This window comes from Mangrovihabitans endophyticus, from assembly GCF_014646155.1.
Lineage (GTDB): Bacteria > Actinomycetota > Actinomycetes > Mycobacteriales > Micromonosporaceae > Actinoplanes > Actinoplanes endophyticus.
This window is the reverse complement of record NZ_BMMX01000033.1, coordinates 1-55910: the sequence shown is the minus strand read 5'-3', so window position 1 is coordinate 55910 and position 55910 is coordinate 1. Positions and strand designations below refer to the sequence as shown.

Below are 55910 nucleotides of genomic sequence, written 5' to 3'. Positions count from 1 at the left end.
ACCGTCGACATCAAGCGCGGCTCCGACTTCATCACCGTGTCGTGGAACCGCACCGTCAACCACGACAAGACGATGCTGCTCGGCCACAGCGACGACAACGCCAGCCAGGACGTCGGCCATCTGCGGGTGACGTACCACCACAACTGGTTCGACGGCACCAACCAGCGGCACCCGCGGGTGCGGTTCGGCAACCCGGTGCACGTCTACAACAACCTCTACAGCAGCATCGGCAGCTACGGCGTCGCCTCCACGATGAACGCGGGCGTGCTTGTCGAAGGCAACTACTTCGAGAACACCGACGACCCGTACCACCTCGGCGAGGCCGCCTCCGGGCCGGGATCGATCGTTGCCCGCAACAACTGCTTCGTCAACTCGGGCAGCGGCCAGTCCGGCGGCAGCGTGGCGAGCATCCCGTACTCGTACACGCTGGACAGCGCGTGCAGCGTGAAGTCGATCGTCTCGGCGGGAGCGGGCGCGGGCCGGATCTCCGTCTGATCCGCCGCGTGGTGTGCCGGCGGACCCTCCGCCAGCACACCACCCGTCCGCCACCGTCAACACCAACGCCTGGTACGTCTTCACCGACATGTCCGGCAACCCGGGGCAGAACGCGCGCTTCTCCGAGTACCGGAACACGGGTCCGGGCGCCGGCGTGAACGGCAACCGTCCGCAGGTAGGCGAGATCCCGCTGACCGCCCGTCCGATGGTGGGACAACCCCGCCATCGGGCGACGTGGGCAACCGCCGGGTCCCGCCAGCGGTTGCCCACGGCCTCGCGGCTCGCGGCGGCCGCGGCGCGGACCTCCCCCGTTGTCCCGGCCCGCGGCGCACCACTGGTGTGACCCACAAGGAACAAGAGATTCACAACAGTGGTGTGCTCAGGCAGCATAGATCGAAGACCGGCGCACGCAAAGTGAACGTTGCCAGACTGACCGAAATGGACGATATTGTTCGCGGACCCGGATCGGGTATCGAGCACTGACGCTCAGTGAAGGACACGGTGGGGAGTGACCGGATGCCACGGACACTGGCCGAGAAGCTGAACCACCTGTTCGCCACGGTGAAGCCGGCCGGACGGTCCAGCTTCACCAACGCCGAAGTGGCCGCGATGACCGACCTGTCGCCGTCCTACATCGGTTACCTGCGCACCGGGGAACGCGACAACCCCACCATGCAGACGCTGGAAGCGTTGGGCAAATGCTTCGGCGTACCGGCCGCATACTTCTATGACGACGAGGCAGCCACCCGCATCGAAGACCAGTTGCATCAGCTCCAGCGGATGGCCGCGCTCAACGAGGCGCTGAAGCGCGACGGCGTGCAGCGTCTCGCCACGCGCATGGGTGAGCTCAGCGACGGTGGCATCGCCGCCATCACCCAGCTCGTCGACCTGTTGCTGGAGAAGGAACGGCGGTACCGGGACGCGCCCTCGGACTCCGCCGGCGGGGGGACGTGAACGCCGGTGCCGGCGAACACCCGGGACGCGCTGCCACCCGGGACGCGCTGCGCGCCCGCGCGGCCGGCACCCCGCGAGACCTCCGCCGCGATCGAACCGCCGCAGTTCACCGATCCGGGCCGCAAGGCGTAGTGGTTGAGCAGGTCTCGTGGCGCTGCGCCGCTCCCGTATCGTGCGCCAGGTGACCGCAACGGCCGCTACCGACGCCCCGGACCGGACCGCGGCGTGACAGTGCCCATCACACCGGCGCGTGACGTCGCCGGTCGGCTCGCGCGCGTGCTCACCGAGGTGTTCTCGCCGGCCGTGCTGGTGGCCGCGCTACTGATCGTGGTCGGCTGGCACGCGGGCGAGGACGCCGGCGTCTCCCGGTGGTGGGGCCTGCCGGGCGCGTTGTTCGCCGCCGCCATCCCGCTCGCCTATGTGCTGCGGGGGGTGCGCCGCGGCCACTACGCCAACCATCACATCCCGGATCGGGAGCACCGGCGGACACCCCTGCTGGTCGGCCTGGCCTCGGGGGTGGCCGGGACGGCGCTGCTGGTGCTCCTCGGCGCACCGCGGGACGTGCTCGCCCTGCTCGCTGCCGGGATCGCCGGGCTGCTCGTGTTCACCACGGTGACCCAGTGGTGGAAGATGTCCATCCACGCGGGCGTGGCCGGCGGCACGGCGGTGGTGCTGACCGCGGTGTACGGCCCGTGGGCGTTGACCACGCTGCCGTTGGTGGCCTTCACCTGCTGGGCGCGGCTGCGCTTGTCCGCGCACACCCGAGCCCAGGTGACGGCGGGGGCGATCGTGGGCGCGCTGATCGCCGGCACGGTGTTCCCCGCGATGCGCTGAGCCGCCTCCTGCGCTGAGCCGCCTCCTGCGCTGAGCCGCCTCCTGCGCTGAGCCGCCTCCTGGGCTGAGCCGCCTCACGGGCTGAGCCGCCTCACGGGGGTGCGTGCCGTTCCGGTCCGCTCCGGTGGCACCCGCAGGACGCCGGCGGCGACCGCGACGAACACCGCGAGCAGAACCGGAACGATCAGTGCGAGCCGCAGGTTCGCGAGCGTGGCGGTGCCACCGATGAGCACCGGACCGGCGAAGAAGCCGAGCCAGCCGATGCCGGCCACCCAGGCGATCGCCTGCGCGGGCCGGCCCGGGTTGCGATGCCCGGCGGCGGAGAACACCTGCGGCGCGATGCAGGAGAGCCCGGCACCGAGCGCGGCGAAGCCGACCACGCCGGCCACCGGATGAGCGATCAGCAGGGCACCGCCCAGACCCGCCGCGGCGAGTGATCCGCACGCCCGCACCAGACGCACCGCACCGAAGCGGGCGACCAGGCGATCCCCGAAGACACGTCCGGCGGTCATCGCGATGAAGAAGGCGGCGAACGCCACCGCCGCGAACCGCTCCGAACTGCCGAGGCTGTCATGCAGATAGACCGTGCTCCAGTCCGCCGCGGCGCCCTCGCCGACCAGCCCACAGAACGCCAGCGCGCCGAGCAGGAGGATGCCCGTCAGCGGCGTGCGAGCGGAACGGTGCTCGGCCGACCCGGCGGGCCCGGCCGACCCGGCGGGTTGCGCGGGCTCGGCGGGTTGCGCGGGCTCGGCGGGTTGCGCGGGCTCGGCGGGTTGCGCGGGCTCGGCGGGTGCCGCCGCGGGGAGGACCCACCACCGGGAGGAGAACACGGCCAGGGCAGCGCCGAACACGGCGGTGGCCGCGAACGTGGCGGGCGGACCGAGCCGGGCACCGGCGAAGAGGCCGCCGAGCGCCGAGCCGAGGAAGCCGCCGATGCTGTAGACGGCGTGGAACGACGACATCATGGGACGCCGGGCGGCCCGCTCGATCTCCACCCCGGCCGCGTTCATCGCGATGTTGAGCAGGCCCTGGACCACGCCGAAGCCGAACAGCGCCAGACACAGCGTGGCCAGCGACGGCGCCAGCCCGACAGGGACCAGCATCAGACCGTCGACCAGCGCCGCCGGGATCATCACCCGGCGGCTGCCGAACCGGTCCACCAGCCGCCCGGAGGTCTGCATGCCGGTGATGGCGCCCAGTGCGAGCCCGAGAAGCGCGACGCTGAGCTGCCCGTCGGTGAGTCCCAGATCGGCCTTGACTGCCGGAATGCGCGCCGTCCATGTGCCGATCAGGATGCCGTAGAGCAGGAACAACAGCGCCGTCGCCACCCGGGCCCGGCCCAGTCGCGGGTCAGCCACCCGCCATCGCCCCGACCACCAGATAGGGCTCGGATCCGGCGGCCACCGGCTCCGGAAGCGGCTCGTCCGGCGCGGAATTGGACAGGTCCTCCGCGCAGGCGAAGAACCTGACATAGGCCCGCCGCTTGCCCGAGTAGCGGTCCCGGATGGTGCCGAGGAGCATCGGATAGCGCAGCTCCAGCGCATCCAGCACGCTGCGTTGCGTGGCCGTGCCGGCGACGTCGAGCCGGACCTCCCCCGCGATCCCGGCGAGGTTGCGCAAGTGCGGCGGCAGCACGACCCTGATCACGGCAAGACCTGGGCTTCCACCGACAGCACCGTAGGCAGGTCACGCACGATCGGCATCCAGGTCTCGCCGCCGTCGGCCGACCCGTAGACCTGCCCGCCGGTGGTGCCGAAGTAGACGCCGCAGTCGTCGAGTGTGTCCACCGCCATCGCGTCGCGCAACACGTTGACGTAGCAGTTCGCCTGGGGCAGGCCGGTCGTCAGCGGCTCCCACTCGTCGCCGCCGGTGCGGCTGCGGTAGACCCGCAGGCGCCCGTCCGGCACGTAGTGCTCCGAGTCGCTGGTGATGGGGATGACATAGACGGTGTCCGCCTCGTGGGCGTGCACGGCGATCGGAAAGCCGAAGTCGGTCGGCAGGTTGCCGCTGATCTCGCGCCACGAGCCGCCGGCGTCGTCGCTGCGCATCACGTCCCAGTGCTTCTGCATGAACAGCACCTCCGGCCGGGACGGGTGCATGGCCAGCCGATGCACGCAGTGCCCGACCTCGGCCTCCTCGTCCGGGATGCCGCCCGAGCGCAGACCGCGGTTGATCGGCTGCCAGGTGTTCCCGCCGTCGTCCGTGCGGAACGCGCCGGCCGCGGAGATGGCCACGAAGATCCGGTCCGGGTCGACCGGATCGAGCAGGATGGTGTGCAGGCACATCCCGCCGGCGCCCGGCTGCCAGCGCGGGCCGCTCTCGTGCTGGCGCAGCGCGGTCAGCTCCTGCCATTTCTGGCCGCCGTCGGACGAGACGTAGAGCGCGGCATCCTCTCCCCCGGCATAGACCGTGTCCGGGTCGGTGCGCGAGGGCTCCAGATGCCAGATGCGTTTGAACTCCCAGGGGCGCGGCGTCCCGTCGTACCACAAGTGCTCGCCCACCTCACCGGTGTAGGCGAAGTCGTTGCCCACCGGGGTCCAGGAGGCGCCGCCGTCGTCGGAGCGCTGGATCACCTGCCCGAACCAGCCCGACGAGACCGAGGCGTAGAGCCGGTCGGGCTCGGCCGGGGAACCGTTGACGTGGTAGATCTCCCAGCCACCGAAGTGCGGCCCGCTCACCTGCCAGTCCCGCCGCTTGCCGTCCGAGGTGAGGGTGAACGCGCCCTTACGCGTGCCAACCAGAAGCCGAACCCTGCTCATTTCGTGTCCTCCCGGCGCAACCGTCCGTGTGAGATGTCACGCAGCATCATTGCGCGACCCACCGACAATTTCCGCCTCCAGGACGCGGATTCAGCCCCGGCTCGGCCCGTTTCAGCCCTTCTCGGCCTGCTTCAGCACGGCGAACACCACGATGTTGTCGTCGTAGTGGCCCGAGGAGTCGTTGAAATCGCCTCCGCAGGTGATCAACCGCAGCCCGGCGTGGTCGATCGGACCGTACACGGCGTCCGAGGGGAATTGGTCCTTCGGGTACCGCCGCACGTGCGTGACCGCGAAGACGGCGGTGCTCCGGTCGGCGCGTGTCACCGTGATCCGATCGCCGCCGTCCAGGTCACCGAGGTGCGCGAAGGTGCCGGCCCGGTGGTTGAAGTCCACGTGTCCGGCGAGGACCGCCGGTCCCAGCGAGCCCGGGGTGGGCGCGCCGGTGTACCAGCCGACCGTCGTGGCGTCGTCCGGCACCTGCATGCTGCCGTCGGACTGCCGACCCAGGCCGATCAGCGGTACGTCCACGTGAAGCGCCGGGATGACCAGCGTCTGCGGCGGCGAGCTGGGCATTTGCGGCCCGGTGGTGAGGTCGTCGCGTCCGGCCGGTGTGGACGCCACGGCCGACGGCGGCGCCGGGTTGCCGGCGGCCGTGCTCAGCGGCGGCTCGTCGCGGTGGTCGGCCGCGGCGCGGATCAGAGCGGCCGCGCCGAGGAGGACGAGCGCGACGGCCACCGCCAGGAGCGTCAGACGCCCCCGGCGGTGGCCGGCCGTCGACGGTGTGTCGGCGGAGTTCATCGTCGCTCAGCTCTGCGCGCGCAGCCGACGACGGGCGAGGAACGCGCCGGCGGCGCCCAGCAGGGCGACACCGCCGACGGCGTACATCCCGGCGGCGTCGTGCCGGGTGCTACCGTCACCGGTCTCCACGCCGCCCACCGGCACCGATCCGGCAGCGGCGCCGGAAATCATGCCGCAGGTGGCCGGGTCGGTGGCCTCCTCCGGGATGCCGGACAGCCCGGCGGACTTGGCCAGCGTCGACTCGCCCAGCGCGTCCATGTCGTACTTGCCGTTGTCGTTGGCGTCGATGCCGTGCTGGACGATGTGCAGATCCTTGAGATGCGCGATGAGACCGTCCGGAAGGTCGGCGGCCGCAATGGTCCGGTCATAGGTCAGATCACCGTTGGCGTCCGCCTTGGGGAACCGGTCGACGGCCAGACCGCTGGCCTTGGTGACGTCGCCGGTGGTGGTCAGCGAAACGTTGATGTCGCCGTAGACCGGCACGCCCTCCTCGGTGCTGAGGTAACCGTTGCCGTCCTTGTCGGCCGACATGTCCGGGCAGTGGAAGTCTCGCCCATCGGTGGAGCCGTGCAGGTGCTGGGCGTGCGGAGAGTTCGGCACGAGCCCCTCGGAGCGGATGCTGACCTTGAGGTCACCGTCGTCGGTGGCGGTCAGGGTGGCCGTGCCCGAGGCTCCCGAGTTGTTCAGCGGGTCCAGCTTCACGTGCACGGTTTCGTCGGCGAGCGCCGCGGTCGGCGTGACGAACAGCAGGGCAGCCGCTGCGGGAAGGGCCAGAAGAGTTCGGCGCAGTCGCACTGTTTTCTCCTTCTTCATCGGGTGCGGATCGAAAGGGATTCGGAACCGGCGGAGTGGTGGGTGGGAAAAGTGAGCAACTTTCACTGCAAGTGATCACTTGCTTCCGGGGGGTGATGGGACGGCCCATGTGGACCGTGGTGCCGCGCTGTCCCGAAAGCCGGAGAGCACCCGGCTGCGCATGTCGGCGCTGCGCGACCAGTCAAAGTCCGCGGTGGTCCAGGACAACTGGTACGTACGTCGTCCGGCCGGCAGCAAGGCGCGGTACGTGTGCAGTCGGCGCCCGCCACGGGGTTCCCACAGGTACTCCCAGTCGGCACCCCCACCGGGCACGAGCTGGACGTCCATGCTGATCCGGCGATATCCGGGCAGTTCGCCGTCGCCGGTCTGCCGCTTTTCCGCCTGTTGCCAATACTGCAGCGGCTCGCCGCTGTCCGGATGGGCTGCGGCGACGGTGAAACTCCGGGCGCCGTCCGCGTCGCGGAAACACACCGTGTCGCCCACCGCGGCACGACGCCAGCCGGACGGCAACGCCACGTCGAAGCCGGCCGGATCATGCCGCCACACCCAGCCCGCGGGCACCGTGTCGGCCGGTACGTCCGGATCCGCCGACGCCTCGGCCACGGCTCGGAAGGCGGCGCCGGAACAGGGCGAACCGGCCGACACGATCGAGGCCACCGGGGACGGCCCGGCGGACCGACCGGCGCCGGGCTGGCCCCAGCCGATCGCCGCAGCCCCGGCGGCCACCGCAACGGCGGCCCCGGCGCCGGCCACGGTCAGCGCCAGCCGCCTCGGCCGGCCGGGCCGGCGCCACGACACACCGGCCGGCACCGCCGCGATGGCGCCCCGGTTCGCCGCTTCCGCCGCGACCACGCCCCTGTCCGGGCCGCGGTCCGGGCCGGCGTCCGGACCGCGGCCCGGCGCGGGCATGGTGACCACCCCGATGGCACGGCCGGCGACCGACCGCAGCTCCGCACGCGCCTGCGCCACGGAGTATCGCCGAGCCGGCGCCGCCTCCAGCAGCCGCGCGATGACCGGATGCAGCGGCCCGGGATGTGTCACCGGATCGGACTCGCCGGCCAGCAGCGCCGCGAGCGACTCGGCGACACTCGGCCGCGCGAACGGCGGCCGGCCCTCCACCGCGGCGTACAGGGTGGCGCCCAACGACCACAGGTCTGTCGCGGCGTTGGACAGGCCGTCGCGGACCCGCTCGGGCGCGACGTAGTGTGGCGAACCCCGTAGCGGCTCCTCGCGACCGTCCGCAGCCGCGACTACCGGGCCGACCGTGGCCAGCCCGAAGTCGGCCAGCACCACCCGACCGCCGTCCACCACCAGCACGTTCTCCGGTTTGACGTCCCGATGCAGGACCCCGGCGTCGTGCGCGGCGGACAGTGCGTCCAGCACGGCGAGCCCGATGCGCGCCGCCTCGCGGTGCGGCAGCGGTCCCGTCCGCCGGATCACCCCGGCCAGCGAATCCGCCGGGACGTATTCCATGACCAGCCAGGAGCGGCCGGAGGCGCGGACCACGTCGAAGATCCGCACCACGCCCGGGTGGTCCAGCCGGGCGGCGGCGCGTGCCTCGCGTTCGATCTCCGCCTGCGCCGCATTCCGGGCTTGCGGGGTCGCTGCATCCGGCGGACGGAGCTCCTTCAGCGCGACGTCGCGCCCGAGCAGTTCGTCACGTGCCCGCCAGACCCGGCCCATGCCGCCGGAGCCGACGGGTGCGAGCAGGCGGTACCGGCCGGCCACAGTGGTCGGGACAGGACCGTACGTAGCTGCATGCTCACTTTCAGATAACACAAGCCTGCACCCCTCCTCATCGGCGCGGAGAACGACACCGGTGATTCGGAGCCGAAGCGCCTCCGGCTAGGCGGGCGGCGCTGCGATTAGGCAGAGCTTTTCACGAATCCGACGATGCACGCTGGACAGGCGGCACCCGGTGCCTTTACCGTAGGGAGAGGCCGTTGCGAGTTCTTCCCCCGTGGAATTCGCAGCGGCTTCTTAACGTCCCGGGACTCATCGCCCGTGTGCCGCCGGCCTCAGATGCGGTACTGCCGCCGGACCTGGGCGGGAAACAACTCTTCGACCCGCAACAGCCTGGGCGTCAGCCCCTGCTCATGGGCATATCCGAGGAACGCCTCCAAGGTGGGCCGGTTCGCCTCCACGCCGTACGGGAACGGGTCGCCGCCGAAGTCCGCGGCCGCCGCACGCGCGTACGTCTGAAGCCACGGCACCGGGAAGCGCGACACGTTCAGATCCGCCACGCGCGCCAGACTCCGGTCGCGTGCCTCGACGAACGCCTGATAGAGGTTCGCCGCCACCCAGGGATGGGCGTCCAGGACGTCCCCGCGCAGGGCGATCACGTGCATGATCGGCTGCACTCCGGTGCGCCGATGCCACTCCCTCTCCCGCTCCGCGGCGTCCGGGAACAGCGGCACGATGGCATGCTCCGCGCCCTCCGGCGGACGGGCCGTGACGATGGCGTCCAGATCCCCGGCCAGCAACATGTCGATCAGGCTGCGGCCGGACTCCACCACGACGGTCATGCCGGCCGGCGGGGTGAACTGTTCCTGCCGACCGGGCTGCCGCAGGCCCGCCTGCACCCACCGCACGTCCGTCAGCCGCAGGCCGAACTCGTGGGCCAGCACGCCACGCGCCCACACACCGGCGGTCTGGAACCATTCCGGCACGCCGATGCGGGCACCCGCCAGGTCGGCCGGCTCGCGGACGTGCCCGCCGCCGCGTACGTAAATGGCGGAATGCCGGAAGACGCGCGACGGGAACACCGGGATCGCCGCCACCGGCTCCCGCGCCGCGACCATCGTCACGTACTTGGCCAGCGACAGCTCCGACACGTGCCATTCGCGGAACGCGGTGAAACGGAAGAAGATCTCCTCGACCGGCATCTGCAGGCAGGTCAGTTCCACACCCTCCACCGCGATCCGGCCCGCGGTTAGATCCCGGACGTGGTCGTAGTCGCTGACCGCCAGCGTCAGCCGCACTGGATGGGCGCTCATCCGCCGGTCAGCCGGGCGACGTCGGGCTCGGTGGTCAGATAGCCGTACCGGCGCGCGAGGTCCGCCGTGCGGCGCAGCAGCGGCGCGCCCACGTCGGGACTCCACTCCGGCAGCACCACGTGCGCGGCCACCTCGGGCGGCAGGTCGATGTAGCTCGGCAAGATCCGCCGGACCTCCGCCGGGTGATTCTGGGCGTAGGTCAGCGAGCGGTTCATCGCCGTACGGAACCGGCGGACCACGTCCGGATCGGATTTCGCGTACGCCGTACCGGTGAAGTAGGAAGCGACCGGGAAATGCGCCGCGATCAGCGGGTACGGCCGCATCACCACGTGCACGCCGCCGCCCTGCTTGATGGCGCTGGCGAACGGCTCCACCGCCCAGGCCGCGTCGATCCGCCGCTGGGTGAGCGCCGCACCCATCTGTGGGAACGGGATCTCCACGAACTGCACCCCGGAGATGTCGACGCCGCTCGCTTCGAGCCCGGCGTTCACCGTCAGCGGCCCCACGTTGCCCAGGTTGTTGACCGCGATGCGCTTGCCCGCGAGGTCGGACGGTGCGGTGATGCCGCTGTCGTCGCGGGCGAAGATGGCCGCGTAGTCGCCGCCCGCCGCCTGATTGCCCGCCGCGACGATGCGCAGCGGCACCCCCTTGGAGGCGGCGATCAGCAGCGACGTGTTGTTGGAGAATCCGATCTGCTCGTCACCGGCCACCACCGCGGCCGTCACGGTCGCGCCCGCCTGGCTCGGCTTCGGCGTCAGCTTCAGGCGCTGGGCGGCGAAGAAGCCGCGGTCGATGCCGAGATAGAGCGGCGCGACGTCGATGACCGGGACGATGCCCACATCGAGGTGGTCGACGCCGTCGTCGGCCGGTTCGGAACACGCCACCAGCAGGCCCGTGGCGCACGCCGACAGAACGACGGCGGTCAGCCCGGCAACGGCACGGCGAGCGATGATGTCCACGCCTCCCCATGTACGCATGGCGAACAAGCGTTCACCATCAGCACATCAGAGGCTAGGCACGTGATCGGTGTTGGTCAATACGCTGCGCGGGCGCCCTCAGCGCGCGCCCATCGGCGCCCTCTTCGCGCGCAGTTGCTCGCGGATGCGCAGCCGGGCCAGGTTCTCCGCCTCCTCGCGCTCCTCGGCGAACTGGTAGAACTGCTCGGCGTCGCCCCGGCCGCCGGCCAGAATCGGCAGCACCGCGCCCGACCCGTCCGCCGCCACGGTGTGCTCCCAGGCGACCACCCGGTAGGTGTGCGGGAAGATGAAGTCGACCAGGTCCTCGGTGACCACCTCGCCGGCGTCGGTCATCAACGGCTGCTCCGCGCTGCCCGAGGGGACCTCGGCCGCCCACAGCGGATATCCCTGCGCCGTGATGGTTCGCTCGGTCATGGTCGGTCCTCTCGTCGGGCAGCGTTGAGGTTCACTCAGCAAGCTACCCGAAATCCGAGTTTTGGTCGGTTTTTCCGGTGAATGCGCTTCGCAGCCATCCGGCGCGGCCCGGCGTCCGTTCCTGGGCACCGCACCAGGCCGGTTTCGCAGGCCATGGCCGGCCCGCGGCGAGACTGCGAAACACGGCCTAGCATGGCGGGGTTCTGGAAGCCGGTGGAGACGAGGCGTCATGCGATGGTTCGGCCTGGGCAGACGGCGGGTCGAACAGGACCCGCAGCGGCAGCACGCCCTGCTGCACGAGCTGCGGCACGGTTTCGGGCCGCAGCAACAACTCCCGTTCGCCGACCAGGCCGAGCAGGTCACCCGCCTGCTGGACGGCGACGACGGGCTGGCCGTGGCGAGTGAGATCGTCCGCGAGGTGGCCGACGCGGCGCACCAGGAGATGCTCGCCCAGGCCGATCACCTGCACCGCCAGACCGGCGCCGGGGTGCGGGTCGACCGCAGCAACTATCGCCCCTTGTGGCGCGACGCCGGACGGTGGCTGCGCTGGCCGCTGTTCGCCCTGCCGGGCGGCCTCCACCCGTACGTGCATGTGGCCGCGGCGGCGCCCACCATCGGGGCGGGCGCGCGGCGGGCGGTGCGGGTGACCTCCGCGGAGCCGCTGCTGGACCGGATGTTCGAGGTGCTGGACCTCACCGTGGCCGGCTGGGAGTTCGGTCGTGTCCGCGTGGACACCGACGCGGCGACCCTGGCGGTCCGGCTCATCTCCGCCACACGCGCCCTGCACGACGCCATGTCGGAGCCTCCCCCGCTGCCACCACCGGTCCGCGAGCTGATGCGACGCAACAACTCAGTGGACGTGCTGGACCCCCGCGCGGACCGCGTCGTCGGGACGTTCAACCCCGGCAAGACCATGCGCGAGACCCTGCTGGCTTAGGCCGTGTTTCGCAGCCGTTGGCCGGCCTGCGGCGAGCGGGCGTGGGCACGAATCGGCCCCGGGGCGGCGCGGTGTCCGCTACCGGCCCCGGGGCCCTTTGAGGGATCAGTGGTGGCGGCGCAAAGCGGACAGGTCGAACTGCCAGATGCCCCGGCCGTGCGTGGCCGCGTACAGGTTCCGGCCGGTCGGCCCGGTCTTCAGTTGCAGGGTGGTGGTCGTCGGCAGGTCGTGTCCCAGGACCGACCAGCGCCGCTCCCGCTCCGGCCGGTAGAAGATCCCGGTGTCGGTGCCCAGTGCCAGCCCACCACCGTCGACCATGCTGACCGTGTTCGCCGGCACGTCCGGCAGGTTCGCGGAGATGTCGGTCCAGTGGCTCCCGGCGTCGTAGCTCTCGAAGACGTGCCCGACGCCCGCGCCGGGGCCCTCGGTCCATTTTCGCGAGAAGCCGTTGATCGCCACCACGACATGCCGCGGGTTGCGGCCGTCGACGTCGAAGCCGGACACGTACCGGTTCGGTAGCGTGCCCTCGACCGGCAGGGTGAGCTGGTGCCATCCGCTGCCGTCGGTGCGGCCGACCGCGATGCCGCGGGTGAAGCCCTGGTTGTTGCACGGCCCGCACCAGCCGGCGTAGACGTAGCCGCCGGACGTGGCGACCGCCGTGGCCACGTGACCGTCGCCGAGGTCGAACAGGCTCCGCCACTCGTCCCCGGACCGGATCGCGAAGCCGTGACGCTGGATCCAGACGTGCTGGCCGCCGGCGATCCACAGCCGGGAGTCGCGGGGGTCCGCGGTGATCGGCGCGACGAACCGGGCCGCGCCCGTCTCGTTGTCCGGCGGCGCCACCTCGTAGCTGGTGGCCAGCGACGGATCCGTCACCCACGACCCGTCGTTGACCGCGCAGTTCTGGGTCACCCAGATGTCCAGGTAGACGTACTCCTCGGCGATGTTGCACCCGTTGCGCGGATCCACGATGGTGTCGGTGCCGTCACCGCCGAAGTTCGAACCCATCACCCGGTCGTACGGCCGGAGCAGCGACTGTCCGTTGTCCTGCAATCCACCGGAGACGGCCACGCCGCCGCGGTCCCGGCCCACTCCGACCGAGTAGTACTGCAGCACGTCCATGGTGCCGTCGTTCAGCGACCGCCAGTCGGTGGCATGCCCGTCCGCGTCCGCCGCACCGTGCACCGGACGGCGGTAGGCGCCGCCGTCGTCGCCGACCACCAGATAGGGTTTGCCGTGCAGCCGGGTGACCGCGGCCGAGTGCTGATCCGGGTGGGTGGTCTGATGACAGTCACCGGTCTGCTTCGACGGGTCGATGCTCCAGCACGCGAAGCCGAAGTTCCAGTACGGCCCGGGCGTGGTCCAGTGCGCACCGCCGTCGGCCGACTCGAAGACCTCCTCCAGCCCCACATACACGTGGTCCGGGTCGGCCGGGTCGACCTGGAGGAACTGGTTGTACCAGGACTGCACGCCGGGCATGTAGCCCGGATCGGTCAGCGCCGAACCGGAGGCGGCCAGTTCCCGGTAGTCCGCGCCCAGCGTCCACGGCCCGAACGGCGAACCGGAGCGGGACACATAGATGCCCTGCAGCGCGCTGTCCGGGTTGGTGGTGAGCTGCGTCGGCGACTGCTCGATGGCGTAGTACCGCGAGCCGTCCGCCGATGGCGCCAAGGTCACCATGCCCACGTTTGCCGCGTCCGAGGGCATCTCACCGGCCAGCACGGTCCGCTGCCAGGCACCGCCGCGGCGGGTGTAGAAGCCGTTGTAGTCGTCGCCGCTGCGCCACCCGGCGGCGATGATCACCCGGTCCGGGTGCTTCGGGTCGGCCGCGAAGTCGTTGATGATGTTCTTGTACGCCGCGTCGGCGTCGGCCGCCTGAGCGCCGCCCGGCAGGTACGACGGGTTCGGCGCGAACTCCCGCTTCCACGGCCCGGACAGCCTGGTCAGCGAGTGCGAATAGGCGCCCCGGTTGGTCGCCGCCCACACGGTGTCCCCGAAGAACCGCAGCTTGCGGATGATGGTGCTCTCCAACTCGGTGCCGCCCACCCGATCGGCGGGGCGGAACGAGCCGTGCCGCGGGTCGCGCAGCACGTACACCCCGCTGCCCACGAACGAGCTGGCGCTGGTGTTGGCCTCGCCGGTGGCCCACCACAGCCGGCCCGCACGGTCCAGGCGCAGGTCTCCGGTGGACGGCGAGGACACCCGGTCGGCGATCGGCTGCCACCGACCGCCGCCGGTGCGCGAGCGCCAGACGCCGCCGTTGGCCGCTCCGGCGTACACATAACCCAGGGAGTCGGCGGCCATGCCGGTGATCCGCCCGGTGACGAACCCGGCGCCACCCGACGAGTTGCTTTCGATGTCGCGATAGCGCGGGTCGTCCGAGTTGTACGGCACGTCGGTGACCGACTGCCACCGCCCGGACGTCTTCGGCAGGGCCTGCTGCTGTGCCCAGGCCGCGGAGTAGGCGCCCGGCGCCACGATGCCCGGGGCGCTGCGCGCCTCGGCGTACTGTTCCGCCTGCTCGGCGATCTCCTCGGGGTCCTCCCCCTCGTCCTCGTCGGCGGCGAGCGACCGCGGCTGGCCGACCTGCTGCGCCCGGTCGGCGGCGACCGCGACGTGCCTGCGGTACGGCTCCGGCCGGTCCTTGCCGGCGGGCGACGCCGCGGCGGACATGGCGGGTGTGATGATCACAGCTAGTGATGCGGTGGCGGCAACGGCTAACCGGTGCCAAGGCGTGAATGTCGGATGCGGCGACATGCCGGTTCCTCCCCGATGCATGCCGTCCGAGAAGGAGTGATCCGGCACGCTCCAGGGATACTCGTCTCTGCGTAGCAGCCTCGCAACTGGACGTTTCGATATTGTGGACGGCCGGAACGAAGGACCATGCCGATGCGTCTCACCCTCATGCGCACGTTTCCGTCAGCACTCGTCGCGGCGATCACGGTGCTCCTCGCGGCGGGCTGCGACAACACGCCCGCGCCGTCGGCGAACTACCCGGACGTCCCGCCGACCGGCCCCGCTCCCCCGGCCAGCGCCGCCCCCTCGACCGCCGCTCCGACCGCCGCCCCGGCCGACGACTCGGAGATGCCCCGCGACCCGGAGATGCCCCGCGACAAGGTGGGGGCGCCGATCGTGCTCGCCGGGACCGTACGCACCGAGGGATCCTGCCGGATCCTGACCTCGAAGGGCCGCCGGTGGGCCCTGCTCGGTGTGCCGGTCGCGCAGCTCGCCGACGGGCAGCGGGTCACCGTCCGAGGCCGCCCGGCTGGCCTCCCGGACGGATGCGACGCCGCGGCGGCGTTGCAGGTGCAGCGCGTCGACGAGCAGTGACCCGTCCCGGGTCAGGCGCGCACCTGATTGATCCGGATCATGTTGCCCGCCGGATCGCGGAAGGCGCAGTCCCGTACGCCGTACGGCTGGTCGATCGGCTCCTGGAGGACCTCGGCGCCGGACGCGCGTACGTGTTCGAATGTCGCATCCACGTCGTCGGTGACGAACACGAGTCCGCGGAGCAGGCCCTTCGCCAGCAGTTCCGCATGATTCTGCTTGTCCTGCGCCGAGGCGCCCGGATGGGAGTCCACCGTCTCGATGGTGATCTCCAGCTCGGGCTGGTCCGGCGGTGACAGGCTCACCCAGCGCATGCCCTCGAACCGGACGTCGTTGCGCACCTGCAGGCCCAGCACGTCGCGATAGAAGCCGAGCGCCTTGTCGTGGTCGTCCACCAGGATGAAGCAGTGTGAAACCTTGATGTCCATGCAGCTCACGATAGGTGTGTGGAAGCCGGTTGGGCTTCTTGGTTCCTGATCGGCCGGGCTTGGTTCCTGATCGGCCGGGTCAGCATCTTGGCGAAACAGGCGGGGATGGCCGCGCCCGCCTCGTGGCTGCGCGCACGGTACGCGCTCGGCGTCTCCCCGATCAGCTCGGTGAAGCGGGAACTGAACGAGCCGAGCGAGGTGCATCCGACGGCGAAGCAGACCTCGGTGACGGTGAGATCGCCGCGGCGCAGCAGCGCCTTGGCCCGTTCGATCCGCCGGGTCATCAGATGGCTGTACGGCGTCTCACCGAATGCCGCGCGGAAACTGCGCGAGAAGTGGCCCGGCGACATGAGCGCCTCGCGGGCGAGCGCGGCCACGTCCAGCGGCTGCGCGTAGTCGCGGTCCATCCGGTCGCGGGCCCTGCGCAGCCGGACCAGATCCTCCCGGTTCACCCGCCCAGCATGACACACCGTCACGTACCGGCCGCGGGATTCTTCCCGGCCGTGGTTCTTTCGGCCGCGTGCAACCCTCGGGACGTCGGCGCTCCTCTATCTGTCGACGAGAGGAGCGATACGCCTTGGAAGACGACGACATCGACAGCTTCCGCGCATTCGCCCGCGCCAGGTTCGAGCCGCTACGCGCCCTCGCGTACGTGACATGCGGTGACTGGCAGGCGGCGGAAGACGCGGTGTCCGGCGCGCTGGCGCGGCTGTACCTGCGCTGGCACCGCGTCTCGTCTCCGGACGCCTATGCCCGCACGATGGTGGTCCGGGCGGCGATCGGGGAGAAACGGCGGCCGTGGCGGCGGGAGCACCCGGCGGGTGAGTCGCTGCCGGAGCGGTCGCGTGCCGACCCGGCGGACGCGGTCGATGAACGGTTGCGTCTGCGGCAGGCGTTGTGGCGGGTTCCGCCCCGGCAACGGGCCGTGCTGGTCCTGCGGTACCTCGAAGACCTCAGCGTCGAGGAGACCGCGGAGGCGCTGGGTTGCCGCACGGGCACGGTCAAGAGCCAGTGCGCGCGGGGGCTGACGACGCTGCGCGCCGTGCTGGCGGCCGAGGACATGGTCTTGATCAACGAAAAGGAGGATGAGCGTGCCGTACCAGGTCCGGGACGTGTTGGCGTCGGTGCAGGACGCACCGCCGACGCCGCAGACGACCACCGATGACATCATCGCCAGGGCCGGCCGGATCCGTACCCGCCGGATGGCGGTCGCGGCGACCGGCAGCGCGGCGACCGTCCTCGCGGTCTTGATCGCGGCGGCGACCGCGCTGGGTGGCACCGGCGGCGGGCAGCATTCCCCCGTGCCGTACCCCGCAGGACCGGCGGTGGGCACACAGTTCACGCCGCCGGACGGGTTCCGGACGGTATTCGGCGAATATCGCACCGGCGCCTACCGGATCGGCCCGGTCGGTCAGGTCACCGCGACCTACCAGCGGGTGCCCGTCTATCGCGACGGTCAGACCTGGCAGGGCGACGACGGCCGGACCTATCCGCTCACCGACGGCATGCTCACCTTCTACCAGCCGGGCGTCTACGACCCGGGCAAGCTCGGCACCGGCAACCCGGCCTTCACCTACGGCCCGACCTTCGACGTCACCATCGCCGGGCAACCCGGCTTCGGCCGGGAGATCACCCCGCAGCCGTACGCGTCGGCGGGCGTGCAGATCGGCGAATCCCAGGCGCCCGAGGACGTGACGCACCGGACCGTGCTCGCCTGGCAGTACGCGCCGGACGCCTGGGCCACGTTCACTCCGGAGAACGAACGGAACGTGTCCACGGCCGAAGCGGTGCAAATCGCCTCGGCGGTGACCGCGAAACCGGCTCGGCAACTGCGCGTCCCGTACCGTCTCGGGTTCGTTCCGGAGGGCTGGCAGGTGGTCGCGGTCACGCAGACCCCGGAAACGGTCAGCACCTCCGTCTCCGAGCTGTGGCTGCATGACGGCCCGGTCCCGCAGGCGGACGCCGACCAGCCCATCGATCTCGGCTTTCCCGGCGTACGGATCGCCGTGATGAAGGGTGACGCGAAGGATCCCGACATCAACGGCAAGGACGGCGTGCACTGCTACCCGGCGGCCAAGGGGTGCACGGTCATCGACGGCGATTACCTCGTGGACATCAGCGGTCGCGACATCGAGGACAAGACCAGCGGGGCGTCGGCCGCCGAGGTGCGGAAGATCGCCGAGGGCATGCGGTTGGGCGATCTCACCGACCAGAGCACCTGGAACCCGGTCACCGGCTGACGGCGGCCAAGCCGCTGCCGTAGGTCCCGGGACCCTGGCGCTACGCCGGGGTCCCGGGCGCCGGGCCGACGGGGTCTTTGGCCGGCCGGGCCGACGGAGTCTTTGGCCGGCCGGGCCGACGGGGTCTTGGCCGGCCGGGCCGACGGGGCTGACGGGCCCGGCAGGGTCATGCCGGGACCGAGCCCGTCAGCAGGGCCAGGCCGACGCTGCTCAGGCTGTGCAGCGCCCGGCCGCCCTGCCGGCTCGTGACGATCAGCCCCGCCTCACGCAGCACCGTGGCGTGTTCGCTGGCCGACGGCGCCGAGATGTGCACGCGGCGGGCGAGGTCGCCGGTGCTGATCGGGCCGCGCCCCACGGTGTCGAGCACCGCCGCCCGCGTCGACCCGAGCAGGGCGGTCAGCGCGCGGTCGGGTCCGGCGTCCGGCCGCGCCGACGCGGCGAGCCAGCCCACCGCGTGCTCGACCGGATAGGCCAGCACCGGCGGCAACGTCGGGTCGATCAGGGTGATCGGCCGCCGCCAGCAGAAGAACGACGGCATCAGGAGCAGCCCCCGGCCGTCGAGGTGGAAATCCCGGTCGTACGGGTAGTCGCTGAGCAGCATCGGCCGCTCCCACCGCACCCCCGGCAAACCGGCAAGCAGTCGTTCCGGGCCGCCCACCTGGGCGTCGCGCAGCCGGACCGCCCGGTCCGCGTCCAATGCCCGATCGATCTCCGGCTGGTACGGCGCGGCGCCGACACGATGCCAGGAACGCAACGCGCCGGCCAGGCGATCCAATGCCCGCACGTCCCCGGCGGCCAGCAACCTCGTCCAGGACGGCAGCCGGGACCGCCCGGACAGGTGGGTCAGATCGCGGCGGATCCGGCTGATCGGCGTGGACCGTACGGCGTCCAACCCGGCCTCCAGGCCGAGCGCGCCCGCCGCCGGCGTCAGCAGATCGGCGATCGCGCCGCGGGGCTGGCACAGCGACAGCAGAATCGCCTCGTCCGCTCGCGACGGCCGGGCCCGCACCTGGTGACGCCAAGCCTGAAACAGCAGTTGCCCCTCGCCGTTGTGCAGCATCTGCAGGCTGAGCACGGCGTCCCACAGCGGGTCCGCGCGGACCGCCACGTGGGTGCGGGACAGATCCTCTGGTGTGAAGTGGATCCGCAGCATCGGGCGGTCTCACCCTCATCCGGCGGGCCGCAGGCATGCGCGGTCCACAGTCGATCCCCGTGAATTCACCCGCCCGAGTGTTCGCCGTCGCACTCCGGCGCACCAGAGATTTATCGAAATCAGACACTATCCGACACCGGGTCGCCCCGGATCCGGGCGTGCAGGTGCATGTCGTGCCGGCCGTCGGAATGGACGGCGTCGCTGAGTTTCGTGCCCTCCAGCAGGAAACCGCACCTGGCGGCGACGCCACACGACGCCGGGTTGCGCGTGGAGTGATCGAGCGTGAGGCGGTGGAACCCGACCTCGCCCAGCGCCCATGAACTCACCGCCGCCAGGGCGCGCGAGGCGACACCCGAGCCACGGGCGGCCGGCAACACCCAGTACGCGCAGGCCGCAACCCCATCGTCGAGATCCATCTCGCGCACGGCGATGCGCCCCAGCACCCGGCCGCCGTCATGGGTCACCGCCCAATGCGCACCCCTTTCCTGCGCCCAGTCCCGGCGATACCGCGCGAACCAGGCGCGGGCGTCCCCTTCGGACGCCGGGTGGCGGGTGTGCCAGTGGGCGATCGCCGGGTCACGGTAGGCGGCATGGAACACCACCGCGTCGTCGTCCGCCCACGGACGCAGCACCAGGCCGCCGGAAGCAGACAAGATCGGCTGAGCGGCGGCGGCGATCGTCCCGGCGGCGATGGTGGGCGGCGTCGTTCTCACGGCCGTCTACCGTAAACCGCATGCCCGAACTGATGACGCCGACCACCCGGCTGCACGCTGCCTTTCTGCGCTGCCGCGACGATTGGGGTCCCGGACTCCACGAGGACGGCTTCGGCCTGACCGCCGACGACGACGTGGACTCGCCGGACGGCTTCGCCGACTGGGTGCGCCGGCTGCTGCGGCACACCCACCCTGCCGCGGATCCCTGCCCGGACACGCAGCACGGCTCTCCCCGGTGGATCGTCGAGGACGGCGAGGTGCTCGGCGGAATCGGCCTGCGGCATCACCTCGACGACGAGGTCGGTCACGTCGGGTACGGCGTACGACCGTCCGCCCGCGGCCGGGGCCTGGCCACCTGGGCGCTTGCTGAAGTGCGGGCGGAGGCGCGCGCGGTGGGCCTGGACCGCCTTCTCGCCGTCTGTTTCGCGGACAACATCGCGTCGATGCGCACCATCGAGCGCAACGGTGGTGTGCTCGAAGGGGTTCGCGAGACCGAGCACGGCCGGGTCCGGCGATACTGGCTCACCACGAGCGGCCCGGCACCGCCACGGTGCTGAAGCCGTGCAACGTCGGGGTACCGGCCGCGGTCCGAAGGCCAGCAATATTGTCGTACGGGTGTTCTAAAGTGCCCTCATGACAACGCGCTGGGAGCACGCCGAGACGACCGCCCTCGACTGCGCCGCCGCGCCCGTCTGGCCGCTCTCCGACGCCGAGGTGATCGACGCCCTGCGCACCGTGCACCGCGCCGGTCAGGCCCTGCACGCCGCCACCCTGCACCTCATCCAGCAACTCGACACCCGCGACGTGCCCTCCACCCAGCACGCCACCTCCCTGGCCAACTGGCTGCGCTGGCACCTGCGCATCAGCGCCGCGCACGCCCGCACCCTGGTCGCCCAGGCCAAGGCCGTCGACCATCGGCCGGACCTCGACCACGCCCTGACCACCGCACGGGTGAACGCCGAGCAGGTCACCGTGATCGCCCGCTGCCTCGACGGGCTGGACAGCGATCCCGACGTCCCCGCCGCACTCACCGCCGAGGCCGAGAGCGCCCTGGTCGGTTGGGCACCGGAGCTCGACCCGGTGGCGCTTCGCCACGCCGGTGAGCGGATTCTGGCCCACCTCGCCCCCGAGATCGCCGAACGCGTGGAGGAGGTCGCCCTCGCCCGCGCCGACAAGCGCGCCGAGCGCGACCGCTACCTGACCCTCACCACGATCGGCGACGGACGCGTCCGCCTCCACGGCATCCTCGGCACCGAGGCTGCCGCCGTCATCACCGCCGCCCTCGACCCGTTGTGCTCCCCCAGACGCCGCACCATCCCCGGCAGCGCGGACCCCGGCAGCGCGGACCCTGGCAGTGCAGAACCCGGCAGCGCAGACCCCGGCAGCACGGACCCCGGCAACGCAGACCCCGGCAGCGCAGAACCCGGCAGCGCAGACCCCGGCAGCGCGGGACCCGCCTGCCTCGCGGATGCCGCCGCAGTGGGCGCGGGCTCGGTCGTGACCGATGCGCGTACGCCCGGACAACGCCGCGCCGACGCCCTGGTCGACATCTGCCAGCTCGCCTTGCGCACCACCGCACTGCCCGAGAACGGCGGGGACCGCCCGCAACTGGCCGTCACCGCCCCCTACGACGTGCTCCACCAGAAGCTCGGCATCGGCACCCTCGACACCGGCGAACGTCTGCACCCCACGGACGTACGTCGCCTCGCCTGCGACGCCCGCATCCTGCCCGCCGTGCTCGGCGGCCAGGGACAGGTCCTCGACGTCGGCCGCACGCGCCGTCTGGCCACCGGCTCGTTGCGCCGTGCGCTGGTCGCCCGGGACCACGGCTGCGCCTTCCCGCACTGCGACCGGCCAGCACAATGGTGCGACGCTCACCATCTGGCCTCCTGGCTCGACGGCGGGCCGACCAGCCTCGACAACCTCGTGCTGCTCTGCCGCTACCACCATCGCCTCGTGCACCGCGAACCCTGGCGCGTCCGGCTCGGCCCCGGCCGGCACCCCGAGTTCCTCCCGCCGCCCGCACTCGACCCAGCCCAGCATCCCCTGCGCAACCGCTATCACCTCCGCACATGAAGCAACCCGCGCGGACACCCCCGCGAAACGCCACCCGCACGCGCCGCCCCGCAGGACGCCGGCCGGGCCCCGCCCCGCAGCCGAGCACACACCCGGGGTCACGCAATGCCCGAGTCACGCAGGCCCAAGTCGCGCAGGCCCAAGTCACGCACACGTGGGTCGCGCGCTGGGTCACGCGCGCCTGGGTCACGCCCACCTGGGTCAGGCACACCGGGGTCACGCACACCTGGGTAACGCGCGCTGGGTCACGCAATGCCCGAGTCACGCAGGCCCAAGTCACGCACACGTGGGTCACGCGCTGGGTCACGCGCGCCTGGGTCACGCCCACCTGGCTCAGGCACACCGGGGTCACGCACACCTGGGTAACGCACACCTGGGTAACGCGCGCCGGGTCACGCCGTCGAACATCGAGCCCACCCGACCGAGGCGGGTTGCGGCATTTCATCGCCGCCACGTCACCATCGCCATGGACACATTCGTGAGCGCGCTATAGGCATCTCGATCCGTCGGCACCGCCGGAGCCGAGGGCGGGCCCGAAACTCACGGCGCCCCACCGGACAGCGGCCGACGCAGCGGGTCCGGGCAACGACCGCCGCCTGAACCCGCTGCTCCGCAACTTCTCGTCCGGGCTCCCCCGACTCCGCCGAGATCTCCGCCCCCGATCAACCTCGTGAGCGTGACCCTCGGGTCGACAGCCCGGCGGCCAGAAGCCTTCGACTGCCCCGCGTCCGGGGCACCTCCGACAACTCCGCGACCGGGAATCCCACGGTCAGAAACCCCGGCTACCTCGCAGTCCGGGAACCGCCGACGGTCCCGTGGTCAGGGAATGACGACGATGGACATCGTGCGACGGCGGTCGCCTTCGTACGCCAGCACCGACAGCGTCGTCGGCGCCAGCATGCGGCAGTCGTGCACGCCCGGCCGCGGCTGTTCACACAACACGCCCGGCGGCGGGCTGATCTCCAGTCGGCCCGACCCGAGGTTCGTCACCCGCAGCACGGCGCCGACCTGCAAGCACGGCGACCACCAGGGCATTTCCTCATTGAAGTCGTACGTGACGGTGCGCCCGCCGCGTACGCACGTGGGTGAGGCCATCGCCTTGGCCACGGTGACGTCCAGGCGTTGCGGAACCTCCTCCGCCTCCCATTCGAAGAAGATGTCACCGATCTGCAGCAACCGGCAGGTGAGGACCCCGGCAGCGTAGAAACAGTCGGTCGTGTCCGGAGTGTTGGCCATCTGTTGTGGACCGATATGCTCGAATCGGACCACTCCGCCGACGGTGATGCACTCGGCGGCGCGGTTGGTGGCGGGCGTCCCGGCGTCAACCACGAACTCCACCGCTCCCCGGCACCGCGCGGGCCGACCAGCGGCGGACTCGGCCGACGTGGCCAGCTCGGCCGACGCGGCGGACTCGGCCGACGCAGCGGACTCAGCCGACGCAGCGAGCTCAGCCGACGCAGCGAGCTCAGCCGACGCAGCGAGCTCAGCCGACGCAGCGAGCTCAGCCGACGTGGCGGATCGGGCGGTCGGGTGCTCGGCCACGGCGGCTCCGGGCCAGGCCAGGCTTGCCGCTACCCCGATGGCCAGCAGGCCGGTCAGGGCTGCCGCGCCGCTACGGAAAGCGCCGCGACGGAAAGTGCCGCGACGGAAAGTGTTGTTGCGCATGTGGGTACCGCTCCCTTCGCGAAGGACGTGATACCTGTTCGTCTCGGCACGTGCGGGTTTGGTTTGCCGGCAATCGCGCAGTCTCACCGGCTTGCGCGTGGGACCGGCACCATGAGCCAGTCAGGTCGACGACGGTGTGCGCGGGCGCGTCGCGAACCATCGCACCAACTGCGCGGGTGAGCGACCGCCGGCGAAACACCACAGCGCGATCACCGGGTCGCAGATGGCGCAGCCCAGCGACGAATCGTGTTGCGACGGGATGAGCGGCGCACCCCTGCGGTGATGCAGCACGTCCCAGCCGGTGTGCAGCAGCCAGGCGATGCCGATGAAGGTCCACGACCGCAACCCGGCGTAGGCGACCCCGGTCATCACCGCGGTGAAGGCGAGCTCGGCGAGTCCGAAACTGCCACCGCTGATGTACGCGGCTCCGGCACCGCCGACGACCACCGCGTTCAGCCGACGGCGGTGCGGTTCGGGCACGAAGGCGAATGCCCCGGCCCAGATCAGGGCGATGACCACCGGCACGATGTAGCGCAACATGCTTCCTCAATTCCCGCCCGGGGGGCCAGCCCGGCGAGCGGATTCCCGGCCCGGAGGGGTAGCCCGGCGAGCGGATTCCCGGCCCGGCGGGCCAGCCCCGGCGAGCCGATTCCCGGCCCGGCGGGGCCGCCCGGCGAGCGGCGGACGGCCGTGGGGCAGGTGGATTGCGCTAGAGCGTAGGAAGACCTCCACCGCCGTCGACAGGGCCTCCGTTGCCAATCTGCGACGGGATCGCGCCACCACGGTTGCCGACGTTCCGCATGCGGGACGCCTCACGGATCAAGTGGTCGCGCTCGGCGACGTTGGTGGCCCGGCGGGCCGCTTCGGCGTACGCGTTGGCCGCCGCGGGCCGGTCGTCGCCGAGTTCGTGCAGGTACGCGCGTACGGCGTACCAGCGGTGACGCTCGCCGAGCACCTCGCGCAACCGGTCCGCCTCGCGCAACCCGGCAGCGGCGCCGAGGACGTGGCCGACCGCGACGGCGCGCGCGAGCACGGCGGTGGGATCCTGGCGCACCGGGTCGCCGGTCAGTGCGACCAGGTCGTCGTACCAGTCCAGGATCTGCGGCCAGTCGGTCTCGGCGGCGCTCGTCGCGTCGTCGTGCAGCGCGGCGATGGCGGCCTCGATCTGGTACCGCCCGGGACGCCGTGTGTCGGTCTGCTGGGCCAGCGCCGACTGCAGGACGCGTACGCCCTCAGCGATCTCGCGTGTGTCCCAGCGCCCGCGGTCCTGCCGGTCGAGGGTGACGATCCGACCGCCGGCGTCGAGCCGGGCCGGCAACCGGGCGTGGTTCAGGAGCATCAACGCGAGCAGTCCGCGCGCCTCCGGTTCCGGCGTGGCGAGGGTGAGCTGCCGGGCGAGCCGGATCGCCTCCACGGCGAGGTCCACCCGGCCCCCGTGGCCGGCGGCGTAGACCAGGTAGAGCACGCGCAGCACCACCGCGAGGTCTCCGGGCCGGTCGAGGCGTCGCCCGCGAACGGTGCGCTTGGCGCGGCTGATCCGCTGCGCCATGGTCGCCTCGGGAACGTAGAACGCGTCGGCGATCTCCCGGGTGGTGAGACCGCCGACGGCGCGCAGCGTCAGCGCCACCTGAGAGGCCGGCGCGAGGTCGGGGTGACAGCAGCAGAAGAGCAGGAACAGCGTGTCGTCGCCCTCTTCGGTGGCGTCCGGCCGGGGTTGCACGTACGCGGTCTCCTCGCGGCCGTGCCGGGCGGTCTCGCCGCGACGGGCGTCGATCAGCCGCCGCGTCGCGACCGTCGTCAGCCAGGCGCGCGGGTCGCGGGGCGGTTGCCGCGGCCAGACGCGTAGCGCCTCCAGCAGGGCTTCCTGCAGTGCGTCCTCGGCGGCGTCGAAATCCTCGCCGCGGCGCACCAGGCTCGTCAGCACCCGCGGGACGAGGCCGCGCAGGGCATCCTCGTCCCGCGGGTGCATCGGCTGGTCGGGCACGAAGCGTCAGTCCTGCGCCGGCGCGTCCGACATGACCTCCCGGATGTCGATCCACTCGTACAGGGGCGTGCCGCCGGGGCCGGGTTCGGACGAGACGTACGCGGCGAGTTCGACCGCCCGCTCGCGGGAGTCCACGTCGATCATGTACCAACCGGCGACCAGGTCGTTGGTCTCCGGCAGCGGACCGTCGGTGGTGACCGGTGCCGCATCCGGTCCGCCGTAACGCACCCAGGTCTGCGTCGGGGTGAGCGCCTGCGCGTCGACGAACTCGCCGTTCTTCTCCAGCAACTCGGCGACGTGCTTGAGGAAGGCCATGTGCGCCTCCACATCCTCGCTCGCCCACTGGTCCATCGGGGGCACCGCGCGGTGCGCTTCCGGGCCGCCACGGTAGTGCTTGAGGAGCAGGTACTTCGGCATCGTGGTCTCCTGACGTGGTCGGCCCCGCCGGTCGGGGCCTCTCACTCGGTGAGCGGAGCCGGCCGGCGCTTCTCGACATCATGCCGCGAAAAATCTCGACCCGGACGTACGGGCGCCGCCGCCATGGATGGACAACCGCACTCGACCGTGCAAACATCCAGGTTGTCTAGATGACCTGGAGGTCTCATGTCGAAGATGCCGTTGTATGCGCGGATCGAGCGGGAGCTGCGCGCCCGTCTGGCCGGGGCGGAACCCGGCGATGTGGTGCCCGCCGAGAGCACGCTCGCGGCGGAGTTCGGGGTGGCCCGGATGACCATGCGGGCCGCCCTCAACGCGCTGGAGGCCGACGGGCTGATCGAGCGGATCCAGGGGCGCGGCACGTTCGTGCGTCGGCAGCCCACCCCTCGGACGGCGGGCACCCTGCTGAGCTTCCAGGACCAGGTGCGCAACTGGGGCCGCACCCCCTCGTCCCGCCTGATCGCCGCCGAGGTCCGTGCCGCCTCCGCCGAGGAGGCCACCGCGTTGCAGCTCGCCGCCGCGGAACCCCGGGTGGTGTCGATCGTCCGGGTGCGGCTGGCCGACGGAACACCGCTGGTCGTCGAATACGCGTGCTTCCCGCCGCACCTCACCGACCTGCTGGATCGCGACCTGGAAGCGGGCTCGCTGCACCGTGCCCTGCACGATCGGGGCCTGCGGCCCACCCTCGGCTCCTCGACGCTGACCGCCCGGCCGGCCGGCGCCGACGGCGCGCATCTCCAGGTCCCGCCCGGCGAATCGCTGCTGGTCGAGACGCGCCTCATCGTCGATCAGAACGCCGCGCCGCTGGAGTTCACGGTGAGCCGCTACGTCGGCGCGCGGTACGCCCTGCAGGTCACCTTCGACGTGCAGCCGCCCCGGGCGGACGCGCAACCGCCCGTTCCGGAAGCACAACCGCAGCCGACAGGAGAGTCTCGATGAACGTCGCCAAGATGATCGACCATTCGCTGTTGCGTCCCGAGCTGACCATCGAGGACATCCGGCGTGGCTGCGACATCGCCGTCCGCCGGGACGTCGCCTCGGTGTGCGTACGTCCGTCCGACGTGGAGTTCGCCGCGGCGGCACTCGCCGGCACCGGCGTGCTCGTCGGCACCGTCGCGGGTTTCCCGCACGGCGACACCCGCACCGCGGTCAAGGTCGCCGAGGCGCGGGCCCTGGTCGAGGCCGGCGCCGATGAGATCGACATGGTGGTGCACATCGGCCGGTTGCGCGGCGGGGACAGCGACTACGTGCACGACGACATCGCCGCGGTGGTCGCCGCCGCGCAGGGCCGCACGGTGAAGGCGATCCTGGAGAACGCCTACCTCAGCGAGGAGCAGACGGTCATGGGCTGCCGCCTCGCCGAACGGGCCGGCGCGCACTTCGTCAAGACCAGCACCGGCTTCGCACCCGGCGGCGACGCCACCCCGGCCGGGATCCGGTTGATGCGCGCCTCGGTAGGCCCGCACCTCGGCGTCAAGGCCGCCGGTGGCGTGCGCACCCTGGACAGGCTGCTCAGCCTGCATCAGGCGGGTGCGAACCGTTTCGGCGCCACGGCCACCGAAGCCATCCTGGACGCCGTCGCGGCCCGTCAGCGGGGCGACGCCCCCGCGCCTACTTCCGGCGTGACCGGATGAGCGCCACGATCACCGCGGCCACGATCACCACCACGACGACGAAACAGATGAACAGATGCCACGGCTTGATCGCGCCCATGTCCGCGAACGGTACCAACACGGTCAAGGCGCAGCGGGCGCGGTGACGCAGTGCTCGCGGCAGTGCAGCGCCCGCGGTGATACAGCGCCCGCGGTGACGCAGCGGCCGCGGTGACGCAGCGCCCGCGGTGATACAGCGCCCGCGGTGATACAGCGCCCGCGGTGATACAGCGCCCGCGGTGATGCAGCGCCCGCGGTGATGCAGCGGCCACGGTAAAGGGGAGGCGGCCGGCGGGGTGGGCCGCGTAGCCTCACCGCAACGCGAGACCCCCGGCGCGAAGAGGAGATCGACCATGAGGACTTCCGGCGACACCCCCGGCTCCTTCCTTGTCTCCTTCGCCGGAAAGGCACTTCGTGTTAGGTCCGTTCGAAAACCCTGTTGACCCCTTCCCCGCCGGCGAGGCACGCACCCCCGCCGCCGGTCCCCTCCGGTTTCTCCGTGACGAGCTCCGGCCCTTGCGCCCGGTCGTCGCCGCCGCCGTCACCGTCACCGTCGCGTGCGCCGCCGTCGAGGTGTGGCTCATCGGATACGCCGGCCAGCTGGTGGACACGCTCGCCGCCGGAAGCCCGGACACGCTTCGGGCCGAGCACGGCGCCGAGTTGCTCGCCGTCGCCGTCGTGGTGCTGCTGATCAGGCCGCTGATCAGTCTCGTCCGCGAGACGCTGGACGACATCACGTTCCGCGCCAACGCCCGCCCGATCACCCGCTGGCGGGCACACCGGTATGTGTCGCGGCAGTCCGTCGGCTGGTTCCGCGACGACCTGGCCGGGCGCATCGCCACGTGGGTGCGCGACGGCGGCGAGGCCGCCAGCACCGCGGCGTACTCCGTGCTGCACACGCTGGTGTTCGTGGTCGCGTACATCGCCGGGTCCGTGTGGGTGATGTCCGCGATCGACGTGCGGCTGCTGGTGCCGCTGGGCGGTTGGATCGTGGCCTACGGATTCCTCATGTGGTGGGCGGTGCCGCGCTACCGGCGCGCGTCGGAACGCCTCCAGGACGCCGAATCGGCGCTCACCGGGCTGCTCGTCGACTCGTACGCGAACGTCGACACGCTCGCGCTGCTCGGCGATGGCGCGACACGCGTCGCGGATGACCGGCGGGTGTTCGCCGCGGCCCGCCGTGCGCACCTGGACCTGCAGCGGGTCGAGGTGACCATCAACTCGGGCATGATGGCGCTCGGCAGCGCGCTGCTGGTCGGCCTGGTCGGGTACGGGATCGTCCTCTGGCATTCCGGCTCCGGCCCGCTGGGCCTGGTCGCCGCGGCGCTGGCCCTCAGTTTCCGCATCACCGCGATGGCGGAGTGGCTGCTGGACGCCGTGTCGTCGCTGTTCGGGTCGGTCGGCGCGCTGACGCGGGCGTTGCGCACCGTCGCCCAGCCGCTCGCCGTACCTGACAAGCCCGGAGCAACCCCGCTCCGGGTACGCGGTGGGGCCATCCGTTTCTCCGGGGTCAGCCACCGGTACCGCGCCGACCGGGACGCCGGTGGCGGAACCCGCGCACTCGACGGGCTGGACCTGGACATCGCCGCGGGGGAACGTGTCGGCGTCGTCGGGCGCTCCGGTGCGGGCAAGTCCACGCTGGTGGGCCTCCTGCTGCGCTTCCACGACGCCACGTGCGGCACGATCCGCATCGACGGCGCCGACATCGCCGCCGTGACGCAGGAAAGCCTACGTGGCCAGGTGTCCATGGTGGCCCAGGAGGCCACGCTGCTGCACCGCTCGATCCGGGAGAACATCGCCGGCGCGTCCCCCGGCGACGACACCCGCATCTGGGCGGCGTTGCGCCGGGCGTCCGCGGACGCGTTCGTCAGCACCCTCACCGACGCGGACGGCCGCACCGGGTTGGACGCCCATGTGGGCGAGCGCGGCGTGCGCCTCTCCGGCGGGCAGCGGCAACGGATCGCGCTGGCCCGCGCGTTCCACCGGGACGCGCCGATCCTGGTGCTGGACGAGGCGACGTCGGCGCTGGATTCCGAGGCGGAGGCCGCCATCCACGAGACGCTCGGCGAGGTGATGCGCGGCCGCACGGTGATCGCGATCGCGCATCGCCTGTCGACCATCGCGCATCTGGACCGAATCGTGGTCCTGGACGCGGGCCGGATCGTGGAGCAGGGCACCCACGCCGAGTTGGTGCGCCGCGGCGGCCTCTACGCCGAACTGTGGTCGCGGCAGTCCGGCGGGTTCCTCGGCACCGGCACCCAGCCCACAACCGGCACCGCGCCCACAACCGGCACCCAGCCCACAACCGGGGCCCGAGCCACAACCGGCACCCAGCCCACAACCGGCACCGCGCCCGGGGCCGGCGTCACGACGTGGTCGGAGGCGTCCGGCTGAGCGGCGGCGCGGCGGGAACGGATGAGCACGTCCGCGACCCCTGAACGAGCTGACTCATGCTGACACGGTGGCCGCCCGACCGTGTGGCAGCATCACCGCGGTGGCGGGAACGACGGACTGGCACGACTGGCACGCGCCGTACGCGGATGGCGGGTCAGCGCTGTCGCAGCGGTTGCGCCTGGTGCAGCGGCACATCGACGAGTGGCTGGACGAACGTCCGGAACCGGCGCTGCGGGTGGTGAGCGTGTGCGCGGGCCAGGGCAACGATCTGCTGGGCGTCCTCGAGCGGCGTGCCGACGCCGGCCGGGTGCGCGCCGAACTGATCGAGAAGGACCGCGCAACGCGTCCGTCGCCCGCGACCGTGCCGTCGCAGCCGGGCTCGACCGGGTCACGGTCGCCTGTGCCGATGCGGGCGACTTCGCGGCGTACCGGTCGGCGGTGCCGGCCGATCTGATCCTGCTCACCGGGGTGCTGGGCAACATCAGCGACCCGGACGTACGAGCCACGATCGACGCCGCGGCGCGGCTGAGCGCTCCCGGAGCAACGGTGGTCTGGACGCGTACGCGCCGGGAACCGGATCTGACCCCGGCGGTGCGCGGCTGGTTCCGTGACGCGGGCTTCGCCGACCGCGGGTGAGCCGCCACTTGCGCCGCGGTCACCGTCCGAAGCAGACGCTCCGGCCGGGGCGTACCTGGTCCGCTCGGTAGGCGGCCTGGTCGATCAGGTTGCCGGAACCGTCGACCAGCACGATCTGGTCTCCCCGGTTGCCCAGTGTGGTCGCCGATGATGCGGTGATCTGCGTCAGCGCACCGCTGGCCAGCGTGCCGGACAGGTCGGTGCGTCCGCCCGCCGCGTCCAGCAGGCCCCATCCGGTCAGGTCGACCGGTTTGGCGGTGACGTTGAGCAGCGTGACCAGTTCGTGGCCGCGATCGGTGCCCACCGGGTCGGGCAGTGCCGCGACGACGAGCACGTCGCCGGCTGCCGGGGGCGGACCGGACGGGCTTCCGGGCAGGGCCGGGTCCGGGTCGATCACCATGTCCTCCGGCCAGACGATCATCTGGATCGTGTCGCCCGCGCCGCGGATGACGTCGTGCATGTTCGCGGCTTCCAGCACGTCGAGCCGGAACAGCCGGTCGTCGCGGTGCACCGGGTCGGCGCGCAGCCACGCGTCGAAGCCGTCGAAGTCGGTGCGCCCGGACGCCAGGTACGGCACCAGCCGGCGGAACAGCTTCGGCCACAGGACAAGCTGTTGCAGGGCGTCGAGGTCGGTGACGGTCGCCGCGCCGTTCGGGTCGGCCGTGGACATCGCCCACACCCCGGCGGGCGGCTGGGCCGAGCGCGCCGCACGGGACGCCTCCGCCAGGTGCGTACGCAAATCGGCGGGCAGGGTCGCGTAGAAGGCCGGATAGGCGAGGCCGGCGGACAGCAGCGCGGCATTGACCGAACGATCGACGGTGGCTTCGTCGACGAAGATCGCCGAACCGTCCGGGCCGGCGTGGTCACCGGGGTAGACGAAGGCGATCAGGCGCCCGTTGGCGTCGACCCCGTTGGACAGGACATGCCCGCGAATCGAGTCCTGGTCGGCCGATTGGACCTTGTTGGGCGCGTCCGGGAAATACACCACGTTGGTGAAGCCGAGCCGGTCCACCATCTCGTCACGGGCCGCCGTCGCGATCTTGAGATCCTGGTAGGTCTCCTCGAAGTGGGTTTCCAGGGCGTCGATGGCTTCCAGACGCACCGAAATGCCACGCCGGTTGATGTCCGGCGGTCGGCCCGACCGGCGCGGCAGGGTCTCGACCAGGGCCGGCGTGTCGGGCAGAAACTTGATCGTGTCGCCGTCCGGTTCCGGGCCCTGCCGGGGCAGATCCGGATAGCGGATGACGAATTGTCCACGCAACAACGTGTAACTCACGGCGCCTCCCGCAACGACATGACGCATGGTGTCGCAGTCGCGACGCGAGGAGGCTATGCACCGGGAAAGCCCGCCCTCCAGCCGAGCGTCCGTGATTTGTCTCGCCGCAGACCCGTACGCGCCAAGGCTGTGACCTCGACGAATGAGAGTCTCCTCCACCGATCGGTGGAGGGGGCAGATCGACCGCCGGTCGATTCGCGGCACCTGGCGCCGATGTGACGATCACAGCATGACAGTCATCGAGGTCTCGAACCTGCAGAAGCGGTACGGGGACACCGCCGCGGTGCGCGACGTCTCGTTCACCGTCGAGCGCGGTGAGATTTTCGGCATCCTGGGCCCGAACGGCGCCGGCAAGACCACCACCGTCGAGTGCGTGGCCGGCTTGCGGACGCCGGACGCCGGAACCATCACCGTCCTCGACCGCCCACCCCGTGACCATGAATTGCGCCGGCTGGTCGGCGTGCAGCTACAGGAGGGGCAACTGCCCGAGAAGACCACCGTGCGAGAGGCGCTGGAACTGTTCAGCGCGTTTTATCCGGAACCGGCCGATTGGCGCGCACTCGCCCGCGAACTCGGGCTCGGCGACAAGCTCGGCACCCGGTTCGCGAAGCTGTCCGGCGGCCAGAAACAGCGCCTGTCCATCGCGCTCGCCCTGATCGGCGACCCGCGGATCGCCATCCTCGACGAGCTGACCACCGGCCTCGACCCGCACGCCCGGCGCGACACCTGGGACCTGATCGAGGGCATCCGGGCGCGGGGCGTCACGGTCCTGCTGGTCACCCACTTCATGGAGGAGGCGGAGCGACTCTGCGACCGGATCGCCGTGATCGACTCCGGCCGGGTGGTGGCTCTCGGCACCCCGGCCGCGCTGATCGCCGAGATCGCGGCCGAGCAGCGGCTCCGGTTCCGCCCCTCGGAGCCGATCGAGGATGCGTTGCTGCTCGCCCTGCCCGAGGTCACCGAGGTCCGACGGCACGGCCCGCGGATCGAGGTGGTCGGCAAGGGCGAGTTGCTCCACACCGTCATCGCGCTGCTCGCCGGGCGCGGCATCATCGCCGCCGACCTGCGTGTGGAACAGGCGGACCTGGACGAGGCATACATCCGCCTGACCAACCGCGAGCCCCTGGCAGAGGAGCGTTGACATGGGTCTGTTCGCCAAAATCACCCGCAACGAGCTGCGCCTGTTCCTGCGCGAACCGCTGGTGGCGTTCTTCAGCCTGGCCTTCCCCACCATTCTGGTGGTCATCCTGGGCAGCATCCCGGAATTCCGGGAACCCAGCGAGGCCCTCGGCGGTGTCACCGTGATCTCCCTGTACGTGGGGATCGCGCTCGCCCTGGGCCTGGCCATGCTGGGGTTGCAGTTCATGCCGACGGTGCTCGCGAGCTACCGGGAGCGGGGGGTGCTGCGCCGCGTCGCCGTCACACCCGTACGGCCGGTCACGCTGCTCGGTGCGCAACTGGCCGCGACGCTGGTGATGGCGCTGGTCTCCGGCATCCTGGTGCTCGCCGTCGGCAAGATCGCCTTCGACGTGAACCTGCCCGGTCAGCCGGTCGGCTTCCTGATCGCCTATCTGCTGTGCGGTGCCGGGGTGTTCGCCGTCGGCCTGCTTGTCGCGGCGCTGGCACCCAGCGGCAAGGCCGGCAACGCCATCGGCACCCTGCTGTTCTTCCCGTCGATGTTCTTCGCCGGGCTGTGGACACCGCGCGAGGTGTTGCCGGCGGTGCTCCAGCGCATCGGGGACTTCACGCCGCTCGGCGCCGGCGAACGGGCGCTGCACGACGCGGCGGTCGGCCAGTGGCCCGCCCTCTTGCCCCTGGCCGTGTTGTTGGCTTACGTAGTGGTGTTCGGAGCGGCCGCCGCGCGGCTGTTCCGCTGGGAATAGGGGGACCCATGACCGATCGGGGCGCGATGCGGGGGCTCGACCAGTGGCGTCAGCGCCTCGATCGGTGGGTGCTGTTGGTCCCGTACGCGTGCCTGGCCGGGTCGGTCGCGCTGTCGCTGGTGGCCGACGCCTTCCGCTTGCTGCCCGCCAAGCCGTTCCTGTGGGGCCTGGCCCTGTCGGTGGTGGCCGCCGCGTGGCTGGCCTGGTTCGTGACCCTGCACCCGCAGTGGGAGCACCGGCGCGGACTGATGGCGGTCTTCTTCCTCGGGCACCTGCTGCTGATCTTCCTGCTGATCTGGGTGAACCCGCTCTACGGGTTCTACGGCTGGACCGGATACCTGGTCCTCGTGTACGCCCTGCCCGGACGGTGGCGGCTGGTGGGGGCCGGCGCGGTCGCCTGTTCCGGCGCCATCTCGCAGATCGGCGGCTTCGACACACTCACCGCGCTGAACGGGCGGATCGCCTTCGCCATGGTGCTGGCACTCAACCTGGTCATCGCGGTCGGCATGACGCACCTGACCACGGCGACCCACGAGCAGTCGAACCGCCGCGCGGCGATGATCGACGAACTTGCCGAGGCCAACGAACGGCTCGAAGCCGCGCTGCAGGAGAACGCGGGCCTGCACGCCCAGTTGCTGAACCAGGCTCGCGAGGCGGGCGTGCTGGACGAGCGGCAACGCATGGCCGGCGAGATCCACGACGTGCTGGCGCAGGGCCTGACCGGCATCGTCACCCAGCTCGAAGCGGCGGACGCGGCCCGGTCCCGGCCGAACGACCTGTGCCGACACCTCGACACGGCCAAGCGGCTGGCCCGCGACAGCCTCGCCGAGGCCCGCCGCTCGGTGCAGGCGCTGCGACCGCAGAACCTGGACGCGGCGGCGCTGCCCGACGCGATCGACGAGGTGGTCCGGGGCTGGTCGCGGCTCAACGACGTGACCGCCGAGCTGATCACCACGGGCACGCCCCGGCCGCTGCTGCCCGAGATCGAGACGACCCTCCTGCGCACCGCGCAGGAGGCCCTGGCCAACGTGGCCCGGCACGCCGGTGCCACCCGGGTCGCCCTCACCCTGTCCTACATGGAGGATCTGGTCAGCTTGGACGTACGCGACGACGGCACCGGCTTCGACCCGGAGGCTCCGCTCGCTGCGGACTATCCGGGCGGGTACGGGCTGAACGCGATGCGCGAGCGGGTGATCCGGATCGCCGGCCGGCTCGACGTGGAGTCCGAACCCGGAGCCGGCACCGCGATCTCCGCCCGCGTGCCCGCGATCGCCCAGGGCGCCGCGGCATGATCCGCCTGATCGTGGTCGACGACCACCCCGTGGTCCGCGACGGGCTACGAGGCATGTTCGACGGTGACGACCGGTTCGCGGTGCTCGGCGAGGCCGGCAATGGACGGGAAGCCCTCGCCGTGGCCCGCGCGGTGGACCCCGACGTGGTGCTGCTCGATCTGCGCATGCCGGAGATGGACGGCGTCACCACGATCCGGGCGTTGAAGGCGGAAGGGTCCCGCGCCCGGGTACTGGTGCTGACCACGTACGACACGGACAGCGACGTCCTCCCGGCGATCAAGGCGGGGGCGACCGGCTATCTGCTCAAGGACACGCCGCGCGAAGACCTGTTCCGTGCGGTCGCGGCGGCGCACCGCGGGGAGTCGGTGCTCTCCCCCGCGGTGGCCGGCCGTCTCATGGGCACGCTGCGCTCACCGGCGAAGGAGCCGCTGAGCCAGCGGGAAGTGGAAGTGCTGGGCTTGATCGCGCGCGGCTGCTCCAACCGCGAAGCCGCGGGCAGACTGTTCATCAGCGAGGCAACGGTGAAGACACACCTGCTGCACGCGTACGCCAAACTGGGCGTCCGGGACCGTGCGGCGGCGGTGGCGACCGCGTTCGAGCGAGGGTTGCTCGGCTCGGACTGACGACCGTCGCGTCGCCGGGCCGTCACGGTTGCGTGTCGCCCGCCCCGGTCCGGCGCTGCGCCTCGTCGACGCCGCGGTCGACCTGCGACGAGTACTTCCCCTCGGTGCGCTTGTCGATCTGGTCGCCGATCTTCTCAATGGCCTGATCCACCTGCTTGTCGTGCTTGTCGGCGAACTGCTTGGCCTTGTCCAGGAAAGACATCGCAGACTCCTCCTCGCTGTCGTTCGAACCTCATCCGTTTCCCGTGCACCGGGCCACTAAACGACGCGCCGCGGGGTGTCGTCCCCCATCAGGCGACATCACGCCAGCCGGAACGGACCGTGTCCGGCCCGGCCGCCGTCCCGTCGTGCCCGCACATGACGTCCTCCATGAGCTGCGACGTGCGGCGGCGCACCGCGAGTCCGGCCTCCTCGTCGGCCAGTTGCGCGGTCAGCGACAACACCACGACGCGGGCGCCGTCCGCGCTCACCGCGTTGGCCGTGCTCACGCCGAGCACGTCACCGCCGTGCGACCAGTAGCCACCGCACCGCGTCGGGATGTACGCGATGCCCAGGCCGTACCGGGAACCGGGCTCGGAGTCCTGCCGGCTTTCGGCGAGGACGGTGCGGTGCATGGCGGCCATCTCGCGCGGGTGGAGAAGCCGTCCGCGCTGCAGGGCCTGCCAGAAGCGCGCCAAGTCGCCCGGCGTGGTGATGAGGCTGCCCGCCGCATCGGCGACGGTGGCGTTGAACAGGGTGGTGTCGGTCATCTCGCCACCCGGCTCCCACTGCTGGTAGGCCCTGGCGTGCGGCACCGGGAGATACGGCCGGTCCCCCGGCATCAAGGTGTGGCGCAGCCCGAGCGGCTGGAGAATCCGGGCGCGCACCTCGGTGGCCCACGCTCGGCCGGTTACACGCTCGATCAGCATGCCGGCCAGGACATAGTTGGTGTTGGAATAGTCCCATCGCGTTCCGGGCGCGAATTCGGGTTCGTGCTTCATGGCCAGCGCGACGACGTCGGCGGCGGTGTAATGATCGAACCGGTGCGCCCGGTAACCCGCGAAGGAACCCACCACGGCAAGATCGTTGGTGTAGTTGTAGAGGCCGCTGGTGTGCTGCAGCAACTGACGGACGGTGATGGTTCGGCCGTCGTTGCCGTTGCCGGTGACGACCCCGGGCAGCCAGCGGTCGACGGTGTCGTCCAGCGAGAGTCTCCCCTCCCCGACGAGTTGCAGGACGGCGACCGAGACGAAGGTCTTGGTGTTGCTTCCCATCCGGAAATATCCGCCGAGCGGCACCGGCGTCCCCCGGCGCAGGTCACCCACTCCGGCCCGGGCGCGTGTGGTGACACTGTCGACCCGGGCCAGTCCCTGAACGCCGGTGATGCCCAGCGCGTGCAAATCGTCGACCGCGGCGTGGATCTGCCGGCCGCGGTCGCCGGGTGGGGCGGCGACGGCCGGCGGCGCGCCGCCGGCCACCACCGCCGCCGTCACCGCGACGGCCGTCCCCCACCGGCCGACACGTCCCCACCGGCCACGATGTCTGCGCATGTCCTTCTCCCTCCACGTCGGACGTACAAGCCTCGACGCTATGAAGGTTTGCGATGCGTCTCCATCAAGCGGTCCCCCCGAACCGTGGTGGGGTCAACCCCCGGCACCGCCGGCGAGGACCTCCTTGACGAACACGATCGCGTCGTGGCTCGCCAGCCCGGTGGCGGTGCGGCCGTACAAGCATGCCCGCTCCCACTCGTCCCGCGACGAGGTGGCGATCAGGTGAGGCGTCTGCGCGTCGAGCACGGCGACCAGGTCGTCGGCGAGCAGCCGCAGTCGTTGCCCCTGCGGTGTCTGCCCGTCCCCCACCGCAGGAACGCGGCGACACGTACGTGGGTAGGCTCGCTCGACGGCTCGGCATCCGCCCCACCACGCTGCGAAAATGGGAGGCTGCCGGCCTGGTCCGGCCACGGCGCGATCCGCACACCGGTTACCGGGTGTGCAGCGCCTGCGACGTACGCGACGCTCGGCTCGTCCACCAGCTAAGGAGAGGCGGCTACCTGCTGGCGCAGATCGCACCGGTGATCGACCAGATCCGCACCGCCGGAGGCGTCGCACCCGCTGGAGGCGATGCTGCACGATGGGCACGCTCGGCTCTCCGCCCGCAGCCGGGCCATGCTCACCGGCGCGGCAGCCTTGAACGCCTACCTCGACGGCCAGCCGCACGCCACCCGCGACCGACCGGGTTCACGCGGCTAGCCGACCCGGCTTTCCGCAGGTCACGACCGCCAGCCGGGGCAAATCGCGACGCGCCGGGGGTACCCCGGTTTGGCAACGTCATGGCGTACCCGCTAAAGTTCCTATCCGTCACCGGGGAACGCGCCCGGGGAGACAAGCGGACGTAGCGCAGTTGGTAGCGCATCACCTTGCCAAGGTGAGGGTCGCGGGTTCGAGTCCCGTCGTCCGCTCGGAGAGGCCACCACAGGTAACTTGCGGGGCCGGCTCGGTGGAGTGGCCGAGAGGCGAGGCAACGGCCTGCAAAGCCGTCTACACGGGTTCAAATCCCGTCTCCACCTCGGCGTAATCACGCTTAGAGGGCGATTGGCGCAGCGGGAGCGCGCTTCCTTGACACGGAAGAGGTCACTGGTTCGATCCCAGTATCGCCCACCAGGTAAAATTGCAGGTCAGAACGGGTTTCGTCCCATCGGGGCGGGACCCGATCTTTGTCTCCGAGACCGTTCGGGAGAAGCCTGGGAGACGATCTTGGGTGTTGGTTGACGATCACTGCGTCTCCTCCCCCAGCAGCCGATCCAGCACCGCGACCGGCGACTGCGGGCTCAGCGCCCGCCGCGCGTCCAGCGCCGCCGACCACAGCCCGGACAACCCGTCCAGCAGCCGACCCGTCATGCCCGAGGTGACGTGCGAGTAGCGGGCCTGCACCGAGCCGTCCTCGTGCCCCATCTGCGCGTCCATCAGCGTCGCCGGGGTACCCAGCTCGATCATCATCGTCTTGTACGAGTGACGCAGCCCGTGCGGCGTCAACCCCGCGGCGACCGGCAGCCAGCACGCTTCCGCCCGGCCGACCGCGCCGCGGCCCCGCACCGGCACACCCGGCCACGGATCGGCCAGCACCGGCACCGGACGGGCCGGGTGCGGTGCCTTGCGCGGATACCGACCCGTGGCCGCCGGTTGGAACAGCCACGTCGCGAAGCCGTTGCGCCGCCAGTGCGCGGCCAGCACACCCGCCGGTGCACCCCGCACATAGCCCAGCTCGGCCACCGCCGCCAGCACCCTCGCCCGCGTCGGCACCGCCACGACCGGCCGGTCGTTCAGCACCGCCGACACCGTGCCGACGCCGACCCCGGCACGCCGAGCCACATCGACCAGCCGGGAGCCGGACTGCCCGGCGGAGCCGTTGACCGCCCGGTAACCACCGAACAGATACCGCCGACCGTGACACGGGCACGGCCCCGCCGGACGGGCGGCGACCTGATCCGTCAGCAAGGCGAGCAGCCACGGCGGCACAGCCACAGTCCGCCGTGACTCGTCCTTCGGCGGGCACCGGTGCAACAGCCCGTTGTCCAGCTCATAGAGCTGCCACTCCACCCTCACCCCGGCCGGACGCACATATCGCGTCTCCAAACCGACCAGCTCACCCCACCGCATCCCGGTGAACCCCAGCGTCAGCACCGCCACGAACTCGTCATCACGGCCCGACAGCAGCGCCGCCCGCTCGGCGATCAACAGCACACCGAGCGCCGTCGTGATGGTCTTCTCCGCCGCCCGATGCACCGACCGGCCCGTCCGCCGACCCCGGCCCTTACGCTTGGCCGCGGGATTCACGGCGATCAGCCCGTCCTCCACCGCATCAGCGAGGATCAGATGCAGCAGCGCCCGCCACGACCGAATGCTGGCGTCGGCGTACCCGGCCTTGCGCTCGGCCCGTTCCCACCCCGCCACCGCGTCACGGGTGATCGCCAACAGTTGCTCGTCCTCGAATGTGGGCAGCAGATGCTCCTCCAGCCTGCGACGGTAGTTCTGCATCGTCGAAGCGGCCAGATCCTGCCGCCGATACCAAAGGTTGGCGTACGCGCCGAACGTCATCCGCCCGGCCACCGGATCGACCACTCCGCCCGCACGCACCTTCGCCTCCGCATCGTTGGCCGCCTGCTCGGCCTCCCGCCTGCTGCGGAAGCGGACCGGCCGCCCCGCGGCGTCGGCCACGGTCGGATACTTTCCCGGACCGGCCTTGAACCGGCCGCGCCAGTAGTCGCCGCGTTTCTCCGCGAACCCCACTGTGGACTCTCCTCTCACTAGGCGGCGCTATGGCCGCGATTGTGCTCGTGCAACCGCCGCGGTGGCCGCGCCCGCAGAGGCAGCTCCCCCTCCGGCCCGGAAGGCGGGGAGACGGCACGGGCCACACCACGCCGCTGTCCGCCGGCATCCGGCTGCACCTCGAACAGGCGCACGATCGCGGCGATGTGCTCATCGGTGAACAGGTAGCTGCCGCCGATCCAGCAGAACGGGATGCGCCGCCGCCGGGCCTGTTCCTTGACCCACCACTCCGAGCACCGCAGCAGCCGGGCCACCTCAGCAGCCCGGTAGAAGCCCGCGGGGGCGGGACCGGTGGTCGTCATGGCGAGCGCGGTGTCCTCTCCGAAACGGTGTCAAGGCGGCCTTGACAGTGGGGGGCTGTTCAGGCGGCGTGGGTGGTCAGGTACTGGTGGGCGGCTTCGGCGTGTTCGCGGGCCATCTGGGCGGAGGTGTTGGCGAGCATGGCGTCGGCGTTGGTGAGCCATCCCGCGCCGACGAATTGCAGGAAGTTGACGACCAGGACGGTCGGCTGTGTCTCAGGGGTGGTGTCGGGGCCGTTGGTCTGGGCGCGGCGGAAGTCGAGGCGTTCGTTGCGGAGCTGGCCGAAGGTGGTCGAGTAGCGGCGGGATTTGGTGAAGCAGTGGCCGCCGAAGCCGAGCATGTGTGCCCAGCGGCGCATCCGGGCGGACGGGTCACGGCGGCCCGGTCTGCGGCGCGGCGGTGGCGGTGGCGGCTCGGCTAGGTCGTGGGCGGTGCAGACGGGGCAGGCGCGGTAGCGGGTGCGGGTGCCGCAGCCGGGGCAGGTCCACGGCGGGCCGAACGGGCGGGCGGGTGTGGCCGGGCGGGGCCGGGCCGGGATCGGTTCGGGGTCGTGGTGTGGTGCGCCGAGCTGCCAGCATGCGGCCACGAGCCGTTCGGTGTGGCTGCCGTCGGGGTTCGCGTACACGTCGATGAGTTCCTCGGTCATCCGGGGGGACAGATGGCCGGTGATCTCGGTGGATTTGGTGGCGTACTTGGCCAGGTAGGCGGCGACCTTGGCCATGGTGATCTCGCCGGGGCCGCGGCCGTCGGTGGTGATCACCTTGGTGAGGGCCTGCTCGCCCCAGGCGATGCGCCAGCCCTCGGGCCGGGCGGGGTGGGGTTCGGTGGTGAAGGCGACCGTGGCGGCGGCGTGGTCGACGGCGGCTTTGAGGTCGTGGGCGTCCAGGCCGGGCGGCGGCGCGGTGATGGTGCCGGGCCGGTCGGGGTCGCGGCCGTCGAGGCGGACGGTGACGTGGAAGTGGATCGCGGCGCGGCGTTGCATCTCCGCGCCTTTGTCGAACTCCGCTCGCACGGGTGAGCGGCGGCGGGTGCGGGTCCGGCCGTCCGCGCCGACCGTGACCTGATGCGCGTCGGGGATGCCGCGAGCGCGGGCGGTCTGGTGCAGGTAGCGGTTGACGGCGATGGTGGTGCGCCGCCACAGTTCGCCGGACATCAGGTTCCACACCGCGTGCGCGTCGTAGTCGTAGCAGTCTCGGCACAGCGGCGCGCCGAGATTACGGTCATCGGCGGGATGCCGGGCGAAGCAGACCATGCGGGAGCCGTGTTCGCAGACGGTGAAGTCGCGGCGGGCGTGGCAGGGTTCGGGGCGGCAGTCGCAGTCGGCGCGGCGGGCGCAGGTGTGCCGTTTCACCACGCGGGTGTGCACCGGCCCGAAGCTGGGTGCGGTGAAGGTGGGGAACACGGCCGGATGGTGGGCGACCTGCTCGGGGACGCCTTTGCCGCCGACCAGTCCGGCGCGCACGATCTGGTAGGCGTCGTTCTGGTACAGCTTCGAACAGGAGGGGCACACCGAAGCGCGGCGGTTGCCGCACCGTTTGTAGATCGCCCCGTCCGGCATGTCCCGTGTGGAGCGTTGGGCGAGGAGGCGGCCGGTGGTGGCTTCGATGGTGGCGATGGTTCCGGCCAGCCGGACCGGCCGCGTGCACGCGGACGCGGATTGCACGTGCGCCAGCCAGGCGTCGTAGTCGGGGCGGGCGGCGCGGGCGACCGCTTGGCGGTGCAGGTCGGTGGAGTGCCGCCACCAGGCGGGGACGGTGACCGGCTCGGCGCAGGCCGTCGTGCCCGAGGCCGCGACGGTGCCGGGTGCGACGGGCGGCGTCGAGAAGGTCATGTGAAGCAGGCCCCGTTGTCGCACAGCGGTTCGTCGTCGAAGATCGGCAGCATGTCCTGGGCAGTGGCGACCGCGTCGCGCAGTGGCCGGTTAAATCGGGTCAGGTAGACGGGGTCTTTGCCGAGGGCGCGGCGGCGTTCTATGAGCAGGGTTTCCAGGGCGCAGGCCCGGTCGAAGATGTCCGGCCGGTCACGGCGGGTCTCGGCCCAGGTGGAGGGTCGCCGGAACGGGCAGAACCAGCACGCGCTCTTGGGCGGCACCGGGAGGCCGGCCGCGCGGATGATGCGTTCGCAGTCGTAGCGGCGCAGGGCCGGGTCCATGTCGAAGATGAGCGGGTAGGTGGGGTGTTCGTAGGGTTCAGCCCGACGGTTGTTGATCCGTTCGATCTCGTCGAGGCTGATCCCGATCCCCACGGTCGCCGGGTATGCGGCGCTAGCGCCGTGGGCTTTAAGCCATTTGCCGATGACGCGGATCTTGAATTCGACGGTGCATCCGCGGGTGCCGGGTTTGCCGTTGGACATGCGTACCGGGATCGGCAGGGAGCGAGAACCGGGCCGGGTGAGACGGCCGTACAAGGTTTCGGTGCTGCCGTCGCGGCGGACCTTGTGCAGCTCGTGAAGCCGGATGCCGTGCCGGGCGGCGTAGGGCATCGCGTACTGGTGCAAGTAGGCGAGGGTGGTCGGGTCCTCGGAGTCGTCGCCGACATTGGCGAACAGGAACACCGGGAAGTCGATTCGGCTGGTCGCGGCCAGTACGAGAGCGGCCGTGGATTGCACGCCGCCGCCGTAGGAAAAGGCTCGTAGCGTCACCTTGCGGCCCCCGCCTTGTGCCGCCACCGATCCCGGCGGGCGGTGATGAGGGTGCCGAAGTCGCGGATGTCGATCGGGATCGCCCCGGCGCGGATGGCGCGGGTGCGCATGGCATCCACGACGTCGTAGTGGTAATGCACGCAGACACCGCGGGGGGCGGGGCAGGTGGCGTAGCGGCAGCGGGCCTGGAACCAGGCCGGGCGCAGGCCGAGCCGGGCGGCGAAGGCGCGGAGTTCGTCGGGGGTGTCGGCGGTGAGATGGGACCAGCGGCCGGACAGGCGGCCGACGGTGGTGGGGCAGCGGTAGTTGTCGACGTAGACGGTCACGGTGTGGTGCTCCTGTTCCGGTGGTGGTGGGGTCGGCTCGTCGGCCGGGGCCGCCCCCGAAGCGGATGCTTCGGGGACGACGCTGGATCGGCGAGACGCGTCAGCGGTCGGCCTTGGCAGGCGTGCCGTTGGCGGTCGTCGTGTCGTGGTTGGGGTTGTTCGGGCCGAGGTCGAGCACGGCCAGGGCTTGGGTCGCCAATTCGGAGTTCACCCGTAGGCGGGCGGCGAGCTGTCCTGCTTTGATCGGGGTGCCGGTCTCGGTGCGGTACTGCGTGGCGATCTCGCGGGCCTTGGCCAGCAGGGCCGGGTCGACGGGCAGCGGCAGAGGCATCTGTGCGGGCTTCGGCTCGGTGACAGGGGTGTCGGCGGCGGAAGCGGCCAGCGGCTCGGCCGGGGCGGTCGGCGCGGTCTTGCGAGGCTTGGGCTTCGAGACGCCCGCAGGAGCCAGCCGGGTGGCGGTCGGTCGTAGCGGGATGGTCGTCGGGCTGGGGGTGACCCGGGCGGCAACCTCGGCCGGGGTCGGCACGGGCTCGGTCCGGGTAGCCGTGACGGGTTCCGGCATCGTTGCCGGTTGTCCGCTGGGCTGGGGTTCTGCCAATCGCGGCGCGGTGATGCTGGGCGTGGCGACGGCGGGCGGGGTCGGGGCCAGAGCCGTGACAGGCTCGTTGATGGCCGGGATGGGCACGGGCGGGGAGACCGTGGTGGTCTCGGGTGTGTGGTCCGGTTCGAACCACAGGGCACGGTCACCGCGCTGGCGTACCTCGGCGATGACGGCGTCGTCAGCGGTCAGGCTCATGCGGGCCAGCCGGGACACCCGGCGGGTGCGGAGCCTGCCGGAACCGTGCTGGATCTTGTAGTAGAGAGTGGTCATCTGCTGAATCAGCCGTTCACGGTGAACGGTCTGCACATCACGTTCTCCGGGCTCGATCGCCCCGAGCGCCAGCAGCAGCCGCCGCGGAGTCCACCGCCAGGTGGACGCGTCGGCAGGCCGCTGAGCGGCACCGCCGACCAGGCCGTCCCACCACTGTTTGGTGACCAGCAGCGGGATGACCATGCGCAGGACAGCCTCAGGCACCGAGTGCGAGGCGATCCCGGCCACGCCGGACATGCATACGGCGACCGTCCACGCGGTCGTGCCGAACCGGCCCGGCCAGGCGAACTGGCGCATGTGCCGCTTGGCGCGGATCATCGCCAGGCTCAGCAACGCCTCGAACACGAAGAACAGCAGCAGGGTCAGGCCCAGCGGGAAATGCAGCCGGTTACGGCTGATCTCCCACACTGCCTCGGACGACCAGCCCAGCCCGACCAGCATGACCAGGTTGGACAGAGCGTCGTCGGGACGCTCGCTGCGCGCGATCCGGCGGACCACCCACAGCAGCAGAGCCACCGTCAGCAGCAGACCGGCCAGCAGAACCTCCCGGCGCTGGGCCAACGGCACCAGCCAGCCGGGAACCGTGACGGCGATCATGACGGCACCGTCCCGTCCTCGCCAGGCTCAGCGAAACGGGAGAACCCCATGACGGTGACGTTGCGAACGCCCGCCTCCCGCGCGATCCAGTCACGAATGTCATGTACGTCAGTCATCGACTGGATCGACTCGGACAGCGATAGCTCGCAGTTGGCCATGCCGAGACTGCCGACCGGGCCTTCGAAGGTGTAGGAGACGAAGTAGCGGATCATGACAGCGCGTCCTTTCCGGCGGGGTCGAACAACGACCGCGCCTGGTAGGCAGGTGTGGTCGGCGGTTCGGTCCCGGCGCGTCTGGCCGCGCGGGTGATCCTGCGGGAATGGGCCTTGAGCAGGCTTTCCTGCTGCTCGCAGGTGAGTCGGGCGACCGCGTCCGGGTCCTCCCCACGCCGCCGTCTCAGCAGCGGACGCACGGTGGCGTTCGTGGGACAGTCCAGAACCTGATCAGGGAAGCGGTAACCGCATCCCGGACACACCGAAGCGGCCGGGACACCGGGGAAGTGATCGGCGAACACCTGCACCAGGGTCGCCACCGAGACAGCGAGTCCGGCGTCAAGCAGCCGCCGGTCCAGCGCACCCCGGGCGGTCCGGTCGCCGTAGCGCATCTGCGCGGCCTGCCTGGACACGCCAAGCCGGTCAGCGATCTCGGACCAGGAGTAGGAATACGGACTCTTACGCAGACCCGCCACGGCCAGCCGGGTCACCGCGTCCACTTCAGACGACAGCCCGGCCAACGACCGCAGCGCCTCCACATCACCCTCGGCGACCCGGCGCGCATACGCGCGCAGGATCCGCCGGGCGAACGCATCGAACTGTGTGGTTTCCACGTGCCGCTTGGCCCGCTTACGCGCACGCCGCGACCGGTCCGGGGTGCCCGCGCTCATCGCACGATCACCCCCACCACCGTGTACACCACGGCCGTGGTGAGGGTGAGCCGGATCCCGGCCCGCTGCCAGCCCGCGGCCAGCGCCCACCACCGCCAGGTCACCAGATACGCCGACGGTCCGAGACGCCGCGAACCCGGCGACCAGAACGTGGCATCCGAATGCCGACGGCCGTCCAGCGCACGGCCCGTGACGAACCGGACCAGCCACACCAGCACGGCCCCCGCCCGCCGGGAACGACGGGCACGGCGACGCCGGTTACGTGTCAAGCCGGGCTTGACGGTGTTCTTGCCCATCAGGCGTCACCGCCCTCAGGAGCGAGGGTGGTGCCGTCCAGAACTTCCAGCGCCTTGAGGAGCGTCCCGGAGGAATCCCGCTCATAACGCCGGTGGGCGTTGACCGCAAGCTTGAACGCGACCGCGTCCTGCAGGTCGATACCGTTCATCTCGGCCAGGCCGAACAGGTAGATGGCGACATCGGCCAGTTCCGTAGCCAGCTCGGCTACCCGGTCGCGACGCCAGGCGTCGAAAGCCTCGGCCAGCTCACCGTGCAGCAGACCGAACTCCACCGCCACATCGGCAGTGTTGAAGCCCTTGACGACCTTGTTCGACCACGCGGCCGCCTGCATCTGGCGGATCGTTTCGAGCGCGCTCACTCGGCACCACCCTCAATGCCGCCCTCGGCGAAGGTTCCACCGGGGATGAGCATCTCGGCCAGCGCGGCCAGGTCGTCGTTACGCTGGTTGATCACCCGCAGGGTGTCGATCAGCTCGTACGCCGGGCGGCTGGCCGCGTCCCGCAGGACGTGAGTGACATCCTCCCGACAACGGCCCTTGGCATCGTTGAACTCATACGACTCGGAGCCGTCCTCGACCAGCAGATACCGGTCCAGGTGCAGCACCGCCGCTTCGAAGTCCAGAAAGCCGGGATCGTCGAAGTGTTGCGCCGGGGCGTCGACCGGCCCGCCGTAGCAGACCATGCCGACCGCACCGACCAGGCACGCCGCAGGCGTGAACGACTGCGACGCCGCGTCGTAATAGGCACCCTGGATCCAGCCATGCCGCTCCAGATACAGCGCCGCGCAGCGCAGCACCCGCGCCGTGACCTCATCATCGGTCTCCGTGACCGCATCGACCGGGCAGGCCGACAAGGTGCCATCCGTGGCGGCCAGAGCCACACGGCCGGCATCAGTCAGGCTGTAGCCGAGCGACTCAGCGTCCACCGGACGGGCCGCCGTGCCGGTCGCCGTAGCGATCCAGGCGCGGAAGCGATCCAGTGCGGCGAGGAAGTCCTCACCGAACGGGCGGGGCTGTGCCGGGTTGTGGTCGGTTTCGTGGGTAGAGTTCATCGTGCCGACTCCTTCCGTCGGATGGGGGTTGGTGACAGGGCGGCGGCACCGGCTTGCTTTCCAGGGCTGAGCCCGGTGTCGTCCGCTCGGACCGAGGTCCGCGGTTGTAGTTGTTGGTGCCGGTCAGTGCATGTGCTGCACGATGGTGATGCAGCGGTGACCGCCGAGCGCGAGTCCGCCGACCAGCAGCAAGACCACGGGGACGGCGAGGACGCCGAGACCCAGGACGGTCCAGAGCAGCCAGCCGCCGAGCAGCACACCGGCCAGGAAGCCCAGGCCGATGACCGCGCCGAAGCCGAGAAAGACGCGGCGAAACTTGGCGTCGCGCTCGCGGATTTCGGCCTGGCGGGTCTTCCACCGCAGATACAGTTCGGTGTTCTTCTGCTGCTGCCGGACGATCTCGGCCGGATTGAGCAGGCCGTACCGCTGAAGGTCGGACTGCATGGCGGGGTCGACGTAGTGCACGACCCGCACCGGCTGGATCGACTGGACGGGGAGATTGCGTCGGGCCATGAGATTCGGCCCTCCTTCCGTAGGGGTTGTGGGTCCGCCCGGACGGGTGCCGGGAGGGGGCGTGGGACGCATCAGACCGCCGGGGGCAGCAGCCGCATGTTGCGCTGTTGCTCGGCACGGTGCTCGGCGCGCAGGCCGGCCGCGTAGGCGGCGATGGCCGCACAGGTGCGGTCATCCAGATAGGCGGTCTTGACCAGTTGCGGGCTACCGCCCTCGGCGATCAACAGACCGGCACCGGGGTTATTCGGACTGATCATGTTCGCTGACCAGCCCTTCTCAACCCAGCCGCGTCCCAGGACGATGTCCGACGACGAGTCGTTGGTGCACCGCCCGGCAAACCGCCACGCGAACAGGTCACGCAGCGAGGTCGGGATGATGTCCGAACTGGGGCGTTGGGTCGCGGCGATGACGATGATGCCGACCGCCCGGCCACGAGCGACCAGGTCGCGCAGCAACTCAGAGAACGAGTCGCGTTGCTTCTTGTCCCCGACCGTGGCCGAGTAATAGGCGATCTCGTCGATCGCGACCACGTACGGCAAGAACGCGTCCGGCACCCAGATCACCTCGCCGGTGACCGGCGAGCGAGTCTGGATCTTCTCGACGACCTTGCGGCGCTCGGCGTCGAGCAGGAACGCGTACCGGTTGTCCATCATCGTCTGCAACCTGGTCAGCAGCAAAAATGCTTGGGCGATATCCGGGCCGACGAACGCCTCGGCACACTTACGCCACTGGCCCAATTCAACCTGCTTGCCATCCAGCAGGATCAGCTTGCAGTTCAGGCACAGCGCCGCATAGGCGACGAGCACATTCAACAGCGCCGACTTACCCGCGCCCGGCTCCCCACCGATCAGCAGGTTGCGCCAAATCAGCCGGATCAGCACCTGCATGCCGAACTCGTCGATCCCGACCGGAACCGGCTCGAAGATCGACAACGGTAGACCGGGCTTGACCGGGGGTAGGCCGGACTTAACCGGGCCGGATGCCGTATTCGCGACGGCGACGGGCAGCACAGCTCAGCCCTCAGACCGTCGCCGGAGCCGCCGGAGTAGCCGGAGCGGCGATGCTCCAGGCGTCATCCTGCGGCGCGTCCGGGATGAACCCGTCACCCTTGCTGCGACTCATCCGCGTCACCTTGGCCTGAGCGAACCGCAGACTCGGGCCGATCTCATCAACCTCCAGGCCATACGCCGAACGCTTCTCGCCGGACTCCTTGTCCTCCCACCGCGACAGCCGGAGCCGACCGGTGACGATGACACGGGTGCCCTTGGTCAGCGACTCGGCGATGTGCTCGGCCAAGTCACGCCAGCCGGTGCAGTTGAGGAACAGCGGGTCGCCGTCCTTCCACTCGCCCGACCGACGGTCCAACGTCCGCGGGGTCGACGCCACGGTGAACTTCACCAGCGCGGCACCGCTCGGGGTGAACCGCAGCTCCGGATCGCCGGTCAGGTTCCCCACAACAGTGATCGTGGTTTCTCCAGCCATCTCAATTCTCCTTGTCGGTGATGGCACAGAACAGGACTTGTAGTGCAGGCACCCAGCCACAAACGGTCATCCGCGACCGCCGCGACGTGATGGTTCGGATGCCGGGTCTTCGATGTCGGCCAGCTCCAAGCCGACCAGCGGCACAGCCGGAGACACCGGCACATCCGCCTCGTTGTCGTCACGCAGGCTCGGGATGAACAGCGCCAACGGCGAGTCAATCCGGCCCGACAGGGGGTCACGGCGGGAGACGTCGACACGCACCAGCGCGGCGTACCGCTCCGAGCCGGCAGCGATCCGGACCTGCTTGGCGATACAGGCCACTGCGATCAGGCCCGCTTTGCCTTCCAGGTCCTCCAGCGACAGGCCCGCCCGTAGCCACAGCCACACCCGCTCACCCGCGAGTGTCGGCCGCGCCCACAACAGCAGCGGCAACACCACCGGACGGCCACCCGCCGCACGTGCCTGCGAACGCACCAACGTCGCGAAACACACCCGCAGCCGATGCCGCACCACCAGGCACCACAACCACGCCCACACGAACCGGCGCGACCGGCGCGGCACCAGCACCGCCAGCGACACCGCAAGCGACACCACCGACGCGATCCACCACGCACTCAGGTGCGCCACCGTGACCCAGCCACCCGCCACAGCCACCGCGACCGTGATCTCCACCGACCACCACCACAACACCCGCAGCACCGGCCAGACCCGCACCAGCACCGCCGTCACCACCGCGGCCAGCACACCAGCAAGCGCGCCCAGCACCACCGCCAACAGCAGTGGGCAGAACACGCTCAACGCCGCCGTCAGCAACGCATCCGCTACCAGACCCGCGACCACCGCCGCGACCCCAGCACGCCGCGCATACCACTGCGACACCGGCGGCTCCACCACCGCAACCGCACCCACGGGCGCAGCGGCGAACAACTTCCTCCGCGCCATAGCACACCTCCTTGTTTTCCCTGATACGTGATCTCAAGGAGACAGCGGAAAGGCGGGAAGATGTCAGATGGCGCTACTTAACAGTGCCTAACAATGCGCTGTTAAGCACTACACGACGTCCGTCAATTGACGCAGAATGGAGCGCGACCATATCGCGAGGGGATTGCAGGACATGAGTTTCGGCATGCCGACGCAGGCGAAGACGCCGCTTCAGGCCGCCCGGTTAGAGCGAGGCTGGAAGGCGTCGCAGACGATCCGGGCGCTCCTTCAGGCCGCTGACGACGAAGGAGTCCACATCGCCAGCGAGCGAAGTCTTGCCACCATGCTTTCCCGCTGGGAGAACGGGCACGGCGGCAACGATCCGCTTACGCAGCGGTTGCTCTGTCGTGTCTACGGCCAGTCGGCCGAAGAGCTGGGGCTTGTCACCGCGACCACGGACGCCACCGTCCTTCCCCATATCGCGCCTGCGGTCGGACCCGAGATGGTCCACTACTTCAAGAACATCTTCACCGAGCATCTACGCGCCGATAATCTAATGGGACCGCATCATCTTGTCGATGTCGTCCGCGCACAGACAGTCCTGCTCGATCAGATGCTTCCGAACGCCCGCGGCGATATACGGCGCGAGCTGCTGAACCTCGCACTCAGGTACAACGAATTCGCAGGATGGCTGTACCAGGACGCTTGCAATTCTGATGCGGCAATGCGCTTTACCGATCGCGCGATGGAATACGGACTCGAACTCGGCGAGAACCGGCCGAGCGCGTACGTCCTGATGCGCAAGGCTGACATCGCCTCCGCGATGGACCGGCCAGACCGGGTCATCGGGCTCGCGCAGGCCGCACTCCGCGATGCCGGAGACGCCGAGCCACGCCTTCGCGCGCTCGTCCTTCGCCTCTGTGCTCGGGCATATGCGCGCCAGGGAAACACGAGCGACTGCATCCGCGCCCTCGACGCCGCCCGCACCGAGATCAGTCGCCCGACTGATGGCCCAGACGGACTCACCGACTACTGCACTCCCGCGTACATCGGAATGGAGGCCGCCATCGCCTGGGCCGAACTCGGCCACTTCGACACCGCCATTGCGACCTACGAGCACAGCTTGCGGAGCTGGCCGGATGCACTACGCCGAGACCAGGGACTCTGCCTCGCCCGTCTCGCCACCGCCTACGCTGGCAGAGACGACACCGAGCGCGCCTGCGCCACTGGCCGCCGCGCCGTCGAAGTCATCAGCTCCGCAACATCGAGCCGCGCCCTCGTCGAGTTGCAACGGGTACGTGTTCGACTGGCACCGCTGCACAGACATGCGGAAGTATCCGACTTGAGCGACCGGATCAGGCGACTGTTGCAGCCGGCCGCCTGAGCCGGAGGAGGCGACAGCGTTGCTGGACCTGATCACCACCGCGACCTCGAAGGACGAGGCCGATCGCGGCGTCACCGTCGCCCTGCTCCCCGTCGGCAGCTTCGAGCAGCACGGCGACTACCTGCCGCTGGCCACAGACACCATCATCGCCTGCGTGATCGCCCGCGAGATTGCCCAGCACTACCCCGTCATGGTGTTGCCGCCGATCACCATCTCCTGCTCGCACGAGCACGCAGCCTGGCGCGGCACCGTCAGCATCAGCGCCCGCACCCTGCACCAGGTCGTCACCGACATCGCCGAATCGCTTTCGGCGTCCGGTGTCGACAAGCTCGCGATCATCAGCGGCCACGGCGGAAACTACGTCCTCAGCAACATCGCCCAGGAAGCATCCGTACGAGGACCGCACATCGCCGTCTTCCCCCAGGCCAGTGACTGGAACAAGGCCCGCGAGGACGCCGGGCTCGAATCCACGGGTCACGAAGACATGCACGCGGGAGAAATCGAAACATCGCTCCTACTCGCCACATACCCGGACGTCGTACGGCCAGGCAACGAGACAGCGGACTGGACAGCCGACGACCGACGACACCTACTGACACTAGGCATGGCCGAATACACAAAATCCGGCGTCATCGGACGACCTTCGCTCGGAAACGAGTCGAAAGGGCTGGAGATCCTTCACAGCTTGCGCGATTCCTTCGCCCCCTACCTCAGCCTTCTCGGTCAGCAGAGCTAAGTCGGTGTGGTCGGGCGTGCTTCCTCCGCCGATAACCAGCGCACCCAGAAGCTACACCGGCCAGAGTTGAACACCATCCAGCGTCTGCCGTCGCCATCACGCGCAGAGTCGCCATCACGCGCAGATCAGTGGGGACTTTGCGGGTACGATCACGGTTTCACCGGATCGGCATCCGTTCGTGCCTGAGAATGGCCAAGATCTGGATCCCGGCAAGCAGCACCTGTCAAAACTCTAGGTACGTCTTCATTTAGCCTTTAAACATGCCGTAGATGCCTGTGACGGTCCCAATCAGTCCGGTGAGAGTGGCGAACTTTGCCGCCGGACCCACCCACAGTCCACGCGTATTCTCTCGCCATCTCGCTGTCCACCACAGGCTTTGGAGCTTTTGCCACTTATGCTGACGCACTCGGCTGCATCCCAATAGGAGACCTGACGAGTTGTTTCGGCAATAGTCAACCGAGCCCCCGCTTCTCGTTCGGTTAACTGCCCCACACCACACTGGTGCCTGGAAAAGGATGTAGAAGAGAAGGAGGCCGACGAGGATCGCATAGGTACCCGGGCCGAGTCCGCTCGCAGTGCTCACCGAAATGATGATGACGGCGAGCGGGACCACGCCCCAGTAACGCCAGAGTGCCACGGATGTTCGAGCTGCCATGCTCACAGAAAGTACCGGTACGTGCGCTAAGGGTGAAATACCCGGATCGGATGTCCGACACCGTAGCCTCTGCAGAATCTCAGTATCGTCGGCCGCACCTATGCCTGCCCCGGTGAGAACTTTCTCTACATCTTCAAGGCGGCCCTGCGGGCCGCACGCGGGGCTACCCTTGCCGGCCGTCCGCGCCTTGCCGCTCCGCTCACGGCGCGGCCCGGCATTCCCACCGCGACGACCGCAGAGCACGCCGAAGCCCAGCGTCCTCACTTTCTAAGGTCGCCTGGGCTTCACCTAGTACAACCACACCTCAAGCCTCTGTGCAGAGAACCGTGACCTTACAGGGTCAAACGTTTCCCTCGCATAGCTTATTCATTACCCTCTTGACAATCGGGAGTCGCGCCGCCAAGAAGTCTTCGAGCGATGCGTCTGCGTAGTTAAACTCGCTCGGCGCAGGCATAAGGTTTGAGCCGAATACTAAATCAGCGTGCTCGCCAAGATCGACTGCAAGCTGCGGCAGATAGTCGTTCGGAACGTCATCGCTAATCTTGTTGTTCTCCGACGCAGCGAGCATACAAAAGTTGAGAAGATAGTTTCGCTCCGTCTTCGGGTACCGATTCCGAAGATAGGCCTCTGGATAGATGTGATGAAATTGCTTCTTGTTGTAAACGGAAAGGGCCTCGCTTGTGTCGATTGCGGCACCGTTGGTCAGGTTAACAGGGCCTTGCTTTGCCAAGGCGAGGATAAAAGCCGCTGATCGCGAGTTGTTCTTGCGAAAGACGAGCCCTCGTAACGTCGCGTCGCTCGGAATCGAACCGTACGACTCGATATCGCCTCCGTCTATCACAAACTTCTGAATACCCTCCAAGTCTTTGGAAATGAAGTTCTCGGACGCGCCTCTGTATCGCTCGGAAAATGCCGTACGCCAGAACCACTGCCGCACTCTACGCAACTGCTCAGCGGACAATGTCGGATTGTTGGCCCATATATAAGCCAGAATGACCAAGTGAGCTTCGTATGGCAAGAAGTCGACCGAGTAAATCTTAAAGTCTGTGACTAGTTGATCGACCGCCCTCATCAGTGCCTTCTTCGTACGAACAACCAAGTCGTCCATCTGATCCGCGCTCCGCTTCCGCAGACCCATGATCCGCTCTTTCGCAACCGATCGATTCTCAATTGCGGAGAGACACTTCAGCACCGTATTGCGAGGGATGTCGCCGTAGCTTTTCGACGCCAAGGACAGAGAGATGTCATCAGCCTTGTCGTTTAGATCGAACGATTTCGACCAAGTGGCTGCAACCATCAGATCAAAAATCGACAGCTTAGTCGCGGAGTTGTTGATTCTCTCGAAGATCGGGCACACTTCCTCCACCGTTAGACCCTTAAGGATAACAACGGGTACGCGGTAGTTTGCAAAGACATGGACCAATTCGTCCAAACGGGTTTGGAGCTCGGAGGCTTTCGGATGGGACTGTAAGGCGGTCCTGAAGTTCAGCAACTCAGTCGTCCGATACATCCAACGCAGTGGAAATTCTACTAACGAATACGAGTCTTCCGCGGGAGCCACAAACTCTTGCTCCTGCAGGTTATAAACTGCCGAAAATCCGCTATCCATTGGGTCCGCGCCCAAGGCGGCATAGATTACTGTCATTCGCTGCTGACCATCGAGGACGTAGTCCGTAGGGCTGAGTTCTTCAGTTTCCGGAAGGCGGAAGTCTCCGATGTTCCGTTCGACGGCCAGCTTCTCTGTTGTCTTCCATAGGAGAAGGCTCCCGATTGGATAGTTGCTCCCGATGCTATCTAGCAGATCTCTCGCCTGATTCACCTTCCAGACAAAAGGTCGCTGGAATTGGGGCACCTTGATCAGCCCGTCACGGACATCCTTGATCAAATCCGCCAGGATGGGAGTCTTGGTTTCGAGCTTGCTAGCAACATTGGCGCGCATGACATCTGATCGTAGGGCACGAACCACTCTTAATGCCCGGTCGCTATCACTCTTATGGGCAAACGCAAGGCCCACAGAGCGGGCGTAAGTGCTATCGCGTTGCTGGAGCCACGACCAGGGCAGTCCGCGACAGGCGGCAGCCATGATCGCTACAACGAAGGCCCAAGCGCCTCCGGCGGGCAGGGCCTCCGGCCCTACGACCCGGGTCTGGCCTCCGGCGGCCGGGGCTCCGCCCACGGACCCCGGCGACTCCGGGATGCCCGGCCCAGCTCCGCGACCCATCGCACACCGGAGGCAACCAGACCGCGCCCGGGTGGCGAAGGTCGTTCGTCCGGTAGGGCGCTCCACCTTCACCACCCGGGCGCGGCCCGGCCGGGCGGAGCCTGCGCGACGGGATGCCACTACCGCTTCACGGCACTCCTGCTTTGGGAGAAATCGGGGAGACGATCTTGCAAATCGCACCCTTGTCGACCGCGACAGGCCAACGTGGACCATCAGCCTGACCAGCGCAAACAGCCAGACGCGCAGGTACAAGATCGGCTTCGACCTAGTTGACACGGAAGAGGTCACTGGTTCGATCCCAGTATCGCCCACGAGATGCAGGGGCCGTGTGTCCGCGGAAAGCGCGGACCGCGGCCTCTCGTCATGCCTGCTCCGGGGGCCGAGCCCCCGGACGCCCCCACGGTGCGGTGGTTCGGGCGGGATTGTCGCTTTCGCTGCCGGCCCCCTGCCGGCGGGTGCAGCAACATCCTCTTACGCTGCGTGCCCCCCTGTCGGTAGGTGCGGCAGGGGCAGGCATTGCCGCGTTCGCTGCCTGTGCCTGCGGTTGGATGCGGCAACCTTGGGCTGGCCGCTCTTGACTGATTCTCGATCGCGCGTTGTCAACACATCCTCCTCGCTACTGCCCAGCATCGGACGAACGGCTCACGCGTCGGCAACAACCGAACGGAAAGGCTCCTCGCCGACATGCCGATCTCGGCGAGCTGGTGTTCGACCCGATGTGCGGCAGCGGCACCACCCTCGCCGCATCCCAAGGCGCCGCAGCCACTGCCACGGTCCTCACCGGCGACGCCACCCGGCTGCTTGACCTGGTGCCCGCCTCCACGGTCGGCCGGGTCGCACTCGTGCTCACCTCACCGCCGTACGGGCGCGGCACGCACGGCCTGGTGCGTACCACCAGTGGCGGTGTCCGCAAACGGCACCACCTGTACGGCGACCGGGAACACGGCAACCTCGCCTACGCCGGATGGCCACGCCT

The 55910-nt window shown here is 70.0% G+C and carries 60 protein-coding genes, 3 tRNA genes and 2 pseudogenes (1 of these 65 running past the window's edge); 27 read left to right on the top strand and 38 right to left on the bottom strand.

The features are described from left to right. From IEY73_RS25510 to IEY73_RS25495, 5 genes are all read left to right on the top strand, one after another. On the top strand, positions 1-495 hold the end of the coding sequence (locus IEY73_RS25510) for a pectate lyase family protein (RefSeq protein WP_229716149.1). The gene continues 879 nt to the left of window position 1, outside the view; the window shows 495 of its 1374 coding nt (coding positions 880-1374); the start codon falls outside the window, past its left edge; it ends in the stop codon at positions 493-495. Positions 496-508: 13 nt separating this feature from the next. Next, positions 509-838, top strand: coding sequence for a hypothetical protein (locus tag IEY73_RS25505; RefSeq protein ID WP_189081860.1), 330 nt, complete (start codon positions 509-511; stop codon positions 836-838). Between the two features lie 173 nt (positions 839-1011). Further along, the gene (locus IEY73_RS25500) at positions 1012-1449 is read left to right on the top strand and encodes a helix-turn-helix domain-containing protein (protein WP_189081844.1); all 438 of its coding nucleotides are present in this window, start codon (positions 1012-1014) and stop codon (positions 1447-1449) included. A gap of 6 nt (positions 1450-1455) precedes the next feature. After that, positions 1456-1581, top strand: coding sequence for a hypothetical protein (locus tag IEY73_RS34170; RefSeq protein WP_268240487.1), 126 nt, complete (start codon positions 1456-1458; stop codon positions 1579-1581). 93 nt (positions 1582-1674) lie between these two features. Continuing rightward, a complete protein-coding gene (locus IEY73_RS25495; RefSeq protein ID WP_229716148.1) occupies positions 1675-2283 on the top strand; it encodes a phosphoesterase PA-phosphatase in 609 nt (202 codons plus the stop codon). A gap of 74 nt (positions 2284-2357) precedes the next feature. Here the strand turns inward: IEY73_RS25495 and IEY73_RS25490 are convergent, their stop codons facing one another. The 9 genes from IEY73_RS25490 to IEY73_RS25450 form a co-directional block, all read right to left on the bottom strand. Then, a complete protein-coding gene (locus IEY73_RS25490; protein WP_189081859.1) occupies positions 2358-3641 on the bottom strand; it encodes an MFS transporter in 1284 nt (427 codons plus the stop codon). Further along, a complete protein-coding gene (locus IEY73_RS25485; RefSeq protein WP_189081843.1) occupies positions 3634-3930 on the bottom strand; it encodes a MoaD/ThiS family protein in 297 nt (98 codons plus the stop codon). The genes IEY73_RS25490 and IEY73_RS25485 overlap by 8 nt, the downstream gene beginning before the upstream one ends. Further along, positions 3927-5042, bottom strand: coding sequence for a WD40/YVTN/BNR-like repeat-containing protein (locus IEY73_RS25480; protein ID WP_189081842.1), 1116 nt, complete (start codon positions 5040-5042; stop codon positions 3927-3929). The genes IEY73_RS25485 and IEY73_RS25480 overlap by 4 nt, the downstream gene beginning before the upstream one ends. 111 nt (positions 5043-5153) lie before the next feature. Then, complete coding sequence (locus IEY73_RS25475; RefSeq protein WP_189081841.1) at positions 5154-5840, bottom strand: class F sortase; 687 nt, start codon at positions 5838-5840, stop codon at positions 5154-5156. Between the two features lie 6 nt (positions 5841-5846). Continuing rightward, positions 5847-6635 carry a GVDTG sorting domain-containing protein gene (locus IEY73_RS25470; protein ID WP_229716147.1) on the bottom strand — a complete coding sequence of 263 codons (789 nt, stop codon included), beginning with the start codon at positions 6633-6635 and terminating at the stop codon, positions 5847-5849. 93 nt (positions 6636-6728) lie between these two features. After that, positions 6729-8381: a serine/threonine-protein kinase gene (locus IEY73_RS25465; protein WP_189081839.1), complete on the bottom strand. Its 1653-nt coding sequence runs from the start codon at positions 8379-8381 to the stop codon at positions 6729-6731. A 290-nt stretch (positions 8382-8671) separates the two neighbouring features. Continuing rightward, a complete protein-coding gene (locus IEY73_RS25460; protein ID WP_189081838.1) occupies positions 8672-9649 on the bottom strand; it encodes a substrate-binding domain-containing protein in 978 nt (325 codons plus the stop codon). Continuing rightward, entirely contained in the window at positions 9646-10626 is a 981-nt protein-coding gene (locus IEY73_RS25455) for an ABC transporter substrate-binding protein (RefSeq protein ID WP_189081837.1), read from the bottom strand. The genes IEY73_RS25460 and IEY73_RS25455 overlap by 4 nt, the downstream gene beginning before the upstream one ends. A 78-nt stretch (positions 10627-10704) precedes the next feature. Beyond that, entirely contained in the window at positions 10705-11040 is a 336-nt protein-coding gene (locus IEY73_RS25450) for a hypothetical protein (protein WP_189081836.1), read from the bottom strand. A gap of 229 nt (positions 11041-11269) precedes the next feature. Between IEY73_RS25450 and IEY73_RS25445 the strand changes: the two genes are divergently transcribed. Beyond that, positions 11270-11977 (top strand): hypothetical protein, encoded by a 708-nt coding sequence (locus tag IEY73_RS25445; RefSeq protein ID WP_189081835.1) that lies wholly within the window; start codon positions 11270-11272, stop codon positions 11975-11977. A gap of 105 nt (positions 11978-12082) precedes the next feature. Here IEY73_RS25445 and IEY73_RS25440 read toward each other — a convergent pair whose 3' ends face one another. Then, the gene (locus IEY73_RS25440) at positions 12083-14668 is read right to left on the bottom strand and encodes a beta propeller repeat protein (RefSeq protein ID WP_229716146.1); all 2586 of its coding nucleotides are present in this window, start codon (positions 14666-14668) and stop codon (positions 12083-12085) included. A gap of 198 nt (positions 14669-14866) precedes the next feature. On the opposite strand from IEY73_RS25440, the gene IEY73_RS25435 reads away from it, so the two are divergent. Further along, positions 14867-15307 (top strand): DUF5818 domain-containing protein, encoded by a 441-nt coding sequence (locus tag IEY73_RS25435; RefSeq protein WP_189081833.1) that lies wholly within the window; start codon positions 14867-14869, stop codon positions 15305-15307. An 11-nt stretch (positions 15308-15318) separates the two neighbouring features. Here IEY73_RS25435 and IEY73_RS25430 read toward each other — a convergent pair whose 3' ends face one another. Together IEY73_RS25430 and IEY73_RS25425 are read right to left on the bottom strand one after the other, a co-directional pair. Further along, on the bottom strand, positions 15319-15732 hold the full coding sequence (locus IEY73_RS25430) for a VOC family protein (protein ID WP_189081832.1): 414 nt from the start codon (positions 15730-15732) through the stop codon (positions 15319-15321). Positions 15733-15737: 5 nt separating this feature from the next. After that, positions 15738-16139 (bottom strand): helix-turn-helix transcriptional regulator, encoded by a 402-nt coding sequence (locus IEY73_RS25425; protein WP_189081856.1) that lies wholly within the window; start codon positions 16137-16139, stop codon positions 15738-15740. A gap of 170 nt (positions 16140-16309) precedes the next feature. On the opposite strand from IEY73_RS25425, the gene IEY73_RS25420 reads away from it, so the two are divergent. Further along, the gene (locus tag IEY73_RS25420) at positions 16310-16897 is read left to right on the top strand and encodes a SigE family RNA polymerase sigma factor (RefSeq protein ID WP_189081831.1); all 588 of its coding nucleotides are present in this window, start codon (positions 16310-16312) and stop codon (positions 16895-16897) included. Beyond that, positions 16824-17972, top strand: coding sequence for a hypothetical protein (locus IEY73_RS25415; protein WP_189081830.1), 1149 nt, complete (start codon positions 16824-16826; stop codon positions 17970-17972). Before IEY73_RS25420 ends, IEY73_RS25415 begins: the two co-directional genes overlap by 74 nt. 166 nt (positions 17973-18138) lie before the next feature. On the opposite strand, the gene IEY73_RS25410 is transcribed toward IEY73_RS25415, so the two are convergent. Beyond that, positions 18139-19125, bottom strand: coding sequence for an ArsR/SmtB family transcription factor (locus IEY73_RS25410; protein WP_189081829.1), 987 nt, complete (start codon positions 19123-19125; stop codon positions 18139-18141). Between the two features lie 119 nt (positions 19126-19244). Continuing rightward, positions 19245-19838: a GNAT family N-acetyltransferase gene (locus IEY73_RS25405; protein WP_229716145.1), complete on the bottom strand. Its 594-nt coding sequence runs from the start codon at positions 19836-19838 to the stop codon at positions 19245-19247. Between the two features lie 20 nt (positions 19839-19858). On the opposite strand from IEY73_RS25405, the gene IEY73_RS25400 reads away from it, so the two are divergent. Together IEY73_RS25400 and IEY73_RS25395 are read left to right on the top strand one after the other, a co-directional pair. Beyond that, the gene (locus tag IEY73_RS25400; protein WP_189081828.1) at positions 19859-20395 is read left to right on the top strand and encodes a GNAT family N-acetyltransferase; all 537 of its coding nucleotides are present in this window, start codon (positions 19859-19861) and stop codon (positions 20393-20395) included. A gap of 76 nt (positions 20396-20471) precedes the next feature. Then, positions 20472-21914, top strand: a complete 1443-nt coding sequence (locus IEY73_RS25395) for an HNH endonuclease signature motif containing protein (protein ID WP_189081827.1) — start codon at positions 20472-20474, stop codon at positions 21912-21914. Between the two features lie 819 nt (positions 21915-22733). Here the strand turns inward: IEY73_RS25395 and IEY73_RS25390 are convergent. The 4 genes from IEY73_RS25390 to IEY73_RS25375 form a co-directional block, all read right to left on the bottom strand. Further along, positions 22734-23579, bottom strand: a complete 846-nt coding sequence (locus IEY73_RS25390) for a hypothetical protein (protein ID WP_189081826.1) — start codon at positions 23577-23579, stop codon at positions 22734-22736. Between the two features lie 120 nt (positions 23580-23699). After that, on the bottom strand, positions 23700-24119 hold the full coding sequence (locus IEY73_RS25385; RefSeq protein ID WP_229716144.1) for a DUF6010 family protein: 420 nt from the start codon (positions 24117-24119) through the stop codon (positions 23700-23702). A 169-nt stretch (positions 24120-24288) separates the two neighbouring features. Beyond that, positions 24289-25548 carry an RNA polymerase sigma factor gene (locus tag IEY73_RS25380; protein WP_189081853.1) on the bottom strand — a complete coding sequence of 420 codons (1260 nt, stop codon included), beginning with the start codon at positions 25546-25548 and terminating at the stop codon, positions 24289-24291. Between the two features lie 21 nt (positions 25549-25569). Beyond that, on the bottom strand, positions 25570-25980 hold the full coding sequence (locus IEY73_RS25375; RefSeq protein ID WP_189081825.1) for a YciI family protein: 411 nt from the start codon (positions 25978-25980) through the stop codon (positions 25570-25572). A 186-nt stretch (positions 25981-26166) separates the two neighbouring features. On the opposite strand from IEY73_RS25375, the gene IEY73_RS25370 reads away from it, so the two are divergent. From IEY73_RS25370 to IEY73_RS25350, 5 genes are all read left to right on the top strand, one after another. Then, positions 26167-26937 carry a GntR family transcriptional regulator gene (locus IEY73_RS25370; protein WP_189081824.1) on the top strand — a complete coding sequence of 257 codons (771 nt, stop codon included), beginning with the start codon at positions 26167-26169 and terminating at the stop codon, positions 26935-26937. Beyond that, the gene (gene deoC, locus IEY73_RS25365) at positions 26934-27632 is read left to right on the top strand and encodes a deoxyribose-phosphate aldolase (RefSeq protein ID WP_189081823.1); all 699 of its coding nucleotides are present in this window, start codon (positions 26934-26936) and stop codon (positions 27630-27632) included. The genes IEY73_RS25370 and deoC overlap by 4 nt, the downstream gene beginning before the upstream one ends. A gap of 534 nt (positions 27633-28166) precedes the next feature. After that, positions 28167-30044: an ABC transporter ATP-binding protein gene (locus IEY73_RS25360; protein WP_229716143.1), complete on the top strand. Its 1878-nt coding sequence runs from the start codon at positions 28167-28169 to the stop codon at positions 30042-30044. Positions 30045-30144: 100 nt separating this feature from the next. Then, positions 30145-30498, top strand: a complete 354-nt coding sequence (locus tag IEY73_RS25355) for a hypothetical protein (protein WP_189081821.1) — start codon at positions 30145-30147, stop codon at positions 30496-30498. Further along, complete coding sequence (locus tag IEY73_RS25350) at positions 30483-30680, top strand: class I SAM-dependent methyltransferase (RefSeq protein WP_189081820.1); 198 nt, start codon at positions 30483-30485, stop codon at positions 30678-30680. Before IEY73_RS25355 ends, IEY73_RS25350 begins: the two co-directional genes overlap by 16 nt. A gap of 19 nt (positions 30681-30699) precedes the next feature. Here IEY73_RS25350 and IEY73_RS25345 read toward each other — a convergent pair whose 3' ends face one another. Next, complete coding sequence (locus tag IEY73_RS25345) at positions 30700-31956, bottom strand: lamin tail domain-containing protein (protein WP_229716142.1); 1257 nt, start codon at positions 31954-31956, stop codon at positions 30700-30702. A 229-nt stretch (positions 31957-32185) separates the two neighbouring features. Between IEY73_RS25345 and IEY73_RS25340 the strand changes: the two genes are divergently transcribed. The 4 genes from IEY73_RS25340 to IEY73_RS25325 are packed head-to-tail and all read left to right on the top strand — an operon-like array spanning position 32186 to position 35754. Next, the gene (locus tag IEY73_RS25340; protein WP_189081819.1) at positions 32186-33097 is read left to right on the top strand and encodes an ABC transporter ATP-binding protein; all 912 of its coding nucleotides are present in this window, start codon (positions 32186-32188) and stop codon (positions 33095-33097) included. 1 nt (position 33098) lies between these two features. Next, complete coding sequence (locus IEY73_RS25335; RefSeq protein WP_189081818.1) at positions 33099-33839, top strand: ABC transporter permease; 741 nt, start codon at positions 33099-33101, stop codon at positions 33837-33839. Between the two features lie 8 nt (positions 33840-33847). Further along, the gene (locus tag IEY73_RS25330; protein WP_189081817.1) at positions 33848-35131 is read left to right on the top strand and encodes a sensor histidine kinase; all 1284 of its coding nucleotides are present in this window, start codon (positions 33848-33850) and stop codon (positions 35129-35131) included. Next, positions 35128-35754 (top strand): response regulator, encoded by a 627-nt coding sequence (locus IEY73_RS25325; RefSeq protein WP_189081816.1) that lies wholly within the window; start codon positions 35128-35130, stop codon positions 35752-35754. The genes IEY73_RS25330 and IEY73_RS25325 overlap by 4 nt, the downstream gene beginning before the upstream one ends. 22 nt (positions 35755-35776) lie before the next feature. On the opposite strand, the gene IEY73_RS25320 is transcribed toward IEY73_RS25325, so the two are convergent. From IEY73_RS25320 to IEY73_RS33750, 3 genes are all read right to left on the bottom strand, one after another. Continuing rightward, on the bottom strand, positions 35777-35956 hold the full coding sequence (locus tag IEY73_RS25320; protein ID WP_189081815.1) for an antitoxin: 180 nt from the start codon (positions 35954-35956) through the stop codon (positions 35777-35779). Positions 35957-36044: 88 nt separating this feature from the next. Next, positions 36045-37283 carry a serine hydrolase domain-containing protein gene (locus tag IEY73_RS25315; RefSeq protein WP_189081814.1) on the bottom strand — a complete coding sequence of 413 codons (1239 nt, stop codon included), beginning with the start codon at positions 37281-37283 and terminating at the stop codon, positions 36045-36047. A gap of 93 nt (positions 37284-37376) precedes the next feature. Beyond that, a complete protein-coding gene (locus IEY73_RS33750; protein ID WP_229716141.1) occupies positions 37377-37592 on the bottom strand; it encodes a hypothetical protein in 216 nt (71 codons plus the stop codon). On the opposite strand from IEY73_RS33750, the gene IEY73_RS34435 reads away from it, so the two are divergent. The 4 genes from IEY73_RS34435 (at position 37574) to IEY73_RS25295 (ending at position 38393) form a co-directional block, all read left to right on the top strand. Next, a complete protein-coding gene (locus IEY73_RS34435) occupies positions 37574-38128 on the top strand; it encodes a MerR family transcriptional regulator (RefSeq protein WP_373292872.1) in 555 nt (184 codons plus the stop codon). The genes IEY73_RS33750 and IEY73_RS34435 overlap by 19 nt on opposite strands. After that, positions 38119-38191, top strand: a tRNA-Gly gene (locus IEY73_RS25305). Before IEY73_RS34435 ends, IEY73_RS25305 begins: the two co-directional genes overlap by 10 nt. Positions 38192-38228: 37 nt before the next feature. Continuing rightward, positions 38229-38299: transfer RNA gene (locus IEY73_RS25300), tRNA-Cys, on the top strand. A gap of 19 nt (positions 38300-38318) precedes the next feature. Continuing rightward, a tRNA-Val gene (locus tag IEY73_RS25295) sits at positions 38319-38393 on the top strand. 111 nt (positions 38394-38504) lie between these two features. Here IEY73_RS25295 and IEY73_RS25290 read toward each other — a convergent pair. From IEY73_RS25290 to IEY73_RS25220, 15 genes and pseudogenes are all read right to left on the bottom strand, one after another. Then, entirely contained in the window at positions 38505-40019 is a 1515-nt protein-coding gene (locus IEY73_RS25290) for a LacI family DNA-binding transcriptional regulator (protein WP_189081813.1), read from the bottom strand. Between the two features lie 17 nt (positions 40020-40036). Next, positions 40037-40360, bottom strand: a complete 324-nt coding sequence (locus IEY73_RS25285; RefSeq protein WP_189081812.1) for a helix-turn-helix domain-containing protein — start codon at positions 40358-40360, stop codon at positions 40037-40039. A gap of 59 nt (positions 40361-40419) precedes the next feature. Continuing rightward, complete coding sequence (locus IEY73_RS25280; protein ID WP_189081811.1) at positions 40420-42189, bottom strand: replication initiator; 1770 nt, start codon at positions 42187-42189, stop codon at positions 40420-40422. After that, positions 42186-43025 carry a phosphoadenosine phosphosulfate reductase gene (locus IEY73_RS25275; RefSeq protein ID WP_229716140.1) on the bottom strand — a complete coding sequence of 280 codons (840 nt, stop codon included), beginning with the start codon at positions 43023-43025 and terminating at the stop codon, positions 42186-42188. Before IEY73_RS25275 ends, IEY73_RS25280 begins: the two co-directional genes overlap by 4 nt. Further along, positions 42995-43324: a DUF4031 domain-containing protein gene (locus tag IEY73_RS25270; protein WP_189081810.1), complete on the bottom strand. Its 330-nt coding sequence runs from the start codon at positions 43322-43324 to the stop codon at positions 42995-42997. The genes IEY73_RS25275 and IEY73_RS25270 overlap by 31 nt, the downstream gene beginning before the upstream one ends. 100 nt (positions 43325-43424) lie before the next feature. Then, complete coding sequence (locus IEY73_RS25265; protein WP_189081809.1) at positions 43425-44792, bottom strand: hypothetical protein; 1368 nt, start codon at positions 44790-44792, stop codon at positions 43425-43427. After that, on the bottom strand, positions 44789-45004 hold the full coding sequence (locus IEY73_RS25260) for a hypothetical protein (RefSeq protein WP_189081808.1): 216 nt from the start codon (positions 45002-45004) through the stop codon (positions 44789-44791). The genes IEY73_RS25265 and IEY73_RS25260 overlap by 4 nt, the downstream gene beginning before the upstream one ends. Before the next feature lie 380 nt (positions 45005-45384). Continuing rightward, positions 45385-45675: pseudogene (locus IEY73_RS34430) on the bottom strand (hypothetical protein); the annotation flags it as partial. After that, a complete protein-coding gene (locus tag IEY73_RS25250; RefSeq protein ID WP_189081807.1) occupies positions 45672-45971 on the bottom strand; it encodes a hypothetical protein in 300 nt (99 codons plus the stop codon). The pseudogene IEY73_RS34430 and the gene IEY73_RS25250, both read right to left, overlap by 4 nt. Further along, positions 45971-46330, bottom strand: coding sequence for a nucleoside triphosphate pyrophosphohydrolase family protein (locus IEY73_RS25245; RefSeq protein WP_229716139.1), 360 nt, complete (start codon positions 46328-46330; stop codon positions 45971-45973). Before IEY73_RS25245 ends, IEY73_RS25250 begins: the two co-directional genes overlap by 1 nt. After that, positions 46327-47022 (bottom strand): DUF6197 family protein, encoded by a 696-nt coding sequence (locus IEY73_RS25240; RefSeq protein ID WP_189081806.1) that lies wholly within the window; start codon positions 47020-47022, stop codon positions 46327-46329. The genes IEY73_RS25245 and IEY73_RS25240 overlap by 4 nt, the downstream gene beginning before the upstream one ends. Before the next feature lie 123 nt (positions 47023-47145). Beyond that, entirely contained in the window at positions 47146-47535 is a 390-nt protein-coding gene (locus IEY73_RS25235) for a hypothetical protein (protein ID WP_189081805.1), read from the bottom strand. Between the two features lie 71 nt (positions 47536-47606). Further along, positions 47607-48545, bottom strand: coding sequence for an FtsK/SpoIIIE domain-containing protein (locus IEY73_RS25230; RefSeq protein ID WP_229716138.1), 939 nt, complete (start codon positions 48543-48545; stop codon positions 47607-47609). Between the two features lie 10 nt (positions 48546-48555). After that, on the bottom strand, positions 48556-49017 hold the full coding sequence (locus IEY73_RS25225) for a single-stranded DNA-binding protein (protein WP_189081804.1): 462 nt from the start codon (positions 49015-49017) through the stop codon (positions 48556-48558). A gap of 66 nt (positions 49018-49083) precedes the next feature. Then, the gene (locus tag IEY73_RS25220) at positions 49084-49959 is read right to left on the bottom strand and encodes a hypothetical protein (protein ID WP_189081803.1); all 876 of its coding nucleotides are present in this window, start codon (positions 49957-49959) and stop codon (positions 49084-49086) included. A gap of 172 nt (positions 49960-50131) precedes the next feature. On the opposite strand from IEY73_RS25220, the gene IEY73_RS25215 reads away from it, so the two are divergent. Next, positions 50132-51322 carry a tetratricopeptide repeat protein gene (locus IEY73_RS25215; protein ID WP_189081802.1) on the top strand — a complete coding sequence of 397 codons (1191 nt, stop codon included), beginning with the start codon at positions 50132-50134 and terminating at the stop codon, positions 51320-51322. Between the two features lie 22 nt (positions 51323-51344). Continuing rightward, positions 51345-52058, top strand: coding sequence for a creatininase family protein (locus IEY73_RS25210; RefSeq protein ID WP_189081848.1), 714 nt, complete (start codon positions 51345-51347; stop codon positions 52056-52058). 995 nt (positions 52059-53053) lie between these two features. On the opposite strand, the gene IEY73_RS25205 is transcribed toward IEY73_RS25210, so the two are convergent. After that, positions 53054-54652, bottom strand: a complete 1599-nt coding sequence (locus tag IEY73_RS25205) for a DUF262 domain-containing protein (protein ID WP_189081801.1) — start codon at positions 54650-54652, stop codon at positions 53054-53056. Positions 54653-55638: 986 nt separating this feature from the next. On the opposite strand from IEY73_RS25205, the pseudogene IEY73_RS25200 reads away from it, so the two are divergent. Beyond that, positions 55639-55910 (top strand): annotated as a pseudogene (locus IEY73_RS25200) (TRM11 family SAM-dependent methyltransferase); the annotation flags it as partial.

Coding starts and splice junctions, on each gene's coding strand:
- IEY73_RS25500 (WP_189081844.1), top strand. CDS start 1,012: ATGCCACGGACACTGGCCGAGAAGCTGAACCACCTGTTCGCCACGGTG.
- IEY73_RS25480 (WP_189081842.1), bottom strand. CDS start 5,042: ATGAGCAGGGTTCGGCTTCTGGTTGGCACGCGTAAGGGCGCGTTCACC.
- IEY73_RS25475 (WP_189081841.1), bottom strand. CDS start 5,840: ATGAACTCCGCCGACACACCGTCGACGGCCGGCCACCGCCGGGGGCGT.
- IEY73_RS25460 (WP_189081838.1), bottom strand. CDS start 9,649: ATGAGCGCCCATCCAGTGCGGCTGACGCTGGCGGTCAGCGACTACGAC.
- IEY73_RS25455 (WP_189081837.1), bottom strand. CDS start 10,626: ATGCGTACATGGGGAGGCGTGGACATCATCGCTCGCCGTGCCGTTGCC.
- IEY73_RS25450 (WP_189081836.1), bottom strand. CDS start 11,040: ATGACCGAGCGAACCATCACGGCGCAGGGATATCCGCTGTGGGCGGCC.
- IEY73_RS25445 (WP_189081835.1), top strand. CDS start 11,270: ATGCGATGGTTCGGCCTGGGCAGACGGCGGGTCGAACAGGACCCGCAG.
- IEY73_RS25435 (WP_189081833.1), top strand. CDS start 14,867: ATGCGTCTCACCCTCATGCGCACGTTTCCGTCAGCACTCGTCGCGGCG.
- IEY73_RS25430 (WP_189081832.1), bottom strand. CDS start 15,732: ATGGACATCAAGGTTTCACACTGCTTCATCCTGGTGGACGACCACGAC.
- IEY73_RS25425 (WP_189081856.1), bottom strand. CDS start 16,139: ATGGACCGCGACTACGCGCAGCCGCTGGACGTGGCCGCGCTCGCCCGC.
- IEY73_RS25410 (WP_189081829.1), bottom strand. CDS start 19,125: ATGCTGCGGATCCACTTCACACCAGAGGATCTGTCCCGCACCCACGTG.
- IEY73_RS25400 (WP_189081828.1), top strand. CDS start 19,859: ATGCCCGAACTGATGACGCCGACCACCCGGCTGCACGCTGCCTTTCTG.
- IEY73_RS25395 (WP_189081827.1), top strand. CDS start 20,472: ATGACAACGCGCTGGGAGCACGCCGAGACGACCGCCCTCGACTGCGCC.
- IEY73_RS25390 (WP_189081826.1), bottom strand. CDS start 23,579: ATGCGCAACAACACTTTCCGTCGCGGCACTTTCCGTCGCGGCGCTTTC.
- IEY73_RS25385 (WP_229716144.1), bottom strand. CDS start 24,119: ATGTTGCGCTACATCGTGCCGGTGGTCATCGCCCTGATCTGGGCCGGG.
- IEY73_RS25380 (WP_189081853.1), bottom strand. CDS start 25,548: ATGCACCCGCGGGACGAGGATGCCCTGCGCGGCCTCGTCCCGCGGGTG.
- IEY73_RS25375 (WP_189081825.1), bottom strand. CDS start 25,980: ATGCCGAAGTACCTGCTCCTCAAGCACTACCGTGGCGGCCCGGAAGCG.
- IEY73_RS25370 (WP_189081824.1), top strand. CDS start 26,167: ATGTCGAAGATGCCGTTGTATGCGCGGATCGAGCGGGAGCTGCGCGCC.
- deoC (WP_189081823.1), top strand. CDS start 26,934: ATGAACGTCGCCAAGATGATCGACCATTCGCTGTTGCGTCCCGAGCTG.
- IEY73_RS25340 (WP_189081819.1), top strand. CDS start 32,186: ATGACAGTCATCGAGGTCTCGAACCTGCAGAAGCGGTACGGGGACACC.
- IEY73_RS25335 (WP_189081818.1), top strand. CDS start 33,099: ATGGGTCTGTTCGCCAAAATCACCCGCAACGAGCTGCGCCTGTTCCTG.
- IEY73_RS25330 (WP_189081817.1), top strand. CDS start 33,848: ATGACCGATCGGGGCGCGATGCGGGGGCTCGACCAGTGGCGTCAGCGC.
- IEY73_RS25325 (WP_189081816.1), top strand. CDS start 35,128: ATGATCCGCCTGATCGTGGTCGACGACCACCCCGTGGTCCGCGACGGG.
- IEY73_RS25320 (WP_189081815.1), bottom strand. CDS start 35,956: ATGTCTTTCCTGGACAAGGCCAAGCAGTTCGCCGACAAGCACGACAAG.
- IEY73_RS25315 (WP_189081814.1), bottom strand. CDS start 37,283: ATGCGCAGACATCGTGGCCGGTGGGGACGTGTCGGCCGGTGGGGGACG.
- IEY73_RS25285 (WP_189081812.1), bottom strand. CDS start 40,360: ATGACGACCACCGGTCCCGCCCCCGCGGGCTTCTACCGGGCTGCTGAG.
- IEY73_RS25280 (WP_189081811.1), bottom strand. CDS start 42,189: ATGACCTTCTCGACGCCGCCCGTCGCACCCGGCACCGTCGCGGCCTCG.
- IEY73_RS25265 (WP_189081809.1), bottom strand. CDS start 44,792: ATGATCGCCGTCACGGTTCCCGGCTGGCTGGTGCCGTTGGCCCAGCGC.
- IEY73_RS25260 (WP_189081808.1), bottom strand. CDS start 45,004: ATGATCCGCTACTTCGTCTCCTACACCTTCGAAGGCCCGGTCGGCAGT.
- IEY73_RS25250 (WP_189081807.1), bottom strand. CDS start 45,971: ATGGGCAAGAACACCGTCAAGCCCGGCTTGACACGTAACCGGCGTCGC.
- IEY73_RS25240 (WP_189081806.1), bottom strand. CDS start 47,022: ATGAACTCTACCCACGAAACCGACCACAACCCGGCACAGCCCCGCCCG.
- IEY73_RS25235 (WP_189081805.1), bottom strand. CDS start 47,535: ATGGCCCGACGCAATCTCCCCGTCCAGTCGATCCAGCCGGTGCGGGTC.
- IEY73_RS25225 (WP_189081804.1), bottom strand. CDS start 49,017: ATGGCTGGAGAAACCACGATCACTGTTGTGGGGAACCTGACCGGCGAT.
- IEY73_RS25220 (WP_189081803.1), bottom strand. CDS start 49,959: ATGGCGCGGAGGAAGTTGTTCGCCGCTGCGCCCGTGGGTGCGGTTGCG.
- IEY73_RS25215 (WP_189081802.1), top strand. CDS start 50,132: ATGAGTTTCGGCATGCCGACGCAGGCGAAGACGCCGCTTCAGGCCGCC.
- IEY73_RS25205 (WP_189081801.1), bottom strand. CDS start 54,652: ATGCGCGCCAATGTTGCTAGCAAGCTCGAAACCAAGACTCCCATCCTG.